52 protein-coding genes (1 of these 52 running past the window's edge) are annotated in these 57,155 nt (G+C 61.6%); 40 read left to right on the forward strand and 12 right to left on the reverse strand.

All coding sequences use genetic code 11. From position 1 onward, the window contains the following. Positions 1-122: 122 nt before the first annotated feature. Positions 123-1,064: an NAD(P)H-dependent glycerol-3-phosphate dehydrogenase gene (locus NW858_RS08400; RefSeq protein ID WP_414334160.1), complete on the reverse strand. Its 942-nt coding sequence runs from the start codon at positions 1,062-1,064 to the stop codon at positions 123-125. 117 nt (positions 1,065-1,181) lie between these two features. On the opposite strand from NW858_RS08400, the gene NW858_RS08405 reads away from it, so the two are divergent. Both NW858_RS08405 and gcvH read left to right on the forward strand, forming a co-directional pair. Next, positions 1,182-2,114: an alpha/beta fold hydrolase gene (locus tag NW858_RS08405; RefSeq protein ID WP_414341544.1), complete on the forward strand. Its 933-nt coding sequence runs from the start codon at positions 1,182-1,184 to the stop codon at positions 2,112-2,114. Between the two features lie 93 nt (positions 2,115-2,207). Continuing rightward, the gene (gene gcvH, locus NW858_RS08410; protein WP_414336960.1) at positions 2,208-2,597 is read left to right on the forward strand and encodes a glycine cleavage system protein GcvH; all 390 of its coding nucleotides are present in this window, start codon (positions 2,208-2,210) and stop codon (positions 2,595-2,597) included. 26 nt (positions 2,598-2,623) lie between these two features. On the opposite strand, the gene NW858_RS08415 is transcribed toward gcvH, so the two are convergent. After that, complete coding sequence (locus tag NW858_RS08415; RefSeq protein ID WP_414520274.1) at positions 2,624-3,511, reverse strand: diguanylate cyclase domain-containing protein; 888 nt, start codon at positions 3,509-3,511, stop codon at positions 2,624-2,626. Positions 3,512-3,733: 222 nt separating this feature from the next. Here NW858_RS08415 and NW858_RS08420 point away from each other — a divergent pair, with 222 nt between their 5' ends. The 8 genes from NW858_RS08420 to NW858_RS08455 all read left to right on the forward strand — a co-directional run bounded on the left by NW858_RS08420 (position 3,734) and on the right by NW858_RS08455 (position 12,848). Beyond that, positions 3,734-4,138: a DUF3119 family protein gene (locus tag NW858_RS08420; protein WP_414335610.1), complete on the forward strand. Its 405-nt coding sequence runs from the start codon at positions 3,734-3,736 to the stop codon at positions 4,136-4,138. Next, positions 4,135-4,971, forward strand: coding sequence for a peptidoglycan editing factor PgeF (gene pgeF, locus NW858_RS08425; RefSeq protein WP_414520275.1), 837 nt, complete (start codon positions 4,135-4,137; stop codon positions 4,969-4,971). The genes NW858_RS08420 and pgeF overlap by 4 nt, the downstream gene beginning before the upstream one ends. A 212-nt stretch (positions 4,972-5,183) precedes the next feature. Then, positions 5,184-5,378 carry a hypothetical protein gene (locus tag NW858_RS08430; protein WP_414520276.1) on the forward strand — a complete coding sequence of 65 codons (195 nt, stop codon included), beginning with the start codon at positions 5,184-5,186 and terminating at the stop codon, positions 5,376-5,378. A gap of 41 nt (positions 5,379-5,419) precedes the next feature. Beyond that, positions 5,420-6,631, forward strand: coding sequence for an RNA-guided endonuclease InsQ/TnpB family protein (locus NW858_RS08435; protein WP_414520277.1), 1,212 nt, complete (start codon positions 5,420-5,422; stop codon positions 6,629-6,631). An 86-nt stretch (positions 6,632-6,717) separates the two neighbouring features. Further along, positions 6,718-8,175: a signal recognition particle-docking protein FtsY gene (gene ftsY, locus NW858_RS08440; RefSeq protein ID WP_414332316.1), complete on the forward strand. Its 1,458-nt coding sequence runs from the start codon at positions 6,718-6,720 to the stop codon at positions 8,173-8,175. A gap of 99 nt (positions 8,176-8,274) precedes the next feature. Then, complete coding sequence (locus NW858_RS08445; protein ID WP_414520315.1) at positions 8,275-9,903, forward strand: DUF2254 family protein; 1,629 nt, start codon at positions 8,275-8,277, stop codon at positions 9,901-9,903. 82 nt (positions 9,904-9,985) lie between these two features. Then, positions 9,986-11,725 (forward strand): ArnT family glycosyltransferase, encoded by a 1,740-nt coding sequence (locus NW858_RS08450; RefSeq protein ID WP_414332320.1) that lies wholly within the window; start codon positions 9,986-9,988, stop codon positions 11,723-11,725. 61 nt (positions 11,726-11,786) lie between these two features. Continuing rightward, on the forward strand, positions 11,787-12,848 hold the full coding sequence (locus NW858_RS08455) for an ABC transporter permease (RefSeq protein ID WP_414520278.1): 1,062 nt from the start codon (positions 11,787-11,789) through the stop codon (positions 12,846-12,848). A gap of 95 nt (positions 12,849-12,943) precedes the next feature. Here the strand turns inward: NW858_RS08455 and NW858_RS08460 are convergent, their stop codons facing one another. Together NW858_RS08460 and NW858_RS08465 are read right to left on the reverse strand one after the other, a co-directional pair. Continuing rightward, positions 12,944-13,987, reverse strand: a complete 1,044-nt coding sequence (locus NW858_RS08460; RefSeq protein ID WP_414332324.1) for a hypothetical protein — start codon at positions 13,985-13,987, stop codon at positions 12,944-12,946. 49 nt (positions 13,988-14,036) lie between these two features. Next, positions 14,037-14,654: a chromophore lyase CpcT/CpeT gene (locus tag NW858_RS08465; RefSeq protein ID WP_414332326.1), complete on the reverse strand. Its 618-nt coding sequence runs from the start codon at positions 14,652-14,654 to the stop codon at positions 14,037-14,039. 724 nt (positions 14,655-15,378) lie between these two features. Between NW858_RS08465 and NW858_RS08470 the strand changes: the two genes are divergently transcribed. The 6 genes from NW858_RS08470 (at position 15,379) to murJ (ending at position 21,138) form a co-directional block, all read left to right on the forward strand. Continuing rightward, the gene (locus tag NW858_RS08470; protein ID WP_011434282.1) at positions 15,379-15,897 is read left to right on the forward strand and encodes a phycocyanin subunit beta; all 519 of its coding nucleotides are present in this window, start codon (positions 15,379-15,381) and stop codon (positions 15,895-15,897) included. Positions 15,898-16,099: 202 nt separating this feature from the next. Beyond that, positions 16,100-16,582, forward strand: a complete 483-nt coding sequence (locus NW858_RS08475) for a phycocyanin subunit alpha (protein ID WP_011434281.1) — start codon at positions 16,100-16,102, stop codon at positions 16,580-16,582. Positions 16,583-16,866: 284 nt separating this feature from the next. Beyond that, complete coding sequence (locus NW858_RS08480; protein ID WP_414332329.1) at positions 16,867-17,724, forward strand: phycobilisome rod-core linker polypeptide; 858 nt, start codon at positions 16,867-16,869, stop codon at positions 17,722-17,724. A gap of 33 nt (positions 17,725-17,757) precedes the next feature. Further along, entirely contained in the window at positions 17,758-18,585 is an 828-nt protein-coding gene (locus NW858_RS08485; protein WP_414332331.1) for a HEAT repeat domain-containing protein, read from the forward strand. Between the two features lie 393 nt (positions 18,586-18,978). After that, complete coding sequence (locus tag NW858_RS08490) at positions 18,979-19,377, forward strand: DUF4278 domain-containing protein (RefSeq protein ID WP_414332333.1); 399 nt, start codon at positions 18,979-18,981, stop codon at positions 19,375-19,377. Positions 19,378-19,503: 126 nt separating this feature from the next. Continuing rightward, entirely contained in the window at positions 19,504-21,138 is a 1,635-nt protein-coding gene (gene murJ, locus NW858_RS08495; RefSeq protein ID WP_414520279.1) for a murein biosynthesis integral membrane protein MurJ, read from the forward strand. A gap of 10 nt (positions 21,139-21,148) precedes the next feature. On the opposite strand, the gene sigC is transcribed toward murJ, so the two are convergent. Then, positions 21,149-22,243 carry an RNA polymerase sigma factor SigC gene (gene sigC, locus NW858_RS08500; protein WP_414332336.1) on the reverse strand — a complete coding sequence of 365 codons (1,095 nt, stop codon included), beginning with the start codon at positions 22,241-22,243 and terminating at the stop codon, positions 21,149-21,151. Positions 22,244-22,774: 531 nt separating this feature from the next. On the opposite strand from sigC, the gene NW858_RS08505 reads away from it, so the two are divergent. Then, a complete protein-coding gene (locus NW858_RS08505; protein WP_414520280.1) occupies positions 22,775-23,356 on the forward strand; it encodes a cofactor assembly of complex C subunit B in 582 nt (193 codons plus the stop codon). A gap of 2 nt (positions 23,357-23,358) precedes the next feature. Here the strand turns inward: NW858_RS08505 and mutS are convergent, their stop codons facing one another. Next, on the reverse strand, positions 23,359-26,040 hold the full coding sequence (mutS, locus tag NW858_RS08510) for a DNA mismatch repair protein MutS (protein ID WP_414520281.1): 2,682 nt from the start codon (positions 26,038-26,040) through the stop codon (positions 23,359-23,361). A gap of 377 nt (positions 26,041-26,417) precedes the next feature. Between mutS and NW858_RS08515 the strand changes: the two genes are divergently transcribed. Genes NW858_RS08515 through NW858_RS08535 form a run of 5 tightly spaced genes read left to right on the forward strand, consistent with a single transcriptional unit; the run spans position 26,418 to position 32,974 of the window. After that, positions 26,418-27,461, forward strand: coding sequence for a FecCD family ABC transporter permease (locus NW858_RS08515; protein ID WP_414520282.1), 1,044 nt, complete (start codon positions 26,418-26,420; stop codon positions 27,459-27,461). Continuing rightward, complete coding sequence (locus tag NW858_RS08520) at positions 27,458-28,303, forward strand: ABC transporter ATP-binding protein (protein WP_414520283.1); 846 nt, start codon at positions 27,458-27,460, stop codon at positions 28,301-28,303. Before NW858_RS08515 ends, NW858_RS08520 begins: the two co-directional genes overlap by 4 nt. A 35-nt stretch (positions 28,304-28,338) precedes the next feature. Beyond that, positions 28,339-30,759 (forward strand): TonB-dependent hemoglobin/transferrin/lactoferrin family receptor, encoded by a 2,421-nt coding sequence (locus NW858_RS08525; protein WP_414520284.1) that lies wholly within the window; start codon positions 28,339-28,341, stop codon positions 30,757-30,759. A gap of 40 nt (positions 30,760-30,799) precedes the next feature. Beyond that, a complete protein-coding gene (locus NW858_RS08530; RefSeq protein ID WP_414520285.1) occupies positions 30,800-32,089 on the forward strand; it encodes an energy transducer TonB in 1,290 nt (429 codons plus the stop codon). Between the two features lie 18 nt (positions 32,090-32,107). After that, positions 32,108-32,974, forward strand: coding sequence for an ABC transporter substrate-binding protein (locus tag NW858_RS08535; RefSeq protein ID WP_414520286.1), 867 nt, complete (start codon positions 32,108-32,110; stop codon positions 32,972-32,974). A 66-nt stretch (positions 32,975-33,040) separates the two neighbouring features. Here NW858_RS08535 and NW858_RS08540 read toward each other — a convergent pair whose 3' ends face one another. Then, the gene (locus NW858_RS08540; RefSeq protein WP_414332352.1) at positions 33,041-33,451 is read right to left on the reverse strand and encodes a hypothetical protein; all 411 of its coding nucleotides are present in this window, start codon (positions 33,449-33,451) and stop codon (positions 33,041-33,043) included. A 78-nt stretch (positions 33,452-33,529) separates the two neighbouring features. On the opposite strand from NW858_RS08540, the gene rppA reads away from it, so the two are divergent. The 4 genes from rppA (at position 33,530) to recF (ending at position 37,743) form a co-directional block, all read left to right on the forward strand. Beyond that, the gene (gene rppA, locus NW858_RS08545; protein WP_414332354.1) at positions 33,530-34,219 is read left to right on the forward strand and encodes a two-component system response regulator RppA; all 690 of its coding nucleotides are present in this window, start codon (positions 33,530-33,532) and stop codon (positions 34,217-34,219) included. Positions 34,220-34,240: 21 nt separating this feature from the next. After that, positions 34,241-35,689, forward strand: a complete 1,449-nt coding sequence (locus tag NW858_RS08550; RefSeq protein ID WP_414520287.1) for a sensor histidine kinase — start codon at positions 34,241-34,243, stop codon at positions 35,687-35,689. Positions 35,690-35,755: 66 nt separating this feature from the next. Further along, positions 35,756-36,448, forward strand: a complete 693-nt coding sequence (locus NW858_RS08555) for a DNA-binding protein (RefSeq protein WP_414520288.1) — start codon at positions 35,756-35,758, stop codon at positions 36,446-36,448. A gap of 128 nt (positions 36,449-36,576) precedes the next feature. Then, the gene (recF, locus tag NW858_RS08560) at positions 36,577-37,743 is read left to right on the forward strand and encodes a DNA replication/repair protein RecF (RefSeq protein ID WP_414414319.1); all 1,167 of its coding nucleotides are present in this window, start codon (positions 36,577-36,579) and stop codon (positions 37,741-37,743) included. A gap of 146 nt (positions 37,744-37,889) precedes the next feature. Here recF and NW858_RS08565 read toward each other — a convergent pair whose 3' ends face one another. After that, complete coding sequence (locus NW858_RS08565) at positions 37,890-39,440, reverse strand: YifB family Mg chelatase-like AAA ATPase (protein ID WP_414520316.1); 1,551 nt, start codon at positions 39,438-39,440, stop codon at positions 37,890-37,892. 615 nt (positions 39,441-40,055) lie between these two features. On the opposite strand from NW858_RS08565, the gene NW858_RS08570 reads away from it, so the two are divergent. Next, complete coding sequence (locus NW858_RS08570; RefSeq protein WP_414332362.1) at positions 40,056-40,430, forward strand: sensor histidine kinase; 375 nt, start codon at positions 40,056-40,058, stop codon at positions 40,428-40,430. 33 nt (positions 40,431-40,463) lie between these two features. Further along, on the forward strand, positions 40,464-42,254 hold the full coding sequence (locus tag NW858_RS08575) for a peptidase M3 (protein ID WP_414332364.1): 1,791 nt from the start codon (positions 40,464-40,466) through the stop codon (positions 42,252-42,254). A 171-nt stretch (positions 42,255-42,425) separates the two neighbouring features. On the opposite strand, the gene NW858_RS08580 is transcribed toward NW858_RS08575, so the two are convergent. The 3 genes from NW858_RS08580 to NW858_RS08590 form a co-directional block, all read right to left on the reverse strand. After that, positions 42,426-43,613, reverse strand: a complete 1,188-nt coding sequence (locus NW858_RS08580) for an amino acid ABC transporter permease (protein WP_414332366.1) — start codon at positions 43,611-43,613, stop codon at positions 42,426-42,428. Positions 43,614-43,616: 3 nt separating this feature from the next. Further along, on the reverse strand, positions 43,617-44,789 hold the full coding sequence (locus tag NW858_RS08585; protein WP_414367782.1) for an amino acid ABC transporter permease: 1,173 nt from the start codon (positions 44,787-44,789) through the stop codon (positions 43,617-43,619). Between the two features lie 84 nt (positions 44,790-44,873). After that, entirely contained in the window at positions 44,874-45,902 is a 1,029-nt protein-coding gene (locus NW858_RS08590; protein ID WP_414332370.1) for an amino acid ABC transporter substrate-binding protein, read from the reverse strand. A 274-nt stretch (positions 45,903-46,176) separates the two neighbouring features. Between NW858_RS08590 and NW858_RS08595 the strand changes: the two genes are divergently transcribed. Beyond that, positions 46,177-46,965 (forward strand): amino acid ABC transporter ATP-binding protein, encoded by a 789-nt coding sequence (locus tag NW858_RS08595; RefSeq protein WP_414332372.1) that lies wholly within the window; start codon positions 46,177-46,179, stop codon positions 46,963-46,965. Between the two features lie 10 nt (positions 46,966-46,975). Here NW858_RS08595 and NW858_RS08600 read toward each other — a convergent pair whose 3' ends face one another. Then, positions 46,976-47,881, reverse strand: a complete 906-nt coding sequence (locus NW858_RS08600; protein WP_414332374.1) for a class I SAM-dependent methyltransferase — start codon at positions 47,879-47,881, stop codon at positions 46,976-46,978. A gap of 201 nt (positions 47,882-48,082) precedes the next feature. Between NW858_RS08600 and NW858_RS08605 the strand changes: the two genes are divergently transcribed. The 11 genes from NW858_RS08605 to NW858_RS08655 all read left to right on the forward strand — a co-directional run. Further along, positions 48,083-49,537 carry an ABC transporter substrate-binding protein gene (locus NW858_RS08605; RefSeq protein WP_414520289.1) on the forward strand — a complete coding sequence of 485 codons (1,455 nt, stop codon included), beginning with the start codon at positions 48,083-48,085 and terminating at the stop codon, positions 49,535-49,537. Positions 49,538-49,606: 69 nt separating this feature from the next. Then, positions 49,607-50,422, forward strand: a complete 816-nt coding sequence (gene trpA / locus NW858_RS08610; protein ID WP_414332452.1) for a tryptophan synthase subunit alpha — start codon at positions 49,607-49,609, stop codon at positions 50,420-50,422. A 408-nt stretch (positions 50,423-50,830) separates the two neighbouring features. Next, a complete protein-coding gene (locus NW858_RS08615; protein WP_304411987.1) occupies positions 50,831-51,352 on the forward strand; it encodes a phycocyanin subunit beta in 522 nt (173 codons plus the stop codon). Between the two features lie 141 nt (positions 51,353-51,493). Continuing rightward, positions 51,494-51,982, forward strand: coding sequence for a phycocyanin subunit alpha (locus tag NW858_RS08620; protein ID WP_414332378.1), 489 nt, complete (start codon positions 51,494-51,496; stop codon positions 51,980-51,982). A 298-nt stretch (positions 51,983-52,280) separates the two neighbouring features. Beyond that, positions 52,281-52,550: a phycobilisome linker polypeptide gene (locus NW858_RS08625; RefSeq protein ID WP_414332380.1), complete on the forward strand. Its 270-nt coding sequence runs from the start codon at positions 52,281-52,283 to the stop codon at positions 52,548-52,550. A gap of 52 nt (positions 52,551-52,602) precedes the next feature. After that, complete coding sequence (locus NW858_RS08630; protein WP_414332382.1) at positions 52,603-53,373, forward strand: HEAT repeat domain-containing protein; 771 nt, start codon at positions 52,603-52,605, stop codon at positions 53,371-53,373. A 46-nt stretch (positions 53,374-53,419) separates the two neighbouring features. Further along, positions 53,420-54,061, forward strand: a complete 642-nt coding sequence (locus NW858_RS08635) for a HEAT repeat domain-containing protein (RefSeq protein ID WP_414348508.1) — start codon at positions 53,420-53,422, stop codon at positions 54,059-54,061. Positions 54,062-54,107: 46 nt separating this feature from the next. Beyond that, positions 54,108-54,833, forward strand: a complete 726-nt coding sequence (locus NW858_RS08640; RefSeq protein ID WP_414332386.1) for a phycobilisome rod-core linker polypeptide — start codon at positions 54,108-54,110, stop codon at positions 54,831-54,833. A 142-nt stretch (positions 54,834-54,975) separates the two neighbouring features. After that, the gene (locus NW858_RS08645) at positions 54,976-55,287 is read left to right on the forward strand and encodes a DUF6825 family protein (protein WP_414332387.1); all 312 of its coding nucleotides are present in this window, start codon (positions 54,976-54,978) and stop codon (positions 55,285-55,287) included. Next, positions 55,284-57,020, forward strand: a complete 1,737-nt coding sequence (locus tag NW858_RS08650) for an ABC1 kinase family protein (protein WP_414520290.1) — start codon at positions 55,284-55,286, stop codon at positions 57,018-57,020. Before NW858_RS08645 ends, NW858_RS08650 begins: the two co-directional genes overlap by 4 nt. Next, on the forward strand, positions 57,020-57,155 hold the 5' end (the start) of the coding sequence (locus NW858_RS08655; protein ID WP_414332391.1) for a Stp1/IreP family PP2C-type Ser/Thr phosphatase. It continues 584 nt past the right edge of the window; only the first 136 of its 720 coding nucleotides appear in the window; the start codon lies at positions 57,020-57,022; the stop codon falls past the right edge of the window. Before NW858_RS08650 ends, NW858_RS08655 begins: the two co-directional genes overlap by 1 nt.

The raw sequence follows: 57,155 nt of genomic DNA on the forward strand, positions 1-57,155 counted from the left end.
CCCCTCTCCCTCTGGGAGAGGGGCAGGGGGTGAGGGCACCTCTGGGAGAGGGGCAGGGGGTGGTCGCGTGAGCGGCGCGGAGCGCTTGGGCACCTCTGGGAGAGGGGCAGGGGGTGAGGGGCCTATTCCGAGGTCAGTTGTCGCTCCATCAGCCTGGCCAGGGCGGCAGTGGGAGTGGTCTGCCCCTGCAGCAACCGGTGAACCTCTTGGGTAATGGGCACCGGGATCCCGTGTTGGGCGGCGATCTTGACCACAACAGGGGCGGTGTAAACCCCTTCGGCGGTGCCCTCGATGGCGGCCAAAACCTGGGACAAAGGACTACCCTGGCCCAATCCGTAGCCCACCCGGTAGTTGCGGCTCAGAGGGCTGTGGCAGGTGGCCAGCAGATCTCCCAGCCCCGACAGGCCGTTGAAGGTCTCAGGTCGCGCCCCCAGCTTGGATCCCACCCGGATCATCTCTGCCAGGCCGCGGGTGACCAGAGCCGCACGGGCATTGGCCCCCAGTTGCAAGCCGTCACACACTCCAACAGCGATGGCGATAACATTTTTCAAGGTGCCCCCCAGCTCCACCCCCAAGGGATCGCTGCTGGTGTAGAGGCGAAACCGTTCCGAAGCCAGGGCCTGTTGTACCTGCATAGCTGCCCAGGGTTCCCGGCTGGCCACCACTGCCGCTGCCGGCAAGCCCTGACGGATTTCCGCCGCAAGGTTGGGCCCTGAAAGCACCACCAGGGGCTGCTCTGGGAAAGTGGCCCCCCAAATTTGGGCAGGGGTCAGAAGCTGCAGCGGATCCAGCCCTTTGGTGGCCGAGACCACAATCGCTTGGGGAGGGATCCCCACCTGGCGCACCGCTTCCACCACAGGGCGCACCCCCGCCATGGAGACTGCCGAGATGAGCATTTGGGATCCCGGTAGCACTTCTTCGAGATCCAGACCCTTGCGCCGATCCCAAACCTGCACCCGGTGCCCTTGGGCTTGGGCCAGCAGAGCCAGTGTGCTTCCCCAGGCTCCCGCCCCCAGAATGGCGATGCTCTGGGGAGAGGTCGGGCGTTGGACTTCTGTCTTCATCGCACCTCTCCAGCCGTAGCCTCTCTCCTAGGGTGCCTCTGGCTAACCCCTCTAAAAAAGTCTTCACCGTTGGGAGGAAGAGCAAGGGCAAAGGTTAGTATGAGTGGATACCAAATCATGGGTTCAGAATCGAGAACAAAGGAGATGACAGAAGCAGGGATCCAACGCCTTCCTGCTGAGGTGGCTGCCAAGATGGGGAGTTGGCGGCACGGCTATGCCCTGACCAATGGCATTCAACTGCACTATGTCACCCAGGGGGAAGGGGAGCTGGCGATCTTGTTACACGGTTTCCCGGAGTTTTGGTACTCCTGGCGCCACCAGATCCCGGTGTTGGCGCAGCGATTTCGCGTGGTGGCCCCTGACCTGCGCGGCTACAACGACTCCGACAAACCGGATCACGGCTACGACCTGGATACCCTCACCGAGGATGTCCGCGGCCTGTTGCATCACTTTGGGGCCCAGAAGGCGGTGGTCGTGGCCCACGACTGGGGGGGAGCCATTGCCTGGCACTGGGCGCAATTTTTCCCGCACGAGATCCGCAAGCTGGCCGTTCTCAATTCTCCCCACCCAGCCTGCTTTCGGCGGGAGTTCTTGAGCAACTTGGATCAACTGCGGCGCAGCTGGTATCTGTTCTTTTTTCAGTTGCCTTGGCTGCCAGAGTGGGTGCTGCAGTGGGATTTGGGAGATTGGGTGCGGCGCATTTTCCAAGAAACCTCGGTGCGCAAAAGCGCCTTCACTCGCCACGATCTGCAGCTCTACCAAGAGGCCCTCGCCAAACCCAAGGTGCTCACCTCTGCCCTCAACTACTACCGCCAGCTTTTTAACCTGCCCACCTTGCAGAACCTGTTTTTGCAGCCCATGCGGCAGATCCTCGCCCCCACCCTGCTCATCTGGGGCGAAGAAGACTTTGCCCTCAGCCGCGAGCTGACCGAGGGGATGGATCCCTTTTTCCCCAACGGCCTGCGCAAGGAGTACATCCCCGAATGCGGCCACTGGGCACAGCAAGAGGCGCCGCAAACCGTGAATCGACTGCTGATGGAGTTTCTCTAGCCAGCGGGGGAATGGCCGGGCTGGGGATCCGCCCTTTACCATCTCCAAGGGTTCACCCTAGAATAATCCACTGAATTCTACGGGAGAACCGGCATGGCCCTGGAGTATCCATCCCACCTGCGCTACGTGGACACCCACGAGTACATCCATGTCGAGGATGATATTGCGGTGATCGGGATCACGGCTTATGCCGTCGATCAGCTTGGGGACATTGTTTTCGTCGGCCTGCCCGAAGAAGGCACCGAGATTGAAAAAGGCGAGAGCTTTGGCTCGGTCGAGTCGGTCAAGGCGGTCGAAGATCTCTATGCCCCCCTGTCGGGAGAAGTGGTGGCCGTCAATACGGCAGTGGTGGATAGCCCGGAGAGCATTGCCGACGATCCCTATGGCGATGGCTGGCTGATCAAGGTGCGCATCGCCAACCCCGAAGATCTCGAAGACACCATGAGCGCTGAAGCCTACGCCAGCCTGGTAGAGGGGTCGTAAACTTAACTGCAACGGCTGGCCTTGAGCTACCGGAAAAGCTCTCGGTTGCCACCCTCGGCCTTAGCTCGGTAGAGAGCCTTGTCGGCAGCAGCCAGCAGACTTTGCGGGTCGGCTCGTTCTCCCAGCTCCAGCAGAGAGGCGATGCCTACGCTGCAGCTCAGGTGGGTGGTCTCCGCCCCTACCTGCACCGACAGCAACTGGACGGCCTGCCGCAAGCGCTCTTTTAACCCCAAGATTTGGGGGTTCGGGATCCCGCGTACCAAGAGGGCAAATTCATCGCCCCCCAGCCGGGCCAGCAGATCCTCGCGACGAACTTGGGCCTGCAATTGTCGTGCCACCCGGATCAAGGTTTGATCCCCAACCCAGTGCCCCCAGCGATCGTTGATTTGCTTGAACCCATCCAAGTCCAGATAGAGCACGTGGAGGGGAATGTGATGGCGAAGCGCAAAAGGGATCTCCAGCTCCAGTTGCTCCAGGAAAAAACGGCGGTTGTGCAAGCCGGTCAGCGGGTCGTAGAGGGCGGCAGTGGCCATTTGCGAAAAGAACGCTGCTTCTGCCGCGTCGTAGTGGGCAAACTTGAGGGTGGTGGCCCCCACTTGAATGCGATCTCCATCTTTCAGAAGAATGCGGCTGATGCGTTTGCCGTTGACGTAGGTACCGTTGAGGCTCTCTAGATCGGTGAGAACATACCCCTCGCCTTCTCTCTCCAGCCGACAGTGCTGCCGGGAGACGGCGTGGTCGGATAGCTGAATATCTGCTTGGTGGCTGCGCCCCAAAACTCCCCCACTTGCCATAGGAAAGGTCATGCCCACATTGGCACCGCTGATCACCGTCAGAAAGGCCGCAGTCAGCTCGGCCTGGGAGCCGCGCTCGTAGACCTCTGGGGGGATCCGCGTGGTTGGTTCCTCTGGCATCGGAAGGAGAGGCTCTGGAGGCATGGCCCGACAAGTTGTAGGTTGTATCAAAGTATAAGTTAAGTTAGCAACACCCCTGCCTATATCCGTATTATGCCGGTTTTCCCGCGGGCCTGTTTGTGCATGAGCGGTGCATAAGAGTTGTCTTGCCAGTTCTGATCCGAAGGGTTGCCGAGGCAGCCTAGAATGGGGCTGGGATCCTTAATCCAGGAGAAGCGGGGCATGACAAGACCCAATTCTGCCCACCTGTTGACCCCAGATTTTCGCCTCAGCCTGTCGGTGCTGGCCTTGGCAGTGCCGTTGTTTTGGCTTTCTTTTTGGGCGGGGCTGGGGGTGGGCCTGTTTGGCCTGTTTTTGATGGTGCAGACCTCTTTGATTGGGCTGGCCTTTACCAGGACGGCGCTGCAGGTCTACAGCGGCCCCAAACGCATCCGCGAGTTCCCCTATAGCGAGTGGCAGGATTGGCAAATTTTCTGGCCGCCGCTGCCGGTTTTGTTCTTTTTCCGGGAAACCCAGAGCATTCATTTTTTGCCGATGCTGTTTAACCCTGCCGAGCTGAAAATGTGCCTGGAAGAGCGGTTGGGCCATCTCCACCCACGACGAAAGTCTCATGGCTCCCGCCAATGATTGGCTCTGCCGTGTGGGTTTGGCGGCAGGCAGGGAGATGGCGCTGGCTGGAGTGTCAGCTTTTGGCAGAGTGGCCTCACGCTTTTGGCTCTCGCCAAGGTCATCCTTATCCCCCGTCCCAGTTGGCCGCTCGGCTGCAATTGCCTCCTGAACGGGCCACGTGGGGCCATCAGGTGCACGGCTGCAACTGGATTTGGGCAGATGAGGGCACGGAAACCCTCAGGCAAAAAAGACCCGGTCAAGGGATCTCTACCCGTTCTCAGGCGGATGCAGTCATTGCCCGCCGCCAAGGGGATTCTGCCTGGGTATGCACCGCTGACTGTGTGCCGATTTTGCTGGCCAGTCGAGGATGGGTGGCGGCCGTTCATGCCGGCTGGAGAGGAACTGCTGGGGGGATTTTGTCCAAGGTGCTGCGGGAGTTTCTCCAGGCGGGGATCCCTGCCGCCGCGATTCGCGTTGCCATCGGGCCTTCTATTTCGGGGTCGGTCTATCAGGTGTCAGAAGAAGTGGCCGAGCAGGTGCTGAAAAGCCTGCCTCTGGGGCTGGACACCCGCGCCGCCCTGTTGCCGGATCCTCTGCCCGGCAAAGTTCGTTTGGATCTGCGCTGGGTCAATTGTGCCCAAGCCCAAGCCCAAGGGATCCCCTCTGAACAGATTGCCGTCAGCCCCCATTGCACCCTCAGCCAACCCCAAGATTTCTTTTCCTACCGCCGCGATGGATCCCTGAAGGATGAGCAGGGCCGTCATTGCGTGCAGTGGTCGGGCATTGGCCTGCGGCTGTCAGCATGCTCCAGTCGGCTCTGCCCAGAAGAACGGGAACAACAGTGGCTATAATTCCGCTCAAGACAGAGCCCTATAGCCTCTTACTAACCGGCGAGGATCCCATGTTTCGTAGTGCCGCCCTTTGCGGATTGTCTGGGATGGTCTTGGCTCTCACGCTCGTTTCGACTCAAGGGGCAAGAGCCCAAACCTCTCTGACCGGCATCAACCGTGACAGCGTACTGCAGCTGAACCTTGGGTCGGGACGCAGCCGCCCTCGGGCCCCTGTGGGCGGTTCAGGTTCTGAGGAAGGCCGGGATCCCGCTGCTCCCTCGCCGCAGATGTGGGCTGAATGGCATATTCGCGCCAATGTCTGTACCGGCAACCTATCTACAGAAGAGTTGGCGGAGCTGTTTCCATTGGTCAACCAAGCTCTGGTGGATGCGGTTTGTCAGCTAGAAACCGCAGGAGCCCCGCCGTAGGGTCAGGGTCGGGAGGAATGCGGACGACGTATAGTTGTAGCATGACCCAAGTTTTAACTATCTCCTGCAAGCTCAAGGTATCTGCTTCGCAAGCCGTGAAGCCAGAGGCAACCTTGTCTGCTTTTGCACAAGCACTCAACTGGGTCAACCAAAACACACCAGAGAAGGTGGTCAACCCAGTCAAGCTTCAATCGCTCTGCTACCGCGCAATTCGTACCCGCTTTGGGCTCTCCAGCAACCTGGCACAACAGGTGTGCAGAAGGTTGGCCGCTGCCCGCAAGGTTGCCCAGCAAAAGAATCGTCCGGTCAAAGCCTTCAAGGGCGGCTTTGTTACCTACGATGCCCGCATCTTCTCTTTCCGTGAGAAGGACTGGACGGTGTCGCTGACCACCGTCGAGGGACGCGAACGCTTTGAGCTGAATGTAGGTCACTACCAGCGCGGCATGCTTGCGGGTTCTCATCCCAAAGCGGCCACGCTCATCAAGCGCAAAGATGGTTCCTACTTCATCCAGATTGGCGTGGAGCAGGACCCACCGGAGCCACGAGACACCACCGAGGCGATTGGTGTGGATTTGGGTAGGAGAGATATTGCCCATACCTCTGAGGGAGACCACTGGAATGGACAGCAGCTGAACCAGGTCAGAGACCACTACTCCCGGTTGAGGGCGGCTCTGCAACGCAAGGCCAGTAAGGGCACACGCAGCACTCTGCGTCGATGCCGGGAGCTGTTGCAACGGCTGTCTGGTCGGGAGAGACGCTTTCAAGCTTGGGTGAACCATCGCATCTCCAAGTCCATTGTTGCTAGGGCACTGGCCACCCACAGTTTTATTGCCTTGGAAGACCTGACTGGAATTAGAGAGCGTACCAACCAACAGCGGCGCAGCAAGACGGAGCGGCGGCGGTCAAACAGTGAGGCCTACGGCCCGCTAGCGCGAGGGGCGTTCTACCAGTTGCGGCAGTTTGTGCAGTACAAGGCTGCCAGAGCAGGGATCCAGGTTGTGGTGGTGCCGCCTGCCTACAGCTCGCAGACCTGCCACCGGTGTTTGTGGATTGGGCAACGGGAAGGGAAGCGTTTTCGTTGTGTCAACCCGGCCTGTGGCTGGGAAGGGGATGCAGATTTGAACGGTGCCAACGTGATTGCGCTTTTGGGGGTCGCTGTAAACCGGCCTAGAGGTCCGTGGTTGGCTTGCCAACTGCAGGGCTACCCTTCGCGTCAGCGGCGCGGAGCGCTTAAGCCCGCTCCGTACCGCTGAGCGGTCGGAGTCGGGTAGTTTACGGCTGCGCTCTAGGGTCTGCTCTGTCAAACTGGAAAAAAACAGTCTGGCTGGAGATTGGGATTATGGCCTTCGATTGGTTTCGCCGCCGCTATACCGACTCCCCTGGTGAAGCAAAGCCTTCGCCACCAGACCCCACGTCGGCCACGGAGCCAGCGGAGATCTCCCCCGAAGACTATTTGGCCTTCGCCAAAGCCGCCTATGCCAACCTGAAGGCCCGTGCCGCTGGCCAGGAGGCCCCAGCCAAGGACTCCGTCCCGCTTGAGCAAACAGATGGGCAAATAGAAGGGATCCCTGCAGAAGCTCTCCAGCCACAGCCACCGGCCTCGCCTCCGGAGCCTATTCCAACAAAAGAACCGGTATCTCCAGAATCACCCTCTGTGCAGCCGGCGGCAGCTCCCTCGTTTTTCGATCTGGCTCCCCGTGCTGCCGAGCGTCTGCAAGCCCTGCAAGCCAGCGCTGTGGAAGAGCCGGAGCCGATGACCCCAGCCGTCGCTCCCTCTCCCGAGACCGGGCCGGAAGAGCTGGTCTTCGATGAAGGCTTCCGCTGGTCAGCCGAGATCTTGGCGGCCCAAGGGCGCAAACCGGAAGAGATCTCCGTAGAAGAGATCTCTTGGCTGCAAAAGCTGCGGCGAGGCTTGGGCAAAACCCGCCTCAACCTAATCAACCAATTGAAGGCCCTGGTAGGCCGTGGCCCCCTCGACCAGAAAGCTGTAGAAGAAATTGAGGCCCTGTTGCTGCAGGCCGATGTGGGGATCGATGCCACCGAGCGGATCATCCAAGCCCTACAAAAGCGCATGCGCGAGGAGGTGGTGCCGCCGGAGGAGGCGGTCAAATACCTCAAGCAGCAGATGCGCCAGATGTTGACGGTAGGGGATCCCACCTTTGCGCCGCAACGGGGCACGCTCAACATTTGGCTGATTGTCGGGGTGAATGGAGCGGGCAAAACCACCACCATCGGCAAAATTGCCCATGTGGCCCGCGAGTCTGGGTACCGCTGCTTGATCGCCGCTGCCGACACCTTCCGGGCTGCCGCGGTGGAGCAGCTCAAGGTTTGGGCAGAACGAGCGGGGGTAGAGGTGATCGCCAATCCTTCTCCCAATGCTGACCCGGCGGCGGTGGTCTTTGACGCCATCACAGCCGCCCAGGCCAGGGGCACCGAGCTGCTCTTGGTGGATACGGCGGGCCGTCTGCAAAACAAGAAAAACCTGATGGAGGAGCTGGCCAAGATCCGCCGCATCATCGACAAAAAAGCTCCTGAAGCCAAGGTGGAAAGCCTGCTGGTGCTGGATGCCACCCAAGGGCAAAACGGCTTGCGCCAAGCGGCGGTGTTTTCCGAAGTGGCCAAGCTGAGCGGCGTGATCCTGACCAAGCTGGATAGCACCGCCAAGGGGGGCATTGCCCTGGCCATTACACAACAGATGCACTTGCCCATCCGCTTCATCGGCGCCGGCGAGGGGCTGGAAGATCTGCGGCCTTTTTCCAGCTATGAGTTTGTGGAAGCTCTCCTGAGCGAGTATTGAGGCGCCCCCTTTCTGGGAAAAGCCACCGTGAAAGAGATACACACAGCTCCCAACTGTGTTGGGCGTCGCCCTCGCCTTCTGCCCTGGAGCGCTGCGGGGGTGGGAGCAGGTTTGCTTTGGGCCTGGGGTGGGCACCGCTGGATCCAGAGCGGGTTGAACCTGGCCTGGACGGGATCCACCCAGGATGCAGAGGCTTTGCAAGAATTTGTAGCCACCTTGACCCAGGTGTTGTCGGGGGTGTTGGGCGTTACCCTCTCGGTGGTGGCCATTGTGGTGCAGTTGAGCGCGGATCGCTTCACCCCGAAGGTCACCGAGCTGTTTTTGCGCGAGCAGGTCAACTTCTATCTCTTCTTTTTCCTGATCCTGGCCAATGTGGTCAGTTTGTGGAGCTCGATAGCCCTGAGCTTTTACGATCCCGCCAGCGGACATCCAGGGCTGCTCATCGGGCTGAACCTGCTGCTGGGCACAGCTTCGTTTTTGGTGCTGATCCCCTACTTTCGCTTTGTGTTTAACTTCTTGCAACCGACCTCGATCATCCGTCGCATTGAGCAGCAGGTGCGGCAGGCCGTCCTGGGATCCCTTGTCTCCAGAAGATTGGGATCTGATTTCGGGTTCGAGGAGAGTCGTTTCTCTCACTGGCGTCGGCGTGGTGTGGCAACAGAGCAGCACTCTCCAACAGGCCAATGTTCGCCAGCTCATCAGCGCTGCCTTGCTGCCCTCGATGAGATCAAAAGCATCGCCACCAGCGCTCTCCGCCAACAGGAGGGAAGCATTTTCTTGGAAGCGTTGGATAGTCTAAAGTCTCTATGGATCTTCTATGCCGAGCACAAAGCACAACTGCACCCCACCTGGTTTCTCTTGACCGCGGCTCTGCAGCGGGATCCGGACTTTGCTTCGGTGGATAAGGGCCTATTGAGCCAGATCGAGGCAGAGAGATCCTGGCTGGAGCTGAAGATCTTGCGGCAGTATCAGGCCTTGTTTGTCGAGGGGCTAAACGGCATGCAGCAGGCGAGCACCCTGGTGGCCATTCACAGCCGGGAGCTGGGGATCCGCGCCCTGGAAACCCAACGACTCACGGTAGCGGGGTGGGTGATCAAGTTTTTCAACACCTACCTGCGGGCTGTCATCAACGCGCGCGACATCCGCGGTGGCTACAGCCTGCTCAAGCAATACCGCCTGCTGGCCGAGGCAGCCCTACACCACCGTCAGTCGGCCCTGGTCTTGCAGATTGTTGACTACTTTCGCTACTACAGCTTGACTGCCTACAAGGCTGGCCTCTTTTTCCTTTCGGAAACCTTTGGCTTCGATCTGGGAAGGCTGGCCCAGTTGAGCTGTGCTCTGCAGTCGGAAACAACCGAAGCCATTGTGCAGGCTTTGTTACGCCTAGACCAAGACCCCGAAAGCGAGCAACAGGAGAATACCTTGCGCGGGATCCGCAAAACCCAGGTGCGGCTGGCGGCTTACTTTCTCAGCCGTGGGCGGGAGGATTTGGCCAAGTTGATCTACAGGGATATGCAGCACGAGCCCTCGGCGCGCCTGCAGAGCATCCGCCAAGAGCTGCTCTCTACGGCTGCGGAGTTTTGGGAGTTCACCGACCGGGGGGAGAACTTCTACTACCTCGAACCGGCCCTGCAACCCTATGCCGAGCAGTTTTTCGGCTGGTTTCAGGGCTTGACCTCTCTGGCAGATAAGCTGGAGAGCGCCTCTAGATCCCTGGAGCTTCCGTAAAAAAAGCCAGATCTCTTTACCGCAGGGTTTAGTTTAGTTTGGTCAGAGCCGCCCCTTGGTGTCGTTCCAGAAGGCTTGTCTCATGCGTCCTTTCGGCCAACCTAACCGTCTGGGCAGTTCTCCCAGCCGAGGATCCCTGCCGGCAACCAGCTCTTTTGTCCAGTTTCGCCGCGACCCGCACCTGTTGCCCTTTTGGGGCCTGAGCCTGTTGATCATGGGCCTGGCGGTGCCCCTGTTTGTGCTTTCGGGGGCGGATCCCAGTTTGGCTGGCTGCGACGAGAGCTTTTATGCCCAGATGGCCCGCGAGCTGCTGTGGGGGAGCAACTGGCTGGGGCCGACTTTTTTGGGGGAGCCTTTTTTCGAGAAACCGCCTCTGCTCACCTGGAGCGTGGCCCTCAGCTTTGCCCTCTACGGCATCAACGAATGGGCGGCTCGGCTGCCCGGGATCCTGGCCGCTTTGCTCTCCATTCCTCTGGTGGGCTGGATTGGGCGGGCTTTTTTGCCGACACGGGCGGCCCTGCTGGGCATGGCGGTTTTGCCCCTCTGCTACCTCTGGGTACAGCAGGGGCGGCTGGTGGGGCAAGATGTGCCCCTGACCTGCCTGGAGCTCTTGGGGATCCTGGGGCTGGTGAACGGCAGCCGCGGCCACCCAGTTTGGTTTTGGCTGGTGGGGGTGGCCTTTGGGCTGGGCCTTTTGATGAAGAGCGCCATGATCCTGCTGCCGGCAGCGGCTTTGATCCCTTACTGGGTGCAGCAGCGGCGCCACTGGCTGGGATCCGCCCCCTTTTGGCTGGGGATGTTGCTGGGCCTGGGGATCTTTGGCCTCTGGCTGGTGCCGGCCATGGGGATATACGGTTCCGAGGTGCTGGCCACCTTGGTGGGAAAGGTGTGGGATCTGGGGCAAGAACCCTTCCATGCCGATGCCACCGGCTGGTACTACTTTTGGCACATCCCGGCCCACGGCTTTCCTTGGACGGTTTTGGGGGTGGTGGGAGGAATTCTCTTGGTGCGGCAAAAGCCGGCATCCACTTTGCTGATCTGGTCTTTTCCCCTGCTGCTTTTGGTTCTATTGCAGCTTTATCCCACCAAAACCCCCTACTACACGGTGCAGCTCTATCCCTGGCTGGCTCTGCTGGCGGGGGTGGTCCTCGATCAAGCTCTGCCGTTTCCGCTCCGCACCGCCTCGACTGGGACAGCGGGACGAGGTTCTCGGCGAGACAGACCCCACCTGGCCCAGGTGCTCTCCTGGGGGTTAGCGGCGGTGGGGCTGCTGCTTTTGGGTTTGGGGGTAGCCGTCCGCCTGGGCGTAGACGGTCTGCAGCTCCTACAACCCCATGCCTGGCCTCTGGTGGTGATGGGGCTTTTGTACCTCTTGCTGCCAGGGATCTGGAGCTGGCGGCGGGTGCTGCACCATGCCGGGGAGCTCTGGCTGGGCACACTCCTAGCTGCCGGGATTCTCGCCATGGTGAGCATCCTCCTGCGGCCTGACTTCGGCAATTTCAGCCCTGCTTTTGCCCAGATGGACTGGAAACAGATGCTGGGATCTGCAGACACTGGTTTTCCCGTGGTGGATATTGGCCGCAGCGGCTTGCCGGATGTCTGTCAGGCGCAGGCCATCGCCTTTTATACGCCCAATCCGGGAAGATGGGTGGATGATCAGGCTCTGCAACAAGGGGAGCATGGAGACTACCTTTGGGTATCCCCTGTGCAGGCAGAACAGGTTGACATCGAAGACTTGGGACTGCAGCCTTTGGCCGAGGTGGAGGGCTGGCAACTGGTGCACCGCTCCCTCTCAGATGCGGCCAGCGGGGAGCCTTCCTGAGGCGTTTACGATCAAAACTCTAAACATTGCTCCTTGAGAACTTGGGAGGAGGTGACGGCGCATGGTGGAAGCCGAGGCATCGGGCCAGTCGTGGTTGTCTCCGCAGCGCACCTGGGCAATCCAGGGATTGGCTTGGCTGGCAGCGCTGCTGTTTGTGGCAGGGGTGATCCTGTTGGCGGGGGCTTCACCTCTCCAGGTGGCAGCCAGCATGTGGCAGGGGGCCTTTGGCAGCGAAGCTCAGTTTGGCCGGGTTTTGGCGACGCTGGCTCCTCTTGTCCTCTGCTGCTGTGGACTGGTGTTCACCTTTGTTGCCGGTCTCTACAACTTGGGCATCGAAGGGCAGATGGTGGTCGGGGCCATTGCGGCCACCTTTCTGGTGCGCCTGGAACCGCCACTGGCCATTACCTGGGCACTTTTGGCCGGGATCCTGGGCGGGGCGGGCTGGGGCCTGTTGGCCGGGATCCTGAATGTGTGGGGACGGGTCAACGAGATCTTCGCCGGTCTGGGGCTGAACTTTGTTGCCCAAGGCTGGGTCTTGTACCTGATCTTCGGCCCTTGGAAAAGGCCAGGGGTGGCTTCCATGAGCGGAACAGAATTGTTGGATCCCCGTTTCTGGTTGCCCACCTGGGGGCGGTCAGAGGCCAGTCCGGTGGCGTTGCTGCTGGCCCTGTTGGCTTTGGTCCTGACGCTGCTGGTGGTGCACAACACCCGTTTTGGCCTGCAGTTGCGGGCGGTGGGGAAAAACCCCGTAGCTGCCTTCCGGCTGGGGATCCCGGCTACCCAAAGGTTGCTCATGGCCTTTGCCTGCTGTGGAGGACTGGCAGGGCTGGCGGGCGCCTTGCAGGTGTTGGCTCTGTTCCATCGTCTCATCCCCAACATTTCCAGCAACTTGGGCTTTCTGGCCTTGCTGGTGGTGATGCTGGCCGGCTTTAACCCGCTGCTGATTTTGCCGATTGCCTTTTTCTTCAGCAGCCTCAACATCGGCAGCTTGCAACTGCCTCTCTCTTTGCAACTGGAGTCTTCGCTGGCCGGCATCATTCAGGGATCCCTGGTGTTGTTTGTCTTGTTGACCCAGGGGATCAGCCGCCGCTATTTCCTGACCAAAGGGAAGCAGAACCCTTAATTGCCCTTTCAGTACCGCTCGAAATGTGGCCGGTACCGGGGAAAGCTAGCTGGATCTGGCCAGCCGTGTAACAGCCTGCAACAAGCTCCTTTTTTTCAACGCACGCGAAAGCCGACCCGACCCCGTTCAACATCAAAGGCAACATCAGTGTTGAAAAACAGCGGCATGCCCAACAGTTGCACCCCCTGGTTGCCGCTCACAAAAATTCGATCTCGACTGGGCGTAATCGGAAAGCCAACTCGAATACGGTAGTCGAAAGCCCCCTCCAACACTGCTCGCCATTCCGCCCCAGGGGGGAGAGTCGAGGTGGAGAAGGGAGCTGCTCCCAACAGCCTGACGTTGAGGAAAATGTCGGAAGAGCCGCTGTCGAACTGGGTGGGGCTGAGGGCATTTTGGATGGAAGTATTGCTGATGCTGTAGGCCACTTGCAAAGCCTCATCCCGCCAGATGGGGGTGCCATCGGGAAAGCTCCCCACTTGGGGAAACTGCCGGAAATTAAAGCCGGCGGTGTTGTTGTCCGTCAGGCCAACCGTGAAAAGGCCCTGGGTGGAGTTGAAGCCGCCCGTTTGGATCATGTACCCGGAGCGAAAATTGCCCGGCAGACGGGTGAGCGGACTGAACAGCTCCGGATCGGGGCTGCGCTCATCGAGGGACGTGCCCAGGATCCCGGCAAAAGGCCGCCCCACCCCAAACAGGTTGTCTGAGCAATTGGCTACCAGCGCGTCCACACAGGCGATGCGGTCGATCAACTGAATCGTTACCGGCTCTCGACTGGGGATCCCGCCGATGCTGAAGGGGGCACGGGCCAATACGCCGACAAACTGGGTGCCATCGGCAAAGGTGACGGTAGAAGGGATCTCCGTCCGTTCTAGGCCGAAGCGACCTGCCGCCGCCGATACAATGCGCAGACCTGCCGAGCCGGTGTCCAAGAGCAACTCCGCGCCGGCCCCGGCCACCCCCACGTTCAAGCCGAGCAACTTAAAGCGGCTGTTGCCCAGCGTGCGCACCGGCATGGGAATCGACTCAGTTCCCGCTTGCGGCGGGAGAGGGATCAACACCGGGGCGACAGATTCCCCCTGGCCAGCACATCCAACACCGAGCAGCAGCAAAGCCAGCATCACCATCAGAGCCGGCAACATCCCCCCCGACCGTGGCTCATCCTTTGGGCTCGACCTCACTTGCATTGGATCATCCGCACAGCAACAGCTCCGCTTGCCAATCGACCACCTTTTGGAAGCGAAAAGCGCCCGCCAATGCCCCCCAAACCTGCCGGTGGGTGATGGGATCCATGCCTCGGTCATGGCTGCAAAACTCGCTCTCGCTCAGGTGCAAGGTGGTCTGCAAATAAGTAGTCTGGCCGTTGCGCACCACGCAACACCGGCACCCCGGCTCCGTCACGCCCACAAAGCCAGATCCCTCCCGTCGCACCTGCACATCGCACCCAGGCAAATAAGCCAGATCGGCGGCGCTCAGTTGGCGCAGTTGGTCTGCCCTCTCCCGGGCACAGCCTCGCCACCGCTGCGGCTCCAGCGGACGGTAGTTGCGAATCCGGATCCCGGCGCCCACCTGAGTCAATTCCACCACCGCCTGCCGATAGGGATCCTCCAAATGGCCGCTGTAAGCTTGCTCCACATAAAAGCCAATCCCACCCAACACTTGAGCCGGCAAGGGGCGATAGGCCACCCGGATGGAAGCAAAAAAGGGCGGATTCTCCCAAGCTTGCTCTTGGTTGCTGAAGTCTCCTGCCAGCCAACGCGCCATCTGTAGCAGTTCCGGGGAAGCGGTGCGATCAAACCCGACAGGCATAGGCAATCATCCAAAAGTTCTGTAAAGGCGTATACCGAAAATTGCCGGCATCGAGAAAAGCCTTCTCAGATTTTGCCCCAACCCCAGGCCCATCCAAGGATCTCAGGAAATGTTAAATTATGTCTCTTTTCTGAGAGTGTTCGCCCCGACACCGAAAATGGCTCCCTGCCAAGCGGCAAGGCCGCGATCGAGGCTGACACCTTTCTTTATATTGTAAAGCTAAGCAAAGTACCATGTTCTTTTGTAAAAAACTCCCGCTAAAAAGATGGAGAGCGTTGGCCGGGATCGCAGGTGGGAAGCAGCTTGGAAAGCAATCCAACTCTTTTTGCGCGAGGTGAAGGCAATTTACATTTTTTGATGCAACCGCTTCCTGCCTTCGCGGTAGAAAAAGACTGGAAACAAGGGGAGCCGACTTTTCCCCCTCTGCCCAGTTGCGGTTGGCGGCAGCGGCTGAGGGTTCTGATCCAAGTCCAATTCTTTGGATTGCAACCTGGAGTAGCTTTACCCTCGGCAGCAGCTTACCTTTGCTGGAGGATAGGGGCTTTGCTGGCTCATCTTGGTTCTCTTGGCTTTGACCCCGTCGGTGGGTCTGTAGGCCAAGCAGCGCCCTTCGGCACTGAGGATCCAAGCAGTGTCGCCTTTCCGACTGGCGTGTGTCCTCCGGTCGGCGGTAGGGAATGTGGGTTCATAACCTCTTTTATTTTCGCTAGGGAGATTGAAAACCATGAACGATGTATTTGGCAAAGTGGTTGCCCAAGCTGACTCCAAAGGTGCTTTCCTGGGGGAGAACGAGTTTGCGGCTCTCCAGCAGGTGATTGCTGAGGGCAACAAGCGTTTGGATGCTGTGAACCGCCTCACCAGCAATGCTTCTAAGATCGTGACCGATGCCATCCGTCAATTGTTTGCCGAGGAGCCCAATTTGAACGCTCCCGGTGGCCCTGCCTACCCCAGCCGTAACGTGGCTGCCTGCATGCGGGATATGGACATCATCCTCCGCTACATCACCTACGCCGTGGCAGCCGGAGATGCCAGCGTGCTGAACGAGCGCTGCTTGAACGGCCTGCGGGAGACCTATCAAGCCTTGGGCACCCCCGGTAGCTCGGTGGCCAACGGCATCCAAAAGATGAAAAAAGCCGCGGTGGCGGTGGTGAACGACCCCAACGGGATCACCCGGGGCGATTGCAGCGCTCTGATTGCCGAAATCGAATCCTACTTCGATCGCGCCGCTGCGGCTGTCGTTTGATCCCTTTTGGGCCAGAGCTTCTGCTGTAGACGGATCCAGTTGTGAAGACCACTCTGGAATCCAAAGCAGCTTAGGTTGACAGGGGATCCCTGGAAAAGTGGCTTTTTTGCAGCGATTTTGCAGTTGAGACATTTTGCAGTTACGACTTTGAATCTTTTGCTTTGTTTTTGCATTGAGCTTAAGTAAAGGAGCGTTTTGAATCATGCAAACCCCAATTGTTGACGCCATTGCTACTGCCGATAGCCAAGGGCGCTACCTGAGCAACAGCGAATTGCAAGCCATCAATGGCCGTTTTCAGCGAGCTGCCGCCAGCATGGAAGCTGCCCGCGTCCTGAGCAGCCGTGCCGACGAGCTGGTGCGCGGTGCCACCGAAGCGGTTTACGCTAAGTTCCCCTACACCACCCAGCCGGGCGGGCAGTGCCACACCCAGGCCGGCAAAGACAAGTGCGCCCGCGATGTGCGCCACTACCTGCGCTACATCACCTACTGCTTGGTAGCCGGTGGCACCGGCCCTCTGGACGAGTATCAGTTGGCCGGGATCCGCGAGATCAACGCCGCTTTTGAACTCTCCCCCAGTTGGTTTATCGAAGCCCTGCGCTACATCAAAGCCAACCACGGCCTGACCGGGCAAGCGGCCACCGAAGCCAACACCTACATCGACTACGCCATCAACGCGCTCAGCTAGGCCCTTGGCTTGGGATCCCCCTTGACGCTGGCCAGAAGATAGCTGGCCGGTCGTGCAGGCGCCGGGGGACGAGGTTGTTGAGGGCAACGGTGGTCAGCCTGTTACGGAGTGGAGAGTTCCTTTTAACCGGGTGGGTTTAAGGGGCAGTCTCTCCAGCGAACGAGAGGGCACCGCTGTTGCTCTCATTCAGCTTAGGGCTTTGGCTTTTGTTGATCTCCAAACACAAGCTTTTTGTCAAGTCAATTTGCAATCTGTATTCATCCAGCTCAATCGGGGGAACTAGCATGAGTGCAATCACAGCGGCAAGCCAGATGGGCATCCGGGGTATTACGGAGACCACCCCATTGGAGTTGCGTCCCAATGCCAGCCAGGAGCAGCTCAATGCGGTGCTGCGCGCCATCTATCGTCAGGTGCTGGGCAACGATCATTTGTTTGGGGCGGACAGGAAGGAGCTGGCCAGTGCGGAATCCTTGCTGCGCCAGGGCAGCCTGACGGTGCGCGAGTTTGTGCGACTGATCGCCAAGTCCGAAGCCTATAAGAAGCGGTTTTTCTACCCCAACTCGCAAACCCGTGCCATCGAACTGAATTTCAAGCATCTGCTGGGGCGCGCTCCCACCAGTCCTAAAGATATCGCCCGCCACCTGGACATCTATCAATCGGGCGGCCACAGCGCCGAGATCGACTCCTACATCGACAGCCCGGAATACCTGGAAGCTTTTGGCGACAACATCGTCCCCTATCCGCGCGGGTTTGAATACCGCAAGGCCCATACCACCCGCGACTTCACCAACCTTTTTGCCCTCTACGGAGGCTACGCCAACAACGACCGCTCCCAGGGGCCCAGACCCCGCTTGATGATGCCTCTGGCCACCGGCTTTACCCCGGCCATTCGCCGCATCGGGGTGCGGGGCCTGCTGCCGCCCAGCCCCATTTCCAAGCACCTGGGGCCGCCAACGGGCCAGTCGGATCGCATGTTCTGTGTGGAAGTGACCCGACTGTTGAATCCGCCTTCAGCTCTGGCCACCTCCAGCCGGGTGCGCAAATCCAACCAGCAGATCTTCGTCTCCGCCGATCAACTGTCGGCGACGATGCAGCGGCTGCTCAAATCGGGCGCCAAGATCGTCAGCGTCCGCAGCGCTTGATCCCTTCTGCGTGTTTTCTTCGTTGTTGACTTCATGACCACTGCTGTTCCTTCGGATCCCAATCCGTCGGTGGATCTCACGCCGGCTGGTCAGGTCGCCAAGCTGCGCCACGGGGATCCGGGGGAACGCTACTATGCTGCTTGGTGGCTGGGGCGCATGCGCATCCCCGAAGGGATCCCGGCCCTGATCGAAGCTCTGGCGGATGAAACGGATCGCACAGCTCAAGGGGGATATCCGCTGCGGCGCAATGCTGCTCGCGCCCTGGGCAAACTGGGATCCCTTGCCGGGATCCCAGCACTAAAAGGGGCTTTGTTTTGCTCCGATGGCCAAGTGGTGGCAGCCGCCGCCCAAGCGCTGGTGGAGATCGCTCTGGCCAACAACCTCGATGGGGATCCTGAGGAAGTGGAAAAGCTGGGATCCGCTTTGCTGGAAGGGCTGCGCTTTGTGGAGCAAGGGCTGGAGACGGAAGCGCAAGCCGCCCTAGAGGCGATTATCGAGGCTCTTGGTCACCTGCAAGTGGCCGCTGCCCTGGAGCCAATCCGCCTTTACCTAGAGCACACGTCCATTCGTTTGCAATGCGCGGCAGCGCGGGCCTGCTATCGTCTGACTGGGGATCCGGCTTTTGCCCAGCGTCTGCTCTCGGTATTGGAGCACACCAACATCCACCTGCGGCGGGCTGCTCTCCTGGATTTGGGGGCCAGCGGCTATTTGCCGGCGGCACAGGCCATTGCAGCGGCGGCGGTGGAGTCCAACATCAAGCTGCTCGCCCTCAAGCAGTTGGTGGAGATGAACCTAAAACACCAAGAATCCCCCAGCGCCAAGCTGCAGCAGGTGCTGCGGCTGATCGACGAGCTGCTTTGAGCTGCAGGCTCTTGCAGGCTTTCTGTAGAGGTGTTCCCCAAGCGCTCCTCGCTGCTATGGCGAGTGCTCACAAAGCAACTAGAGCAGACGTTCGGTTGCTGCTGGTGCCGCCTGCCTATTCTTCGCAGACCTGCCGGTAGGTCAGGAAACCCCACCCGCCCATGCGGTGGGGTAGTCCATGTGCTCAGTAACCGCAAGTTGACACCAAAGGGATGATTTTGTCAAACTGAATACAGAATAAAGTTAAGGCTTACCCTTTCAGCTTGTTTTTGTCTTTTCGGTCACTTGGGTTGCGTGAAGGAGAGATCCCCTTTGGGCAGCCTTGAGGTGGCGGCTTTTTTAAGCTCTTTAGAGAAAGTAAAGATCGATCAACTGAACCAAGGGAGTTTTCCTATGCAACTGACCTATCGGGGTATTGCCCATGAGTTTGTTTCACCCTCTGCGGCGATTCAGAATCGGCAGGGCGTGCCGGCTCGGCATCGAGGTTTGGAGTGGAGCTGGCCAGCTCAATCCGTAGCCGTGGCGCTGCCTCAGTCTTTTGCCTTCATGTATCGAGGTGTGGCCCTCCAGTCTGAAACAAGGGTGACGGCGGCGAGCCCTGAGGTGAAAGGGATCCCGGCAGCAGTTGTCTCCCCTCAAGCCTCTTCTCGGAAACACTTTATGAGCTTGGTTGAGGAAACCCATCGGCGGAACCTGCTGCACCGGCTGCAGGAGCGCATCCGTTCTGCCCAAACCCGTGGGGATGAGCATTTGTTGCAGCAACTGGAGCAGGAACGGCAACTGTTGGCTTGAGGGCTGCCCTCTCTTATAAAAGGAGCCTGACGGAACCTGCAAATGCCGCATAATGGGGGACGGTTCCCAGGGATGTGGTGAGGGATCCCGGCAGCCGTTGGTTGTTGAGGCAGGGGTTAGGGCAGCGTGATAGAGGAGTCCGCCACGCAGGAGTCTTCCGCCCTGCCGTCCCGTTCTTTGCTCTCGGTGGCAGGGCTGGTGGCAGGGGCCACGCTGCTCAGCAAGGGCATGGGGTTTGTCCGGCAGGCTCTGATCGCGGCAGTCTACGGGTCAGGGCCGGAGTACAGCGCCTTTAGCATAGCCTACGTCCTGCCCGGCTTTTTGTTGATCTTGCTGGGTGGGATCAACGGCCCTTTCCACAGCGCCATCGTCAGCATTCTCAAAAAACAGCGGGATCGTGGCAGAGAGGATCCGACCGTCTGGCTGGAAGCGATTTCCACCCTAGTGGGCTGTTTGCTCTTGGCGGTGACCTTGGGCCTCTGGTGGGGAGCCGACTGGGTGGTGCGCCTGAATGCGCCAGGGGCCAGCCCCGAAGTCCACGCTTTGGCCGCTGCGCAACTGCGGATCATGGCCCCCCTGGCCTTGCTCTCGGGCTGGATTGGGATCGGCTTTGGGGCGCTGAATGCGGCCGAGCACTACCTCTTGCCCGCCCTCAGCCCCCTGATCTCCAGCTTGGCGGTGATCGGGATCCTGGTCACGTTGGGGTGGACAGGGATCCCGACGTTGCTAGCCTGGGGTGTGCTCATCGGCGCCATTGCCCAGTGGCTGGCGCAGGTGCCTCTGCAGATGCGGCTGGGGCTGGGGCGGCTGCGGCTGTGCTTTGAGTGGGGATCCCCGCAGGTGCGGGCGGTGGGCCTGCTGATGTTGCCGGCGGTGATCTCCTCCGGCATGATCCACATCAATGTCTACGTAGATCTCTTTTTTGCTTCTTTCGTGCCCGGGGATCGCACCATCGGCAACTTGGGCTATGCCCAGCTTTTGGTGCAAACCCCCCTGGGGATTCTCTCCAACATGGTGCTGGTGCCCCTGATGCCCCTCTACGCCCAGTTGGCGGGGGATGGATCCCGTTGGCCGGAGCTGCGCCAGCGCATCCGCCAAGGGCTGATGGTTACGGCCATCCTCACCCTGCCCCTTGCGATGGTGTTGGTGGCCCTGGCCGAACCTATCGTTCAAGTGGCCTACCAGCGCGGTCGCTTTGCGCCGGAGGTGACGCAGGAGGTGGCGGCCCTGCTGATGGCTTATGGGCTGGGGATGACCTGTTACCTGCTGCGGGATGTGTTGGTGCGCATCTTCTACGCCCTGGAGGACGGGGCTACACCTCTGCACATCAGCGGCCTGGCCATCGGCCTGAATGCCCTGCTGGACTTCCTGTTTTTGCCAACCTTTGGAGCACCGGGCATTGCCCTGGCTACGGCAGGCGTTAACCTGATGGCTCTGATTGGACTGGGGATCCGCCTCCACCGGCGTCTGCCGGGGATCCCTTGGCGGGAGATGGGGCAGGCCCTGCTGCCCTTGCTGGGGATCACCACCTTGGCCGGGGCCCTCAGCCATTGGCTGTGGACGCAACTGCGCTCCCAGCAGATCCTGGGATCCCCTTTGATCACCGCCGCCCTCTGGGCCGGTCTGGCCGCCGGCATCGGTCTCAGCTTGTTTGCGGCGGGGGCCCTGTATTTGCGGATCCCGGAAGTGAACTGGCTGGCAGCCCGGATCCAGACGCACTTGAGCAAGATTGCCAGCCGGCGATCTCCATCCAGACCCTAGGCAGGCCCGACTAGCTGATGGCTTCGAGGTAGTCTCGCACCCGGTTGCGCCGCTTCGGCTGCCGCAGTTTTTGCAGGGCTTTGGCCTCGATTTGCCGTACCCGCTCCCGCGACAGATCCAAGGCGCGACCAATTTCCGCCAGCGAGTAGGTGCGCCCATCTCCCAAGCCAAAGCGCATGCGGATCACATCCCGCTCGCGGCTGGTGAGATCCGCCAGCAACTGCTGCAGATCGCGATGCAGGGCCTCCCGCATCATCGTCTCTTCGGGGGAGATGTCGTCGGTTTCCAGCAGATCCCCCAGTTCGGTGTCTTTGTCTTTGCCCACCTTAGTTTCCAGAGAGACCGAGCGCGGCACCCGTACCAACAGCTCTCGTACTTGAGGCGGGGTCATCTCCAATTCGGAGGCGATATCTTCAATGGTGGGAGTGCGACCTTTTTCTTGGGAGAGCTTGCGCTGCGCCTTCTTGATCTTGTTCAGTTTCTCGGTGATGTGGACGGGCAGGCGGATGGTGCGGCTCTGGGTGGCGATAGCGCGGGTGATGCCCTGCCGGATCCACCAGTAGGCGTAGGTGCTGAAGCGATAACCCTTCTTGGGGTCGAACTTCTCCACCGCCCGCTCCAGGCCCAGCGTGCCCTCTTGGATCAAGTCCAGCAGTTCCAGGCCTCGATTTTGGTACTTCTTGGCCACCGACACCACCAGGCGCAGGTTGGCCTTGATCATGTGCTCTTTGGCACGATTGCCAGTCCGCTGGATCTGCTGCAGCTTTTCGGGGGTGAGGTTGGCCCACTCGGGGTATTGGTTGGCTTTGGCCACCCATTCGGCGGGAGTGGGATCCCGTCCCAGCTCCTTCTGCAGGCGCAGGCGTATGTCCAAGAGCTTCATGTAGTCTTGGACTTTTTGGGCCAGGGCCACCTCTTCATCGCGCCCCAAGAGGGGAACACGCCCGATCTCCTGCAGATAGAGGCGTACCAAGTCGGTGGAGCGACGAGTCGGCTCCTCTTCCAAAAACTCGCTTTCGGCCAGATCGACCTCTACCTCCTCCGGAGGATCGAGGAGATCGCCATCCAACAAAACATCGTTGAGTTCAGGTTCGTAGTTAGACATGTAGGGTGTTGCTGAAACAGCGATAGAGGCAGGCCGTCAAGTGGGCTGAGCAAGCAGTGGTGATGGCTGTAGAGCCGGTTGGGCTTAAGTATTCCCCAGTACCGAGGGCTTCGCGCTATCATCATCCAAACGGATGAAACACTGCCCTCAGCCCGACTTCATGCCCATACTTCACAGAGAAAAGCTGAAGTGGTGGAGGGGCCACCCAATGGGCGGAGCGTGAGCCCCTTATCATAACTTAATTATAGTTGCATTTCTCGGCTTAAACGCATGAGATCCAGCGTAGAGCTCCCCCAGCTCAATTGCCACCGCTACTGCCGAAAAGCGCACTGCCCTCGGGACAGTCTCTGCCGGCGAAGCCGGTAACCCATCCATCCTCAAGGTCTAGAGGGTCTAAACTTGAGAAGCAATGTTTTAAGTCATCTGTTAAGTGATCGGATGAGCCGTTCCCGTTCACATATTCTATTCGGCTTGCTGGCGGAGAAGCTCCCCGAAAAGTTAGATTTACCGAACCTACTGACTCCTGGCAGGATGGGCGCTGCTCAGATGCTTGGGATCGCCTTTGCGACGCCAGACGCCACGCTGACGGGGGACAGAGTTTCGACCTTGGCGCTGACGTTGCTGCTGGCCATCGGCTTATTCTTTTTTCTGCGAGCCTCTGGCAAAGACCGCGTCGAAGCTCGTCTCTATTTTAGCAGTCGCAGCCTGGAGGAAATGGGATCCCTTCTCCGAAAGCACCTGGAAGAGCGGGCCTATTGCTTGCAGTCTGCCGATGCGGAGGGGATCGCCACCTTTGCGGGGCAGGCGCGGGCCAGCACCGGGTTGGCCGTTTTTTTGACGGGGCTGGCGGGGGCGGGGCTGGCCTGTCTGGCTTTGGTGCTGCAGGTGCTGGAGCCGGACTGGGGAGCCTGGCCCTGGACACTGCTGTTGGTCTCTCCTTGGGCGGGCTGGTACTACTGGCGGCGCAGCCACCGCCCGGAGCAGATCCGCCTGAGGTTGCAAGCGGCGGACTCGCCCCCCGGATCCCTGCTGTGGGTGGAGGGGCACCGGGATGAGCTGGAGGTGCTGGCCATTACCTTGGGGCTGCAAGAACGGGATCCAGGTCGAGGGTAGCCCTAGAGCTCTTTGGGGAAGAAGGAAGCCGGAAGCAAGGACAGTTGATCCCCTTGGGCGGGAGCGACGATCCCATCGGTCTCAGAGTCTTGTTCAGCCTGTTTTTTCTTGGCGGAGAGGCGGCTTTTCCCTTGGTTGCGCAGGCCCAGGCCGATGCGGCTGTGTTGCTCCACCAGAGCCAGCACCTGTTGGGCCCGCTCGATGACCGGCTGGGGCAGGCCGGCCATGCGCCCCACCTCGATGCCGTAGGAGCGGTCGGCTCCCCCCGGCTGCACCTGGTGCAAAAAGATGATGCGATCCCGGAGCTCTTTGACCACCACCTGGAAGTTAGCCACGTTGGGCAGCAGCGTCTCCAGTTGGTTGAGCTCGTGGTAGTGGGTGGCAAAGATGGTGCGGGCGCGCACTTGGGTGGCCAGGTATTCGGCCACGGCCCAGGCGATGGAAAGACCGTCGAAGGTGGCGGTGCCGCGGCCAATCTCGTCCAAGAGCACCAGGGAGCGCTCGCCGGCGTGGTTGAGGATGTTGGCCGTCTCGTTCATCTCCACCATGAAGGTGGACTGTCCCGTGGCCAGGTCATCCACGGCGCCGATGCGGGTAAACACGCGGTCGCACAGGCCCAGCTCCGCCCGCTGCGCCGGGACAAAGCTGCCCATCTGGGCCAGGATCTGGATCAGCCCAATCTGGCGCAAGTAGGTGGACTTGCCGGACATGTTGGGGCCGGTGAGGACGATGAGATCGGGGCCGTGGGGGGATCCCAGCCGCACCGAGTTGGGGACAAACAGGCCCTGGGGCAAAGATTTCTCCACCACCGGGTGGCGACCCTCTTCGATGATTAAACGGCGATCTGCAGTGATCACCGGGCGGGTGTAGCCCTGCTGCACGGCCACCTCGGCTAGGCCAAACAGAGCATCGACGGCGGCCAGGGTCTGGGCCACCTGGCGGATGGCGGCAGCTTGGGATCCCGCCTCTTGGCGCAACTGCACAAACAGCTCGTACTCCCGCTGGTTGATGTCGGTTTGGGCGGTGAGGATGCGGGCTTCTTTTTCTTTGAGCTCGGGGGTGATGAAGCGCTCTTCGTTGGTGAGCGTCTGCTTGCGGATGTACTCCTTGGGCACCTGCTGCGCCTTGGCGCGGCTGATGCTGAGGTAGTAGCCAAAGGCCTTGTTGAAGCCCACTTTGAGGGTGGGGATGCCGGTGCGCTCGCGCTCGGTTTTCTCCAACTGGGCAATCCACTGGCGGTCTTGCTCCACCTGCTGCCGCAGCCTGTCCAGCTCAGCATCCACCCCAGGCCGGATCAGCCCCCCTTCGGTGAGAATGGGCGGGGGCGAGGGCAAGAGGGTGTGCTCGATGCGCCGGCCCAGGTCAACCAGAGCGGGATCCACCTGCTGTAGGCTCTGCAGGAGGGGAGTTTGGGCTTCGGCCACCAGCTCGGCCAGTTGGGGCAGTTTGCCCAGGGAGGATCCCAGGGCCACCAGCTCGCGCGGGTTGGCAGTGCCGGAGGCGACGCGGTTGGCCAAGCGCTCCAGGTCGTAGAGAGAGTCCAGCAGGGATCCCAGGCGGGTGCGCAGGGAGGGGTTTTCCAAGAGCTCCTGGATGGTGTCCTGGCGAAGGCGGATTTGCTCTCGATCCCGCAAAGGCTGCAGCAGCCAGCGGCGCAGGGTGCGCCCGCCCATGGCGGTGCGGCTGTGATCCAAGACCCAGAGCAGGGATCCGACAAAGGCCCCCTCGCGGATGGTCTGGGTCAGCTCCAGGTTGCGGCGGGTCTGGGCGTCCAATATTAGGTAGTCGGTGAGCTGGTAGGTGCGGGGCGGGCGCAGGAGCGGATGGCCCCCTTGGGGAGAGGGCTGCACCAGGTTCTTTTGCGTCTCTTCCAGATAGTGGAGCAATCCCCCTGCCGCCCGAATGGCCAGGGGCAGCCCCTCGCAGCCCAAGCCCTCCAGGGAGCGCAGGCCATAGGTCTGCAGTAGGTTGTCCCGCGCCACCGCTAGCTCAAAGGGCTCCGCCGGGCGCAGGGTATAGGCGTACTGGCCGGGTAGGCCCAGGGGGGCTTGGGGATCCCCAGGCCGCATCAGGCCCAGGCCCAGCCCCTCTTCGGTGGGCAGCAGGATCTCCGCCGGCTGCAGCCGGGCCAGCTCCTGTTCTAGCTGCTCTTGCCCCTCACTCTGGCAGACCCAGAACTCGCCGGTGGAAATGTCGGCATAGGCCAGGCCCCAGGCGGTTTGCTTGGAGCCTCGCAGGCGGACAATGGCCGCCAGGTAGTTGTTTTGCCGCGCCTGCAGCAGCTCCTCCTCGATGACCGTGCCGGGGGTGATCACCCGCGTCACTTCCCGCCGCACCAAGCCTTTGGCTTGATCCGCCGGCTCCATCTGGTCGCAGACGGCCAGGGCATACCCTTTGGCCACCAACTGGGCGGCATAGCGGTCAAAGGCGTGGTAAGGGATCCCGCACATGGGCACCCGCCCGATGGCCCCCGCCTCTCGCCCGGTGAGCACCAGCTCCAGCTCCCGCGACACCAGTTGCGCGTCCTGGAAAAACATCTCGTAGAAATCCCCCAGGCGGTAGAGCAGGATGGCGTGGGGGTATTGCCGCTTCAGCTCTACGTAGTGCTGCATCATGGGGGTGAGCAGGGCGGGATCCACCTGCAGGGCATCCCAGGTGGGCTCAGGGGCAGCGGAAGAAGTCATAGCGCCAATACTTCAAGACGGCTCTGTCCAACCCAAGCTAGCCGGCTTCGGCCATTTTATTGGGGATCTTCCCCCTCTCCTTGGGCAGCTCAGTGAAGGCAGACTTTGGTTTCGGGGAACAAGCCGGCCTAGGCGGCTGGGAGTGCCGATCCATCTCCCCTTGGCTCAAAGGGGGTCGAAGACTTATTAAAACTAACTTGCAATAGCCAAGAAAGCCTGTTATTCTGACAGCTACGTTTTTATTGAATCTAAGTCTCAACAAGCTAAGAAGCTCGGCAGGTTAGGGCTGCGCCGAGGTGGGTCTGGGTGCGCTGGCGAGCCGGCTGGGGCTGTCTTGTCTTGGGGATCTCCCCCTCTTAAAAGTCCAGAGGTTTGCGATGTTGGCCAAGCAAGAGCGTCTGTCATCAGGAGTTGACCCGGAGACCCGCTGGGGGCAGGCCAGGCGGATCCGCTCGCCGGTCGGCTTGATGGTTTTGCTACTGGGTGTCATCCTCTTGCTGCTTTGGATCTCAATTGCCTTGGGATCCGTTCCCATAACTTTTTCGGAGCTGTGGCAGGCCCTGTGGGGGCAAGGGGATCCGATCCGGCAGACCATTGTCTGGCAGTTGCGGCTGCCGCGGGCGCTTTTGGCCCAGTTGCTAGGGGCAGCCTTGGGGATGGCGGGGGCCCTGTTGCAGGGGATGTTGGGCAATGGGCTGGCGGATCCCTACCTGCTGGGCATCTCGGCGGGGGCGGGCCTGGCGGCCGTAGCGCTGCTCACCTGGGGGGAGTGGACGGCTTGGGTGCCCTTGGCAGCTTGGGTGGGCGGCGTGCTGACCACGGTGTTGGTGTATGGGCTGGCGCGCACCCGCTCCGGGCTGGCGGTGGAACGGCTGATCCTGGCGGGAGTGGCTGTCAGCGCCCTCTTTGGGGCGATCAGCTCTGCTTTGTTGCTCCTGGCCGATGAGCGGGTCCAGGTGGCCCTGACGTGGTTGATCGGCAGCCTGAGCGGGCGGGGCTGGCCGGAGGTGCGGGTGTCCGGGGTGTATATCCTGGTCGGGCTGGGGCTGGGCTGGGCGCAGGCGCGGGCTTTGAACCTGCTGGGCCTAGGAGAAGAGATGGCGGTGAGCTTGGGGATCCCGTTGGTGCGGACGCGGGTGACCATCGGCTTGGTGGCGGCTTTGTTGGCGGCGGCAGTCGTCAGCGTGGGGGGGTTGATCGGCTTTGTGGGGTTGGTGGTGCCCCACATGGTGCGCCAGGGGGTGGGATCGGATCACCGCTGGCTGTTGCCCCTTTCTGCCTTGGCGGGGGCGGCTCTGTTAAGCGGCGCCGATCTCCTCGCCCGGCTGGGGGCTGTAGAGCTGCCGGTGGGGATCGTCACGGCGTTGATGGGGGCGCCGTTTTTCGGCTGGCTGGTGCGGCAGCGGGAGGCGGGGCAATGAGGGCGGGCCGGCCGATTTTGCAGGCCGAGGCGCTGAGCGGGGGCTATGGCTCGCATCAGGTGATCCGGCAGGTGAGCTTCAGCCTGCAGGCGGGGGACTGGCTGAGCATTGTCGGCCCCAATGGCTCAGGCAAATCGACCCTGCTGCGGCTACTCAGCCGAGTGTTGGTTCCGCAGGCGGGGCGCGTACTTTTGGACGGTCAGGATCTGCACACCCAGCTCAGCCCGCAACAGGTGGCACGGCAGTTGGCCCTTTTGCCCCAGCAGCCGCGGATCCCGACAGGGCTGACGGTGCGGCAATTGGTGAGCTTGGGGCGTTCTCCTCACCAGCCCTGGTGGGCGTGGCAGTTGCCGCGGGCAGATCGGCAGCGGGTGGAATGGGCGCTGGAGCAGACGGGACTGGGATCCCTGGCCCTGCGGCGGGTGGAAACGCTCTCCGGCGGCGAGCGGCAACGGGCCTTTCTGGCGCTAGCCCTGGTGCAGGAGCCGCAGGTGCTGCTGTTGGACGAGCCCACCACGTTTTTGGATCTGCGCCACCAACTGGAGCTGCTGGAGCTGTTGCGACGGCTGCAGCAGGAGCAGGGGCTGACGGTGGTTAGCGTGCTGCACGATCTAAACCTGGCCATTCGCTACAGCCGGCGGGTGGCTCTGCTGGGATCCGGACAGTTGCAGGCCCTGGGATCCCCGCAGGCGGCCTTGACTGCTGAGAGGGTGCGGCAGGTGTTTGGCCTAGAGGTGGAGTGGATCCCAACGCCGGTGGGGCTCCAGCTTTGCCCCTTGCGCAGCGCAGACCCGGCAAGGCCCCTCTGGCTGGGAGGAAAGGGTGTTGAGGCCAAGGTTTGACTTGTTTCTGGTGGTTTTTGGGAGAGTGAGAAGTTATGCGAGTAACCGGCTGTGGCTGGAAGGCAGTGAGTTTGGGGCTGTGTCTGGGGCTGAGTTGGGGATCCCTGGCCCAGGCGCAACCCGCGGCTCGGATTCCTGAGACTCCTTTGCTGGCCCAGGCCACCCCTCGGGGGGCCACCACCATCCAAGAGCAGATTCGCGAGCTAGAAGCCCAGATCGAAGCTGCCCGTCGGCGGGGGGATCAGGCGGAAGTGGAGCGGCTGCAAGCGGATCTGCAGGTGTTGCAGCAGGGCACCCCTGTCTTCAGCCTGCAGCAGGTTACAGTCACCGGCACCCGCACGGAGCGCACCCTGGCCGACTCGCCGGCCAGCATCACCGTCATCGACCGGGAGCGCCTGCGGCGGGAGCTCATCCAGAACATCCAGGATCTGGTGCGCTACGAGCCGGGGGTGAGCGTGCGGCGAAATGTCCGCTATGGACTGCAAGACTTCAACATCCGCGGCCTTGACGCCAACCGGGTGCTGATCCAAGTGGACGGGATCCGGCAGCCGGAGCAGTTTTCCTTTGGCCCCTTCAACATTGGGCGGGACACCTTTGAGCTGGAGACCCTGAAGACGGTGGAGATCATCCGCGGCCCTGCTTCCACCCTCTACGGCAGCGATGCCCTGGGGGGCGTGGTAACCTACACTACTCTAGATCCAGTGGATCTGCTGGGGGAACGGGACAGCCATGTGGGCCTCTCCAGCCAGTACGACAGCAAAAACCAAGGCTTTGTCAACACCCTCAGCTTGGCGGGCCGCCAGGGGAACCTGGAAGCCCTGCTCATCTACACCCGCCGCGACGCCAGGGAGCCAGATATCAAGGCGGATCCCAGTTTCAAAGATCGGCAAACGGTGGAGGGGGACAACGTTTTGGCCAAGCTGGTTTACCGCTTCAGCCCCTTGGAAAGCCTCACCTTGACCGGCGAGTACTTCAACAGCCGCACCACCACCACGTTCTCGCGGCGCAACCTGGATCCCGCCGTCAGCTTATTTAGGGAAACCATCGACACCGAGCGCAGCCGCCTCAGTTTGGAGTATCGCTACGCCAACCCAGAGAATCCCGCTTTTGAGCTGGCCACTGTCCAGATCTACTACCAGCCCGCCCGCACCCGCGAGCCCAGTGTAGAGGAGCGCACCCTCACGGTGCAAGGCCGACCCGTACCGGTGCGGCGGGATACCTTCAACGAGCTGGTCAGCAACATTTTGGGAGCCAGCCTGCAGGCCCAAAGCCGCTTCCAAACCGGGGATCTCTCCCACCGCCTGGTGTATGGGATGGAGATCTCCACCACCCGCAGCGAGCGACCTCGCAACCGTTTTCAGACCAATCTGCAAACTGGAGCAGTAACCCAAAACATTCCCCCAGATACCTTTCCCACCAAAGATTTTCCCGACTCGGACACCGTGCGCTTTGGGCTGTATGTGCAGGATGAGATCGACTTTGGCGGCGGCAACTTGACTCTGATCCCCGGCATCCGCTACGACACCTACAACCTCACCCCCAGCCCCGATGAAGCTTTCTTGAAAAGCGGGTCAGAAGCGGCCAGCCTCTTTGCCGATGCCGTCTCCCCCAAGCTGGGCCTCGTGTGGAGGATTAACCCCAACCTCACCTTTACGGCCCAGTACAACACCGGCTTTCGCGCTCCCCAATACAACGAGATCAACAGCGGCTTTACCAACCTGGTCAGCCCGGTTTTCCGCTATCGCACCCTCTCCAACCCCAACTTGCGCCCGGAAACCAGCCAGGGCTTTGAAGTGGGTTTGCGAGGGATCTACCCGCAGGCCAGCTTCAGCTTGGCGGCCTACTACAACACCTACAACGACTTTATCGAGGCATTCCGGGAGGTGGGATCCGAGCCCTCACCCCCCGGCCCCCCCGGCAGCCCGCCGCCCCCGCCGGTCATCCTGTTCCAGAGCCAAAACGTCAGCCGCGCCCGTATCTACGGCGTAGAGGCGACAGGGCAATATTTCTTTAGCCCCGACCTAACCGGTTGGAGCCTAAACGGCAGCTTTGCCTGGGCGGTGGGGGACAATCTTACAGAAAACAAGCCCCTGCTTTCAATCGAGCCGCTGACGGCGGTGCTGGGGCTGCACTACGACGATCCCAGCCAGGTATGGGGGGCGAGGTTGGTGGCCACGCTGGTGGCGGATCCGCGGGATCCGCAGCGGGAGGTGGTGCGACCCAACCCCAACGCTCCCCCGCAGATTCCCTTTGTGCCCAGCGGCTATACGGTGGTGGATCTGCTGGGCTACTACAACCTAGACGACAACTGGCAGCTCAATTTCGGGGTGTTCAACCTCTTCGACGAGCAGTATTTTCTCTACTCCGAAACCCGCACCCTCTTTGTTGGCCCTGAAGTGGAGCGGCGGGCCCAGCCGGGGCGCCATGTGGCCCTCAGCTTCTCCAGCCGCTTCTAGGACTCCCCGCCAGACGTGCCCATCGAGATAGCCCCGAGCCATGCTCGCCAAACCCCCCACTCCCACCGACCGGGGATCCGCTTCTTTGCAGAGGGGATCCTACCCTCGGCTTTTGTGGCGCCTGCAGATGGGGTATTGGCAGCAGGCAGGCATGGCCTACGGGGTGGGTCTGGCCTGGCTGGAGCTGGGCCTGTGGGGGGTGGCGCGGGGCCAGAGCTCTGAGGGGCTGCGCTGGATTGGCTGGGGCGAGAAGCTGCTCAGGGCGGCCCTGCTGGCGGGCTATTGCTCCCTTGCTCTCTCGGTTGCCTGCACCTCGCTGGAGGATCTCCCTGAATTGCCTGGGCAAAGTCGGGAGCTCCGCCCGCTGCGCTGGGAGACTTTGCTCTCGCTGCTTTTGCATCTGTTGGGGCTGCTGGGGTGGGGATCCCGACCTCTGAGAGAACCCGAAGTGCGGATCCCGGTCACGCTGTGGCTGGAGGATCCCCCGCCGGCCCCGCTTGAGGCGGCTGCAGAATCAGCTCTGCCTGACCCAGCGGAGGAGCCGACCCAGCTGGCCTCGGAATCCCCCCCTGCGGCTGCCCCACTCCCGCCTGATCCTGCACCCCAGCAGATTCAAGCTTCTTCACTGACAACCTTGCCAACGCCGCCCCCCACGCCTGTTCCCACGGCGAAGCTGGGGCCGACCCCTACACCCACGCCGATGGCCGCCCCAACCCCTCCGCCGCCCTCCCCAACACCGACGGTCACCCCCTCACCGCAGCAGCCCCCTCCAACTCCGGTGGCTACCCCCACGGCCGCACCTGTGGCCAACAGGCCGCCCTCTGGGGCTGCTACGAGCGCTCCCATTCCCCGCTTCACCTCCCTCATCCAAGGGATCCGTTCGGGTGGCGGGGGCACTGCCGGGAGCAAGGGATCCGAATCCAGCGCTCCTGGGAGGGGTGTCGTTGCTGGCCTCGGTGGATCCCGGGCGCAGGGGTCTGCGCCGACAGCAGGAGAAGGGGCTGGGGAGGCTTCCACTCCTACCTCCTCGCCTGCAGCAGTGGCTGCCAATCCGGACATCCTGGCCCGCCCCATTCCGGGTCGCAACCCGCCGCCACAGTACCCTCCCCAAGCCCGCCGCCTCGGCCAGCAAGGCCAAGTGCTGTTGCGGGCCAGGGTGGATGCCCAAGGGCAGGTGCAGCAGGTGGAAATTGTCTCTTCTAGCGGCTTCCCAGCCCTGGACAGGGCCGCACAAGAGGCGGTGCAAGGGTGGCAGTTTAGCCCCGCCTTGAGAAACAACACCCCGATTGAGTCGTGGGTGACGGTGCCGATTCAATTTACCCTCAATTGACTGTTTTGGAGATTGTCCATGCCGTCTTCTCTTTCTCGCCGTCAACTTTTTGTCCTTGGCCTGGCCAGCCTGGGGGTCTGGGGGATGGGTCGCCAGGCCCAAAGCCAGATCCCGCCAGCTCCGGTTCGGCGAGTGGCCAGCCTCACCTCCTTGACCGCCGATATTCTCTATCGCCTGGCCCCGGACAAACTGGTGGGGATCCCGGCCGGACGTTTGCTGGAGGCGGATCCCCGCTTTCAGGGCATAACTCGGCTGGGGCTGGGCAACCAACCTAACCTGGAGCCAATCGTGGCCCTGCAACCGGACTGGGTGGTGGGGGCGAGTGGCTTGCACACGGCTTTGGCAGAACGATTGCAGGCATTGGGGATCCCCACCTATCTCACGCAGGTGGACAGTTGGGCTGCCCTGGAAACAACCATCGCCACTCTGGCTGCGGCTGTGGGAGTGGATCCGGATCCCTTGCTGCGGGAGTACGGATCGCTTTTGCCCCAGGAGCTGCCCCCGGTTCGCCCCAAAACCCTGCTTTTGGTCGGCACCCAGCCGATTCTTGCTCCCAACCGGCAAAGCTGGGCCGGGGATCTGCTGGAGCGCTTTGGCGCCGACAACCTAACGGCTGCCCTGCAAAGCCAAGGGCAATTTCGCGGCTATGTCACCCTTGCGGCAGAGCGCATCCTGGAAGCCAACCCCGAGGTTTTGTTGGTGGTCAACCCGGAGGCGGCGGATCCCTTGGCGTTTTTCCGGGCCCGCCCCTTTTGGAACCAGTTGAAAGCCGTTCAAACCCAGAGGGTCTATGGATTTGACTACTACGGCTTGGTCAACCCCGGCACCCTAGAGAAAATTAGAGCGGCCTGCGAGCAGTTGGCCCGCGTTTTTTTGGAGGGCTGACCCAAGGGAACGCGGGGGATGGCCTTTTTGCTTGAAAAATTAAAAAATTATTGTTGAAATACCTTTCTAGTCCAAGCTGTAGCGGGTGAGGCGCTGCACCTGATCGGAGCTGAGGCCCAGCTCTTGGGCAATCTGGGCAGCCACCCGATTCGGATCCAGCTCCGGAAATTCAAATTCCAGCTTGCGCAAATGGGGATTGGTGGTCGTCACCTCCACCTTAGTGTAGCCACGGGAGCGGCGGATCTCCGCTTGGATGGAGAGAATATCCAGGGTTAGGATGGCTTGCTGCTGGCTGCGAATGGCCAAAGGCTGCGCCTGCGGGCGGGGACGGCTCAGCACTTGGCCGGTCACCCATTCTCCACCCACCCCAAACAGGATCCCGGCCAGGGGCAAGACCAGCCAGAAGTCGGCCCCCAAGCTGGGCCAGAGCGCTCCGCGCCGCTTACGCGACTGAAGAAGCTTGAAGAGGTTCGCCATGCCTTGAGGGATCCGGGAAACAGCTTTTCTCCGCCATCCTAGCCTGGCAGAGTGGGATCGGTGGGTAGCAAGCGGGACATGCGCATTTTGTTGGTGGAAGACGACCCGGAGCAGTTGGAGCCTTTGCAGGCTGCTTTGGCCAAGTGCGGCCATGTGGTGGACTGCGCCAGCGAAGGGGAGACGGCCGCTTGGCTGATGGAGGAGAAAGCCTACGATCTCCTCATCTTGGATTGGATGCTGCCAGGATCCAGTGGGATCCAACTCTGTCGACAGTACCGCCGCTTGGGGGGATGCGCACCGGTGCTGATGTTAACCGCCAAGGATGCCACATCGGACATCGTGCAGGGGTTGGATGCGGGGGCAGACGACTACCTGGTCAAGCCGGTGGATCTGCTAGAGCTGCTGGCGCGGGTGCGGGCGTTGGGGCGCCGTTCCCCCCAATGGCAAGGCGACAGCCTCAGCCTCGGATCCTTGCAGTTGCATCTGGCCAGCCTCATCCTGGAGCGGCAGGGGCGGCAAGTGCAGCTTTCGGGCAAAGAGTTTCAGTTGATGGAATACCTGATGCGCCATCCCAACCAGGTGCTCAGTCGCGGCCAGATCGAACAGGCGGTGTGGGAGTGGGGCTGTGAGCCGGAAAGCAATGCCGTGGCGGCGCTGGTGCGGCGGTTGCGGTTACGGTTAAAGGAGGTGGAGGCCCAGGATTGGCTGGAGTCGGTGTATGGCCAGGGGTACCGGCTGCGCATCCCCTCCCCGGCAGCAGACCCATAGAAGCAGTTCCTTAGGGGTGGCATGGAGGCCAAAAGAGCCGGGCCAAAGCATTCTCTCCCGCGGCTGGGCTGGGACTGGGCTTCTCTGAGGCCAACTCTTCAGCAGCACCTGAGCCGGAAGGCCGAGACAGAAGAGGCAGGGCTGTTTCAGCACAGCCGCCGTCGCTTGGCCCGCAGCTTTGCCGGGGTGATGGGCGGGATCCTGGTGGTGTTTGCCGCCCTCTTTTACCGCTTGGAAGTGGAGAACCGGTTGCAGGCTTTTGACGAGGAGCTGCAGGGTCAAGCCCGGATTATGGCAGCCGCCATCAAGTACGAGCTGCGCCAGGGGCAGTGGCGGCTGGTCTTGAACGAAGTGCCTTTCTTGGGGAGCAAAACCCAGCCCCTCGAGCATCACCTGGCCTACGTGCGCTGGTTCGATGCCGCCGAGCCCGGTGGGGCAGAGCCGCTGGGATCCCTGCGCCAATACACGGGATCCCCCCCTCCGCTGGAGCTGTTGGCTGGCTCTCCCCACCACCTGTCCTTGGGGTTTGAGACGGTGGCGGAGGAAGGGGGCAGGCTGCTGCGCCAGCTCACCCTGCCGGTGCAACAGGAGGAGCAGATCCTGGGCTACTTGCAACTGGCGGTGCCCATGGAGCCGCTGCAACTGAGCTTGGGCCGGCTGCGCTGGGGGCTGGGGATCGGGATCCCGCTGACGCTGGGGTTGATCGGCGGGGCCGGCTGGATCTTAGGGGGGCTGGCCATGCAGCCGATTCGCCGCTCCTACGAGCAGTTGCAGCGCTTTACCGCCGATGCTGCCCACGAGTTGCGCGCCCCCCTGGCCGCCCTGATGAGCAATGCCCAGATGGCTCTGCTTGCCCCGGAAGAAGCACAACCCCGTTTGGAAAAAGTGGTGAGCAGCGCCCGCCGCCTCAGTGGGTTAATCGATACGTTGCTGCAGTTGGCCCGCCAGCAGGGATCCCTGCCTTGGGAGGATCTGCCCCTGGTGGATTTGCGGGAGCTGGTGCAGGAGCTGGGGGAACAATACCGGCCCCAAGCGGAGTCCCTGGGGCTTCGCTGGCAATGCGACCTGCCGGGGCCTGCTGGGAAATGGCGGGTGCGCGGGGAAGCGGCTCTGCTGCGGCAGGCGGTTGAAAACCTGCTGCGCAATGCCCTGCAGTACACCCCCGCCGGCGGCACGGTGCAACTGAGCCTGGAAAGCCGGCGCCATTGCGTTTGCATCCACGTGAGGGACACGGGCCTCGGCATCCCGCCTGAGCACTTGCCCCACCTGTTCGAGCGGTTTTACCGGGTGGACACGGCCCGCGCCCGCCATACAGGGGGATTTGGGCTGGGCCTGGCCTTGGCCCACCAGATCGTCACCGCCCATCGGGGATCCCTGCGGGTGGCCAGCCAAGTGGGAGAGGGGTCGGTGTTTACAGTGGAGCTACCCTTGTCATCTTCACGTCATTTTCTTTCGCCATCCTCAGGATAGGCCGCAAGGGAAAGCCCACTGAGCCAACCCCAAACCGGCTTGTCCTGTCGATTGGAGTTTGTAACCATGACGATTCGTGCTTCCTTCACCGGTGCCCTCGGCTGTTCCCTGCCGATTTTGCTGCTCCTCACTCCCCTGGTGCTGGGATCCCCGGCGCAAGCCCAGCGGGGCCGCCGCCCGGCTCTTGGAACCGCAGCCCCCGTGCCAATGCAGCCGAGTTGGCAGAGCCCGCGGGAGCTGGAGCGGGCCAGCCACGACCTGGCCAAAGCCCAGCGGCACCTGGCGGAAGCCAGCTTCTTCGCCCAGCGGGGATCCTCTCCGGAAGCCGCCCGTCTCCTGGAGCTGAGCCGCCAGAGCTTGGCCGAGGCCCAGAACGCTCTGCAAAGGGGGAATGTCTTCGCCGTCCGCGAGCAGGCCAAAGCGGCGGAAAACTTGGCCAAAGCCGCCAAGGCGCTCTACGAAGCGGAGTTGGGCTTTGGGAGCCGTCCTGGCCGTTCCTTCTTCGAGGCCCCCTTGCGCGCCCAAGAGTCCCTCAGCCGGCTGCAGGCGGAGATGGCCTTCGTCAACATCACCGCCGGCCCTGTGGCCGAGCTGCAGCAGCAAGCCCAACAGTTGTTGAGCGGGGTCAATACCGATCCGGGCAGCTACACCTTCGCCGACTACAGCCGCAGCAAGGCTGCCCACCACTCGGCCCGCGCTGCGTTGCATCTGTTGGCGGCAGAGCGCCTGAGCGGTTTGGGATCCCTGGGCAGCCTCTAAGCGCCCCCTGGTTGAGGCAGCCCGCTCTCTTCTCCTAACCCTGCAGCAGTTGCGTTAGAGTAAAGGCCCCCGCCGCGGGGGCCGTTCTTGTTCCCAGAAATCCAGAGTCAATAGCCCACCCTCGTCGAGTGTACCTGCGTTTTCTGCACCTGTGGCACTTCCGCAACTACCGGGATCAGGGGATCCCCTTCGAGGCACCCAAGACCATCCTGGTGGGGGAGAACGCCCAGGGCAAGACCAACCTTTTGGAGGCAGTGGAGCTCTTGGCCACCTTGCGCTCGCGGCGGGCCAGCCGGGATCGGGAGCTGGTGCAGCAGGGGGAAGAGAGGGCGCGGATTGCCGCCACCGTGGAACGGCTGGGGGTGGCCCACGAGCTGGCAATGGAGCTGCGCAGCCAGGGGGGGCGATCCCTGAGGGTTAACGGCCAGGTGCTACGGCGACAATCTGACTTTTTGGGGCAGGTGAGTGCCGTGGTGTTCTCCAGCCTGGATCTGGAGCTGGTGCGAGGGGGGCCAGAGGCGCGACGCCATTGGCTAGACGGGGTGTTAATCCAACTGGAGCCTGTTTATGCCGACTTGGTGGAGCAGTATCGCCAGATCCTCAAGCAGCGCAATGCCCTCTTGAAGCAGGATCCCAAGGATTCCATCCCGCCGACGCAAGGAGCCGCCAGCAACAAAGCTTCTCAGATGGCCTTCTGGGACGCACAACTGGCCACCAGCGGCAGTCGTATCGTGCGCCGTCGCGCCCGGCTGTTGCAGCGGCTAGAACCCCTGGCCGCCCGCTGGCACCAAACCATCAGCGGCGGACGGGAGACCCTCAGCCTCACCTATCGCCCCCAGGTGCCCCTGCCGGATCCCCAGGCCGATCCCGCGGCGGTTCAGGCCCAATTCTTGGCAGAGATCCGCGCCAGGGCCGCTGCCGAACAGGCCCTGGGCACTTCCCTGGTCGGCCCCCACCGCGATGAGGTGGAGCTGAGCCTCGACGGACGGCTGGCTCGTGCCTACGGATCCCAGGGGCAACAGCGCACCTTGGTCTTGGCCCTCAAACTGGCGGAGCTGGAGCTGATTGAGCAGGTGAAGGGGGATCCGCCCTTGCTGCTGTTGGACGACGTGCTGGCGGAGCTGGATCTGCACCGCCAAAACCAGCTCTTAGGGGCCATTCAAGAGCGGGTGCAAACTTTGGTTACCACCACCCACCTAGGATCCTTTGACACCGCTTGGCTTAAGGGAGCGCAAATCCTTCACGTGCACCAGGGGCAGATCTCTCCCTCCCCCGCCTCACTCCCCTTGGCTTAAAGCAAGCCAATCCCCTAGCATACTCCCCTCTCCCTCTGGGAGAGGGGCCGGGGGTGAGGGCATCACTCCCTCTGGGAGAGGGGCCGGGGGTGAGGGAAGGGAGAGGGGCCGAGGGTGGTCGCGTGAGCGGCGCGGAGCGCTTGGGCTCAGGGCCGCCCGCGATCCAGGCTGCGATACTGAATCGCCTCGGCAAGGTGGGTGGGGGCAATGGCCTCGGCGCCCTCCAGGTCGGCGATGGTGCGGGCCACCTTGAGAATGCGGTCGCTCCCCCGCGCAGAGAGGCCCAACTTTTGGATGGCGCTCTCCAAGAGTTTGCGACAGGGATCCGAGAGGGTACACCACTGCCGCAGATGGCGAGATTGCATCTGGGCGTTGCAGTGGATCCCGGGTTCGTCCTGGAAGCGCTGCCGTTGGCGTTGCCGCGCCCGTTCCACCCGCTGCCGCACCGCTTGGGAGGATTCGCCACCCTGCGCGCGGACAATTTCTTCCGGCTTGAGGCGGTTGACCCGCACCTGCAAGTCGATGCGATCCAACAGCGGCCCGGAGAGCTTGGACCAGTAGCGCTCCCGCTGCTGCGGCGTACAGGTGCAGGGCTGGACGGGATCCCCGTAGAAGCCGCAGGGGCAGGGGTTGGTGGAGGCCACCAGGGTGGTTTGGGCGGGAAACTCTAAAGAAACGCGGGCGCGGGAGATGGTGACTTTGCCATCTTCCAAAGGCTGGCGCAGCACCTCCAGCACCTCCCGGCGAAACTCGGTCAGCTCGTCCAAGTACAGAATGCCGCGGTGGGCCAGCGAGATCTCGCCGGGTTTGGGGTAGGGGCCACCACCCACCAGCGCCACGGAAGAAGCCGAATGGTGGGGAGCCCGAAAGGGCCGCTGGGCGATCAGGGCGGTCTGTCCGCCCAGGTGGAGATTTTGCCGCAACAGGCCGGCTGCCGAGTAGATGCGGGTAATTTCTAACATTTCTTCCCACTGCAGCCGGGGTAAAATGCCGGGCAGACGCCGCGCCAGCATGGTTTTGCCCGCTCCCGGACTGCCCACCAGCAACAGGTTGTGCCCGCCGGCCGCCGCGATCTCCAAGGCCCGTCGGGCGTGTTCTTGTCCCTTCACGTCGGCCAAATCCAGCAGGGGTTCCGCCTCAGTTGGCAGCATCTGCTCCGGCTGGATCCGCACCGGCTCGACCCCTTCCGGGTTTTGCAGCCAGCTCACCACCGCCGCCAAAGAGGGCAGCCCATACACCTGGATCCCTTGCACCAACGCTCCTTCCGGGCCGTTTTCCCGGGGCACCACCAGGCGGCGGATCCCCATCTCGGCGGCGCTGGCGGCAATGGGCAAAACTCCTGCCACGGGACGCAGGGTGCCATCCAGGGCCAATTCCCCCAGCATCAGGGTGTTGGCCAGCGCTTCTCCCTCAACCACTCCTGCGGCTGCCAGAATGCCGATGGCGATGGGCAGATCGAAGCTGGGGCCTTCTTTGCGCAGATCGGCGGGGGCCAAGTTAACAATGATCCGCCGCTGCGGCAGGGCAAAGCCGGAGTTCTTGATGGCCGCCCGCACCCGCTCTTTGGCCTCTTGAACGGCCGTGTCGGGCAGCCCCACCAGGGTGATCTGGGGCAGCCCACCGCCAACGTCCACCTCCACCGTAACCCGCACGGCCTTGAGTCCCAGCAGAGCAGCGGAGGTCACTTGGGCAAACAAGAAGATCGCCTCCACGAGCATCTCAACTCATCCTGGCAGAAGTTTTGGCGGCACGCCCCCCGCCCGCCCAATCCAGCGCTTTCCCCCAGCTGCATTCCCGAAAGGAGAACGTCACAATCAACGTTGAGAACGCCCATCGAGCCGCTCCCCCATCTCGTCCTCGTCATCGGGCTGCGTGAGATTGCGTGTGGATTCCTCTCCTGCAATGGGATCCCTTCCTGATCCAGAACTGTTTTATATGCTGAGCTCCGATGGGCGATTGGGGGCGTTGGGGGGTGACTGGGAAGCCTGCCTGGGCTACACGCCTGCCGAGTTAGGGAAGCTACCGACCCCTCTGGTGGAAAGGCGCTTGGGCTGGTCAAGCAGTTCGCGTCAGCGGGACGGAGTCCTCTCTGTTGATCGGAAGCGCCCGCCCTGTGCTCCACAGCCCCCCTCGCCGAACAGCGACGGCGATAAGGTTGGATCCTCAACTCTCCTCTCTGCCCAGCAGCGCTATTTGGTCACCCCAGTTGAGAACCAACAGCGCCTTCTCTGGAAACCCCCAGCCGCCAGCAGATCTATTACCAGCAGATCTATTGGTAGAGCTATACAGCCTGTGGAGCCAGCCGCGTTTACGTGTTTGAGTCGGGTAAGCTGATGCAGGTGATGAACAATTTGCTCTCCAATGCCGCTAAATTTTCCCTGTTGGGAGAAACCGTCCGCATCTGGGCCGAGCTGGTTCCAGAAGGAATCCGGGCCTGTGTGCAGGATCGCGGGCCGGGGATCCCGGAGGCGTTTCGGACCTGCATTTTCCAAAAGTTCGCCCAAGCTGATGCTTCCGATACGCGGCAGAAGGGGGAGACGGGCTTGGGTCTGGGCATCAGCAAAGCGATTGTGGAGCGATCTGGCGGCAGCATGGACTTTGTGTCTACACCGGATCAGCCGGGTACTACCTTACCATTCGCGCCTTGGTGGGAGCAAAAAGCAGGCGCGCCCTTCTGGGCCAACTGAGGGAGAACCCTTATCTCTAGGAGGCTGATCCCGGTGGTCTTTCCTGCTTCTGAACCTTCCTTGGGTCTTTCTTCGGGCTCCCCTGAGTTCGACAATCTTGACGATCTTGGGGAACAGGTGCAGCGGTTTGCCCGGCGCTACCGGGGGCAGGTGGCGCAACTCAGCCCGCCAGAGCTGGCGGCGGCACTTCAGGAGTTGGCCAAGCTGACGCAAAGGATGCAAGGGATCCTGTCTGAGGCCAAAACCACGGCTGGCGCGGCAGAGGCAGCTTGGCAGAGGCTGGAGCAGGTCATCTTTTTCCAAAACCAGCTGTTGTTTTTCCCTCTGGAGCTGCAATCTCTACCTGCCGTTCCTGCCACTGGCCCGGCGGAAGGTGCTCCCCACAACCCAGAGGGTCAACGCCCAGGCGAGCCCGAGCTGCAGCCCTTTCGCCAATTCTTGTGTCGCCTCCGCCATCAGCAGGGCCACCAACAGCCCGAGCCTCTGGAGCGCCTGCTCCACCAACAGTACCTGACAGGACGGTTGGCTTGGCGGCAGTTGTGGCAGGTGACCCTGAACCCGCCTACGGCGCTCCCAGATCACACCCTCGTTCGGCTCCAGAGCTTAGAGACCCACAGCAGCGCCGAAATCCGTTGGGATGCCTATCAGCGACTGGGTCAGTACCTAGAGGCCCATGCGGAGCTGGGGGGATTTATCCTCAGCACCCTGATCCGCGACCACCTGTGGGAGGCCCAATGGCGGGGCTATGACTGTGTTGCCGAGCTGTACCTGGCTCGCCACGGCCTGACTCAAACCTTTTTGGAGAACCTACTGGAAGGGATCCGCGATCGGTTTGACCTGTTCCAGCGCTACTACCGGCTCAAAAGCCGAACAATGGGGCGTTCCATCCGCATCTGCGATTTGCATGCCCCCTGGGAGGATCCCGTCCCCCTCTTGACTGCTGCCGAGGCCACCTCTCTGGTCTGGGCTGCTTTGCAGGACTTTTGCCCCGAGTGTGCGGCCCAGGCCAAACCCTGGCTACTCGAAGTCGGCTCTGAAGCAGACCAGCCCGAGTCCTCGCCCAGACCGGGAGAAACGGGATTCCTGTTGCAGACCCTTGCGGCCATCAGCCGGCGGCTCCGGCCTGAGGATCCCCAAGTTTGGCTGGATCTGGAGGAGATGCAGGGGAGGGGCTACGCACCGTCGGCGCAAATGTGGGGCGTGCAGGTTCACACCGCCCTTTTGCAGCAGATATTCCTGGATCACCTGGTCGCCTCGGCAATGGGATCCCCTCGCTCTGCTCCTTACGATCCAGAGGGGCAGCGTGCCGGCAGCCTGAAGTTGGCCCAGGCCGTGTTGATAGGCCATCTGGAGGCGCAGTTGCAGGCGGTGTTTTACCAGAGCTTGATCGGTCGGCTGGAGCTGCTCCTGTATCGGTCGGGGATCCCGGAAAACGGTGCAACCTTTCCCCTCTGGGTGAGCGAGGAGTGGCTGAAACTGTGTCAAGAGCTGTGCGGAGATGCGGTGGAATTGTTGCCAGAACACCAGTTCCGCTGGGTGGGGATGCCGGAGCTGTTTCTCCGCCCCTTCAGCGCCTATCAAGCCAGCCTTGCCAGCTTGGTAGCCATGGCCTGCCACCGTCGCTATCGTAGTTCTCCGCGCAACTTTCTGCCCCACTACCTCCACTGGCTGGCCAGCCCGCCCGGATCCCTGACTCTGGAAGAGACCACCCAAAGGCTACAGGCGGATCTGAGCGATCCGGAGGGGGTGTTACAGGCGCTGGAGGAACTGGAGCATTGGATCGAAACGCTCGAAAAGCTGCTGGAAGAGGATCCAGATCACTAGGTTCTGAATAAACTACCCCACCGCGTAGGCGGATGGGGTTTAAGGACTCCGTCCCGCTGTCGCGGACAGAGAGCAAGCAAGCCCCGGCCCCCCCGTATACAGGGGGAAAGAGGGGGTACAGTGCGGGGCTCCTGCGGCTTCTAGCTGACAGATTCTCCAAGCCATCCACGCTCACCGCTTGCCCAAGCCCAGCGCCTTTTCCACCTGTTTGGCCGCGTAGGCCATGGCAAAACAGCAGATGAAGTAGATCACGCCGATCACAAACAGCACCTCCCGCTGAGTGCCCAGCCAATTGGGGTTGGTGAACACGACCCGACCTGCCTGCAGCAGGTCGATCAGGCCGATGATGAACACCAGGGAAGTGTCTTTAAAAAGGGTGAGGAACTCGTTCACCAGAGCTGGAACGGCTGCCCGCAACGCCTGGGGCAAAATCACCAAAGCCGTCACTTGAAACGGGTTCAAGCCCAGCGCCCGTGCTGCTTCTAGCTGTCCCAGGGGGATCGACTGCAGGCCGCCCCGCACATCCTCGGCCACATACACGGCTGTGAACAAGATAAAGGCCACCTCCGCCCGGATGATCAAGTTGACGCTGATGCCCCCCAAAAAGAAGGGCACCAACAGCCAGGCGGCAAACAGAATGGTGGTCAGAGGTAACCCCCGCACCAGCTCGATCACCAGTGTGCAGAAGATTCGGATTACCGGCAGCGCCCGATTGGCCCGACCCAGCGCCAGCAGCACTCCAATGGGGAAACCAATGATCATGGCGGCTGCTGCCAAGATCAGGGTCAGCAGCAGTCCCGACAGTTGCTCAGAGCGCACCGCCGGCCAGTTGGGGCCCAGCTCGCCCAGCAGCAGCTCCAGGCAGAGGGGCAAGATCAAGGCCCAAACCCAGATGGAGGGCAGCCGCCATGCTTCTCGACCGCGGCTGAGGGCAACAGCGGCAAAGGTCACTCCAGAGCAAGCGGCCAGCCACCCCTGCGATTGGGTTCCCAAAGGCAGGAAAGCAGCCAAGCCCATGGCGGCTCCCAAGAGGATGAGGTAGTGCAGCAGCACACCGCCCCAAGCTCCTCCGGCTACCCCTAAGGTGGCCAGCACAACCCCCAACACAGCCCACACCCGCCACAGTTGGTCGCTGGGGTAGGTGCCGGTGGTCAAGATCTTGAGGTTGGCCGGGATCACCTCCCAGCGGGCTTGGGTAAAAGCCCAGTTCCAGAACAGGGAAAGGGCCCAAGCCAACACCCAGGCGGAGGCCAAGGTGAGCAGGGTGCTTAGCCAGGAGTCGAACAGGTTGCGGCGTATCCACCCCAGAGGACTGGGTTTGTCCGCGGGGGGTTCGCCAGGCGAGAGAGTGCTGGACATGGGCTAGCGCTCCACCAACTTGACGCGGGCATTGAGCCAGTTCATGCCGTAGGAAACCAGCAGATTGATTCCCAAATAGGCAGCCATGAGGATGGCGAACATCTCCACCGAGCGTCCCGACTGGTTGATGATGGTGCTGCTGATGTTGAACAGGTCAGAAAAACCGACGGCGATGGCCAAGCTGGAGTTCTTGATCAGGGTAAGATACTGAGTGTTCAAGGAAGGGATCATGATCCGCAGCGCCTGCGGCACGATCACCAGGCGAAAGGTTTCCAGCTCTGACAGGCCGATGGCTCGGGCCGCCTCCCACTGCCCCCGCGGCACCGCCAAAAAGGATCCTCGCACCACTTCGGCGATGTAGCAGCCGGTGTAGGTGACCAGGCCCAGCATCATGGCGGTAAACTCTGCCGAAAGCTGGATCCCACCCCGGAAGTTAAAGCGCTCCAGCACCGGCACATCCAGCCGCAGCGGTGGTTCGGGGAAGAGCACCCAGCAGGCCACCGCCAGCAGCGCCACCCCCCCGGCCACCCACAGGTTTCGCTGCCGGGATCCCAGCTCGGGCCGGCGAGCCAGCAGCAACCTGTGGATCCCCCACCCGGCCCCGATCAAGATGGCCAGCGTGGGAACCAGCCAGCCACTGGGATCCAAGCCGGGCAGCTTGACTCCCCGTTGGTTGATGAACACCAGCCCGCCGAGAGAGAGGCTGTTGCGCACCCCTGGCAGGGTGAGGATCACCCCCTGGTACCAGAAGATCACGATCAACAGCACCGGCACGTTGCGAAAGATCTCGGTGACCACTGCGGCCAACTGGCGGGCCAGCCAGTTACTGGAGAGGCGGGCCATCCCCAAAACAAAGCCCATCGCCGTCGCCAAGACAATGCTGACGGCGGACAGCCAGAGGGTGTTCAGGGCTCCCACCAGCAGGGCCTTCAGGTAGCTCTCGGAAGGGTCGTAGGGGATCAGCCCCTCGGTGATGCCGAAGTTGGCGGAGTTGCCCAAAAAGCGAAACCCCAAGCTGATGCCCAGGCGGCGCAAGCTGGCGAGGAGATTCTGGGTGAGGATCCCAAACACCAGCAACACAGCCACGACAAAGGCCGCCTGCAGCAGGATCTTCAGGATGCGCTCATCCCGCCACCAAGGGGGGCGCAGGTGGGGCTGGTCAGATAGAGCGGTCATGAGGCGCGAGCGAAAGTCCAAGATAGAGGGCCAGGGATCCCTGACCAAGTGGGATCCCTGGGGCGACGGCTCCCGGATTTCCGATTAGCGGAAAGGCGGCGCGTACTGGATCCCACCCTGGGTGTAGGGCCGGTTCAAGCCCCGAGCCACCCCCAAGGGCGTCAAGTGCCGGTCGAAAATCTCGCCGTAGTTGCCCACCGCCTTGATGACCTTGACCACCCAATCCGGCTGCAGGCCCAGCAGCTCTCCCAGGTTGCCCTCCTGGCCCAAGAAGCGGCGAATGTCGGGATCCTCCGATTTGAGGAACTCTTCCACATTGGCGCTGGTGATCCCTTTTTCTTCCGCGTAGAAGAGGGCGTAGACCGTCCAGTTCACAATATCAGAGAAGCTCTCGTCGCCGTGAGGAACCAGAGGCCCCAACGGCTCTTTGGAGATCACCTCCGGCAAGATCACATGGTCGTCGGGAGCAGCCAAACTGGCGCGGCGGGAGATCAGAGCGCTTTGGTCGCTGGTGATGGCGTCGCAGCGGCCTTCTTCGTAAGCGTTAAAAGAGGAATCATCGCCGTCGAAGGTCACCGGTGTGAAGGCGATGCCGCGGGCCCGGAACGTATCCGCCAGGTTCAGCTCGGTGGTGGTGCCGGCAATCACACAGATGGTGGCCCCGTTCAGATCCTCCAGCTTCTGTACACCCAGACTTTTCCGCACCAAAAACCCTTGGCCGTCGTAGTAGGTGGTGGGGCCAAAAGTTACCGCCCACTCCCGATCCCGCGTCAGCGTCCAGGTGGTGTTGCGGCTGATGATATCCACTTCCCCTGCCTGAATGGCCGATTGGCGATTGGCCGCCGTCAGGTAAACGAATTGGATCTTGTCGGGATCCCCGAACAGAGCAGCCGCTACGGCGCGGCAGATGTCGATGTCGAAGCCGACATACTTGCCTTGGTCATCCAGGTTGCCAAATCCGGGCAGTTGGTTGTTTACGCCACAGATTAGCTCGCCCCGCGCCTTGATGCGGTTGGTGAGCGGCCCCAGTTGTGCCCAAGCGGGGAGCGACTGCAGGCCCACCGACAGAACCAATGCCCCGGCCAAGGGGGCCAATCCGTTCAAATGCTTCATCCAGCTCATAGAATGACCTCAATGTCAATCCTTCGTAATCTTCAGTAGTCCGTATCCACGTGGATCTACCTGGTGGATCTACTTGTTCGCCAGGCCAATGGCGTCGCACTCCTGCCACACCCCATAGAATGGTTCGCCAGAGGCGTCAATGATTTTCTCAAAGCCTTACATGTCAGGGCGTAGAGAAATGTTATGTAGGCTACGGTTATAGCTCAGCCGGTTCTGCCATGGTACCCATGCTTGCTTTGATGAAATAAAAGGGATTTATCCGCCCATGAAAGGATCCCCGCGCATGATGTCTTCACCCTCCCTGCCAACCTCAGCCGGCACCGACATCATCCAATGTGAAGATGTTCACAAATGGTACGGCGAGTTCCACGTCCTCAAGGGCATTACCACCCGCATCCGTCGCGGCGAGGTGGTGGTGGTCTGTGGACCTTCAGGTTCGGGCAAATCGACGTTTATTCGCACCCTGAACCGCTTAGAAGAACACCAGAGAGGACGCATTGTGGTAGATGGCATTGAGTTGACCAGTGACCTGCGCAACATCGACGCCATTCGCCGCGAAGTGGGCATGGTTTTCCAGCAGTTCAACCTGTTTCCCCATCTCACGGTCTTGCAGAATGTAACCCTCGGCCCGATTCATGTGAAGAAAATGAAAAAGGCCGAGGCAGTTGAACGGGCCATGGAGCTGCTCAGGCGGGTGGGAATCGCTGAGCAAGCGGAAAAGTATCCTGGTCAACTTTCGGGGGGGCAGCAGCAGCGGGTGGCCATTGCCCGCGCCTTGGCCATGAATCCGGCGGTGATGCTTTTTGATGAGCCGACCTCGGCGTTGGATCCGGAGATGATCAAAGAGGTGCTGGACGTGATGCGGGAGCTGGCCCGCTCGGGCATGACCATGGTGTGTGTAACCCACGAAATGGGCTTTGCCCGCGAGGTGGCGGATCGAATTATTTTCTTCGACCGCGGCAAGATCGTGGAAGAAAACACCCCCCAGGAGTTTTTCAGCAACCCCAAGGAAGAGCGTTCCCGCCTTTTTTTGTCGCAGATCCTTTCCCACTAAGGGGCTACGCTTAGAGAGGCGCAAGCCGTGCCAGAAAGGCTCCCTCCGGCTCTTGGTAGAGAATTTGTCCCTGCCAGCCGTGGGCGTGGGCATAGCGCAGCAGGGTCTCCGGATCCACAAACAGCCAGGGAAAGGGATCCCCGCGCTGCCCGTTGTACTCGGCCACAAAGTTCACCACCTTGGCTTTTGCCTCGCCCGCCGCTTTCAAGTCCTTCCCCTTCTCCCAATCCTCGGCTTCAGAATCGGCTGAACTTTCTACCTGCGGCAGATCCGCCGAGCCGCCATCTTCCCTGAGGTCGCTTAGATCGGTGGAATCCACAAGCAACTGGCCGGTGGGCTGAACCCAGTGGCGGGCCAAGGTTAAAAAACGCTCCAATCCCGCCAGGGATCCCACCAGGCCGACGCCGTTCATCAGCAGCAGCAGCGTATCGAAGGGCTCCTCCGGCCCCTCCCAGGAGAACAGGTCGGCGGCAATGCGGCAGCGCACCCCCCGTTCGGCCATGATCTGCAGAGCCACGGGGGAGCGATCCAGGGCGGCCACGGCCAACCCCTCCTCCTGCAGCAGCAGGCTGTGGCGGCCTGTGCCAGCGCCGATGTCCAACACCCGACCGCGACACAGATCCAAAGCCAGGGCCTCCACTTCCGGCAGCTCCTGGGTGAAGAACACCTCCGGCGAGACCACCTGGGGCTCTTCCGCCAGTGGGATCCCCTCGGCGCTGTAGGCGTGCAAGCGCAGGGATCCCCTGGCCTGGCCCCGGTGCCAGTCCCACAGGGCTTGCTCGAGCGGATCCTGAGGCAAAGGGTTTTCGACAACCTCTATCATGGGAAGGGAAAGCCAGCGTCTTGCCCCGATGTCGCATTGCTTGACGCCGCCGCTATCGTCCTTTTGCGATCGCTGCAGGGGTTTGGGCCCCATCTCTGCAGGCTAACCGGGAGACTGAGCCCCAGCGTACACCCAGAAGAGCCTCGGCAACCCCCTCTGTTCCTGTCTCCATTGTGGAGCACCTGGAGCGCCAATACCGCAACAGCCCTTCCTACCGGCCCGATCCTTCAGGTATGCTTCAAGAAAGCTCTTGAAGATCCTTGAAGAGGGGGGTTCCAGGAGCTTCCTGAAGGTGTGAGCAGTACCCCTGCTGCCCGGATTCTGCTGTTGTTCTCTTCTTTAGGGCCCATGGTTGCCAAGTCTCCGCCACCCATCGTCTACATTGCTCTGGGGCTCCTGCTCCTCTGGGGCGGTCATCGCGCTTGGCGGGCGGGCTACCTTCGCTGGCCGCCAGGGATCTCGCTGCCAGGGTTGGGCAGTAGGGCCCAGGATCTGCTCTTAACCAGCGGCGAGCGCACCCTCTTTGCCGATAGCAGCCCCGCCGCCGTGGCTGCCGCAGAGCTCATCCGCCAGGGCAATTTCAGGGCGGCGATCCCGCTCTTGGAGATGGGGCTGCAGAACAACCGCAACGACCCGGAAGCGCGCATTTTTTTGAACAACGCCCGCGCCCAGCAGCAGGGCAACCCCTTGAGCTTGGCCGTGGTGGTGCCCATCTCCAGCAACCCCAACCGCGCCAAAGAGACGCTGCGGGGCGTGGCCCAGGCCCAAGAGGAGCTTTTCCAACAGGGGGGCCTTGGGGGGCGGCTGCTGCGGGTGGTGATTGCCGACGACGGTGATAACCCGGAGCGAGCGGCGGCAGTGGCCAAAGCGCTGGTGGGCCAGCCTGAGATTTTGGGGGTGATCGGCCACAACGCCAGCGATGCTACCCTGGCGGCGGCTGAGATCTATCAGTCTGCCGGCCTGGCCATGATCTCCTCCACCTCTACCAGCACCCGCATCAGCCTGCTGGGGAACGCCATCTTTCGCACCGTCCCCTCCGACCAGATTGCTGGCACGCAACTGGCCCGCTATGTCCTCAACAAGCTGCGCCTGCAGAGGGTGGCCATCTTCTACAACCCCAACAGCGCCTACAGCACCAGCCTGCGCGACGCCTTTGCCTCCACCCTGACCAGCGAAGGGGGGATTGTGCTGGCCACCTTCGACCTAACAGCCGCCGATTTCAACCCCCAGGCCAGCCTCCAGAGTGCACTGGAGCAGGGATCCCAGGCGGCTTTCTTGGCACCCACGGCTTCCGTAGCCGAACAAGCGCTGGCCGTTGCCCGCCAGAACGCCCTCCTCGGCCAACCCCTTGCCCTGGTGGGGGGGGATGTGCTCTTCAGCCTCACCACCCTCAAGGAAGGGGGAGCAGCGGTGGAGGGCATGGTGGTGGCGGTGCCCTGGCATCCCGATCTTCTCCGCAGCCGCGGCTTTGCCCAGAAGGCAGCCCAGATGTGGGGAGGGCAGGTGAGTTGGCGCACCGCCCTGGCCTACGACGCCACCCGTGTTTTTCTTCAGGCTATTCGGCAGGGATCCCCCAGCCGCAGCGGCATTCTCACTGCCCTCGGCGACTCCAACTTCCGCTTGCCAGACGGCGCTTCCGGGGAGGTGCGCTTTTTGCCCTCCGGCGACCGCGATGCCCCCAACGTGCTGGTGCGCATTGAACGGGGCAACCGCTCCGGCACGGGCTACGACTTTGTGCCTCTCCCCTAGGGATCCCGGCAAGCGCTACAGTGGGGGATGCTCTCAACTCTCTCCATCTCCTCAGCTCGGACGGATCCCATGCCCAGCCGGATCACCGCGTGTTTCCAGGCGCTGCGCAGCCGCGGCGAAGCCGCCCTCATCCCCTACCTCACCGCCGGGGATCCCGACCTGGAAACCACCTTTGAAGCCCTGCAAGTTTTGGATCAACACGGCGCCGATCTCATCGAGTTGGGGGTGCCCTACTCGGATCCCCTGGCCGATGGGCCGGTGATCCAAGCAGCAGCTGCCCGCGCCCTCAGGCGGGGTGTTACCTTGGGTGCCATATTGCAGGGCTTGAGGTGCCTCTCCCTGCAGGCTCCCCTCATCCTCTTCACCTACTACAACCCTATCCACCAGCTCGGCCTCCCCACCTTTGTACAGCAACTGCGCCGGGCCGGCTGTGCTGGCTTAGTCGTCCCCGACCTGCCCCTGGAAGAGGCCGGATCCCTGCGGGAAGCAACGCAGGCAGAGGGGATCGACCTCATTTTACTGGTGGCCCCCACCAGCCCCGCGGAGCGGATGCGCCGTATTGCCCAACAGTCCAGCGGCTTTATCTACCTGGTCAGCACCACCGGCGTCACCGGCGAACGGGCCACCCTGGAGCAGCGGATCCCGGCCTTGCTGCAGCAGTTGCGCCAATACACCTCCCTGCCGATCGGGGTGGGCTTCGGCATCTCCACCCCCGACCAGGCCAGCCAGATCGCCCGTTGGGGAGCCGATGCCGCCATCGTGGGCAGTGCCTTCGTGCAACGGCTGGCCAAAGCCCCCACCCCCGCCCAAGGGCTACAGCAAATCGCCCACTTCTGCCGGGATCTCAAGGCTGCCCTGCAGGGGATAAGCACCCCACAACATTGACAGCCGATGGCTTTGCCGCTAGCTCAAAACAAGGGAAACGAATGTTTACCTTACGACTGAAACAAATGTTTACATTTTATCCGCATCCTCGCCGACCCATTGCCCGCCCGCGGCCCCATCAGAGACAGGAGATCGGCGGCTGAGCAGGCAGCTCGGCGTTGGTTTATTTGTAAATCTTTACAAAACACTCATCCCTCCCGCGCTATAAAATTGACCTGGATGCTCGGCTGTCTGAAGGTCGCAGAAGTTCTTGACCTATCTCAAAATCTGGGGCTTCGGTGGGGGTAATCTGCTCCACAGGATCCCCGGTTTTTGGGGAAACGGGATCCCACAAGAGAGCTTGGGATTCGGCTTTTGAGAGGTTCAGCCAGTCGCTCATCGCTTTTTGGAAAGACCAGAAGGAGATCCATCATGCAAGACGCCTTTACCCGGGTGATCGCTCAGGCAGATGCACGCGGCGCCTTTTTAAGTGATCAAGACTTCGACCGTCTGGCGGCTTTGGTGGCAGAGGGCAACAAGCGCCTGGATGCGGTCAACCGCATGACCAGCAACGCCGCCCAAATCGTAACCAACGCAGCTCGGTCTTTGTTTGCCCAGGAGCCGGATCTGATCGCTCCTGGGGGCAATGCCTACACCAACCGTCGCATGGCCGCCTGCCTGCGGGACATGGAGATCATCTTGCGCTACATCACCTACGCCACCCTGGCGGGGGATAGCTCGGTGCTGGAAGATCGCTGCCTCAACGGCCTGCGGGAAACCTACATTGCGCTGGGGGTGCCCACCACTTCTGTGGCCAATGGTATCGCTGCCATGAAGAAAGAAGCCCTGGCCAAGATCATGGATCCGAAAGGCATCACCCCTGGCGATTGCTCGGCGCTGCAAAGCGAGGTGGCCAGCTACTTCGACAAAGCCGCTGCCGCCATCGTCTGAGGACGGCTGGGTTGTCCCTCTTCAGACCTGTTGAATCCATCTTTCTGATTGGGTAGGTGGAGATCCTCAAGTTGGGACGTAATCCGCCATTCCTGCAGAACGTTCGTTAACAACCAAATCGATGAATTTAGGAGTTGCAAGGTGAAAACCGTCATCACTGAGGCGATTGCTTCCGCTGACAATCAAGGGCGTTTTCTCAATGCCAGCGAGCTGCAGGCGGTCAACGGCCGTTACCAGCGTGCTGCTGCTTCCCTGGAGGCGGCCCGTGTCCTGACCCAAAACCAACAAACCCTGGTGCGGGAAGCGGTGCAGGAAGTGTTCAAGCGCTTCCCCTACCTGACCCAGCCGGGCGAAATGGGCCACGGCGATGTGTTTCAGGCCAAGTGTGCCCGCGATATCGGCTACTACCTCCGCTTCATCACCTATTCTCTGGTTGCGGGCGGCACCGGCCCCCTCGATGAATACTTGGTAGCCGGGCTGCGGGAGGTGAACCGCTCCTTCAACCTCTCTCCGAGCTGGTACATTGTGGCTCTGCAGTACATGAAGAACCGCGCTCTGGGCATGCTGAGCGGCCAAGCGGCCAACGAAGCGGCCATCTACTTCGACTACGCCATCAACGCCCTCAGCTAAGGGATCCCAGGGCTAGAGATCCCCACTTGTGGGGAGTGGACGATCTCTTTCTTCGTCTTCCAGTTGTATGTCTCTCCAGAGCAGGCGGGTCTGGCCCCGCGGTTTTCGGGTTGAGTCAGCATTTTGGCTCCTCTTCAGCCGAATGGGTTGGTCGCCTGCTCTTTGTCTTAATCGTTCTGGGCATTGCCCCATGGCAGGGCGGAGCAGCCCGCAGAAGCAGCCGATATGGCTTGTCGGGTGAAGGGCGGCTCCTGCCTGTGTTCTGGACGAAACCCAATATAGATATCTGGGGAAAGCGATGTTTGGTCAAAGCACCACCGGCCCTGAAACCCTGACGGAAGCTGGCAGCCGGGTTTACAGAGTTGAGTACACCGGCCTGCTCAACCCGCCGGATGCCCTGGCCACCTCTGCCAAGGTGCGTCGCAGCACCCTGAGCACCACCGTTCCCTACAGCCGCCTGTCTGCCGAGATGCAGCGCATTCTGCGAATGGGCGGCAAAATCGTGCAGGTCATCGCTCTGGCGGGAACCGATGCCGCCTCTGCCCAAGGCAACGGTGCTGCTGAGTAAGGGCTGCGGACAGAGTTGCCCAAGGGTCATGAACAGCTCTGCAAAGGTTCGCATGGCATCCAACACGGCGGTGCTGCCGCAACAGCTCACTTGGGAGCAGGCGATAGCCCGGCTGCAGGGGGATGACCTGCAAGAGCGGTACTATGCCGCTTGGTACTTGGGCACGATTCGGGATCCGCGCGGGGTAGAGCCGTTGCTTTTGGCGTTGCAGGATGAACGGGATCGCACGGTCTTGGGGGGCTATCCGCTGCGGCGCAATGCTGCCAAGGCGCTGGGGCAAATCGGCGACGTGCGAGCCGTACCCGGCTTGATCGAGGCGCTCACCTGTACCGACTTGCATGTGCGGGAAGAGGCCGCCTATGCCTTGGCCCAGTTGGGGGACAGGCGAGCGGTGGATCCCTTGCTGGCCTTGCTGCAGTCGCGGGAGCAGGAACAGCCCTGGGAAGCCCTTATCGAGGCGCTGGGCCAGCTCGGCGCCACCGAGGCCGAGGCGGCGATCCGGCCTTTTTTGAGCCACCCTTCGGAGCGGGTGCGTTCGGCAGCCGCCTGGGTGCTCTATCGCTTTACCCAAGCTGAGGAGCTGACCCAGGTTCTGGTGGCGCTGCTGGCTCACCCCAATTTCAGCCTGCGCCAGGCTGCTTTGTTCGACCTGGCAGAATCCGGCTGGGTGGCAGGAGCGCCGCTGTTGGCGACCGCCGATGTAGCCCTCAACCTGCGCATCAACGCTCTGAAGCGGCTGTTCGACGTGGCGCTGCAGTTGGGGCAGGTGTCGCCGGATCGGGCGGCAGCGGCGATCCTCCCGCAACTGGACAAGCTGTTCTAGTCGCTCTCCCCGGCTCCGGCTTTCGACTTCACTTCTAGCTCTGCCTATGTCCTCTTTCTCGGCTGCACAAGTGCTCCCCGCTGCTGTGGCTCAACTGGCCGCCGAGCTGGAGCAGGCCACCTCAGCAGAAGACCTGCTGCGGGTGGTGAGAGCGCTGGGATCCCTAGGCCAGGTGGAAGGGATCCCCCTGCTCATTCGCGCCTTTGGCTTCAACCGCCCTGCCGTGGGAGAAGCCGCCTTGGAAGAGGTGTTGCGCTTTGGGGAGGCGGCAGTACAGCCTTTGCTGGCTAACATCGATGGCTTCGACTACGGGGCGCGCGCCTATTCGGTGCGGGCGTTGGCCCGCATCGGCCACGGGGATGCCTATCCCTTTTTGGCGGAGGCGATTGTAGCGGACTTTGCCCCCAGCGTGCGGCGGGCGGCGACCCGTGGGCTGGGGCGGGTCGCTGCACGGCGGCCCCTCTCCGACCAAGAGCAGGCCCTGGAGCTGCTGCGTCAGTGCTTGGGCGACGCCGATTGGGGCGTCCGCTATGCCGCCGTCGGATCCCTGACGGATTTGGCTCGGCTGGGAGAGGCATCTTTGCGATCTGCCGTCGAGGCAGCCCTGCAAATGGCCTTGCAGGATACGGATCCCTTGATTCCCCTGCGCGCCCAGTTAAGTCAGCAGGAGCTGGCAGCCGATCCATAGCCCTGTCCCCCTTTGTCGTCTCTTGTTTCTTCAAGGAGCACCACCTATGTCTCTTCCGTTGCTTGCCGATCGTCCCACCACCCAAAATGAGCGGGTGCCTCGTTACTTTGTGCCCAGCGACGAAACCCCGCCGGTCTATCGTCCTGATGACCCGACGGGCGTGGACAACATCATTCGCGCTGCCTATCGCCAAATCTTCAGCGAGCATCTGATGCTGGAGAGCTATCGACAAAAAGCTTTGGAGTCGCAGTTGCGCAACGGAGCGATTTCGGTCAAAGAGTTTGTGCGCGGCCTGGGCAAGTCGGAGGTGTACCGGGATCTGGTCATGGTTCCCAATGACAACTACCGCTTCATCGAGGTCACTTTCCAGCGCTTCCTGGGCCGGCCCACCTACAGCCAACAGGAGCGCATTAAGTACTCCATCATCGTTGCTACCCGTGGGCTGGATGGCCTCATCGACGCTGTAGTGGATAGCGAGGAGTACAACGCCGCTTTCGGGGACGATGTGGTGCCCTATCAGCGCCGTCGCCTCTCCGAAAAACCCGCTAACTTGGTGACCCCCCGCTATGGAGCCCGTTGGCGGGATGTCTCCGGCGTGAAGCGCTCGACCCGGGAAGTGGTGCGCACCTACCGTCTCACCCGCCCGCCCAAACCCGGGGATCCGGAAAACTTCCTCAACATGGCCCGCATGCTCAATCCCCAGCCGGCGGCGCGGCAAAACATCAGCGTCTTCGATCTGAAGATCCCCGACATGACCACCAGCCGCCGCTAGCACTGGACAAACTTTCCAGGACGATCCCTCGCGGGATCCGTCGGGCCGATCGATCCGATGCTGTTCGGGTAGGTCGGCTCGCGGCTGTGCTTGGGCAAGATTCGTTATAATTCTGAGTGATGCTTCTTAACACTTGGGTTGCATGAAGAATCCGGTTGTGCGGGCTTTTTTTGTTGGCAAAGCCGTAGCAGATGTTCTGCGGGAGCGTTGGGAGAGCGCCCTTGCCGACATTGCCGGAGAAGTGGGCAAGGTGTGGGCTGAGCTACAGGAGGGCTGGCAAACCTTTGCCCAGGATGTCATGACCCGAGCTGAGGCAGAAGCCTCGGTGGCTGCCCAGGAGATGGTGCCCCCTCCTTTCAAGACAGAAGATTTGCAGGCAACTCTGGACGACCTGCGGGCAGAAGTGGCGCAGTTGCGCTCCGAGTTGCAGAAATATCGGAGTCGAAACGCTTGAATGCCAGCAGACAGGGATCCCCGACTTCCCCGGGATCCCAATCGGTCAAGCCCCATACTGCCTACCGCTGGGCCCGGGAGAATTACACTCGCCAAGGCCGCACGCTGGACATTTGGCGATTTGTGCTCACCTGGCTGTTCTACCTTTGGCTGGATCAGCAAGCTTGGAGCTATGGGGGGCAACCCACACCGGAGCGCAAGGCCAGACGTCGGCGCGCCAGAGCCATTTGGATCCGTGAAACGCTGCTCCACCTCGGCCCTACTTTTATCAAAGTGGGGCAGTTTTTCTCCACCCGCGCCGATCTCTTCCCCTCTGAATATGTCGAGGAGCTCTCCAAGCTGCAGGATCGGGTGCCTGCTTTTGGCTACGAACAGGTGGCGGCCATCGTGCAGCAGGAGCTGGGCAGGCCAATAGCCCAGATCTACAGCTATTTCGATCCCACCCCCTTGGCGGCGGCCAGCTTGGGGCAGGTGCATCGCGCCAAGCTCAAGACCGGCGAAGAGGTGGTGGTCAAGGTACAGCGCCCAGGGCTGACCCGGCTGTTCACTATCGATCTGGAGATCTGCCGCGGTATTGCCGAGTTTTTTCAGTACCGCACCCCTTGGGGCGGGCCGGGCCGGGACTGGATCGGCATCTACGAAGAGTGCCGCCGCACCCTCTGGGAAGAGGTGGACTACCTCAACGAGGGCCGCAATGCCGATACTTTTCGTCGCAATTTTCGGGACATGCCGCAAATTGCCGTCCCCAAGGTGTACTGGCGCTACACTTCCCCCCGTCTGCTGACATTGGAATACCTGCCGGGGATCAAAATCAGCGATTACGAAGCCCTGAGCGCGGCGGGGCTGAACCGCAAGGTCTTGGCCCGCTTGGGGGCAGAGGCCTATCTGCGGCAATTGCTCAAAGACGGCTTTTTTCATGCCGATCCCCATCCCGGCAACATTGCCGTCAAGCCGGATGGCACGTTGATCTTTTACGACTTCGGCATGATGGGCCGCCTGCGCTCCGATGTGAAAGAGAAGCTGATGGGCACGCTGGCAGGTGTGGTCTCCAAAAATGCCGATCGGGTGGTGGCCTCGCTGGTAGAGCTGGGGGTGCTGGTGCCCACCGCCGATCTGGCGCCGGTGCGTCGCTCGGTGCAGTACATGCTGGACCACTTTATGGATAAACCCTTTTCCAGCAACTCAGGAGCAATCTCGGTGGCGGCCATCAGCGAAGACCTCTACGAGTTGGCCTACGATCAGCCGTTTCGCTTTCCGGCTACCTTTACCTTTGTGATGCGGGCTCTAACCACGTTGGAGGGGTTGGGAAAGGGGTTGGATCCGGAGTTCGACTTTATGGAAGTGGCCAAGCCTTTTGCGGAGGAGCTGATGAGTTTAAACGGAACCGAGACCGAGACTCTCTTGGCCCAGGTTGGCCGCCAGGCGGCTGAGTTTACCAGCAGCAGCCTCAGTTTGCCCCGCCGCCTCGAATTGACCTTGAGCAAGTTGGAACAAGGAGAACTGCGCCTGCGGGTGCGATCGAGCGAGGCAGAGCGCCTGCTGCGCAAGCTGAACAGCACCGGCTTGGGGGTTATTTATGCAGTGTTGTTTGCAGCCTTCTTTCTGAGCGCAACCCAGCTCCTTTTGGCCGGACATGCTACCTTAGCCGTTATCACTTTGGTTTTGGCTGCCCTCGCTGCTCTTGCTTTAATCAGGGTACTCTTGAGGTTGAATCGGTCAGAGCGATTGATGTGATGCGACGATACGCCTGCGCTACGGATCCGGGCAAGGTTCGCAGCAGCAACCAGGATGCCTACTACTGCGATCCGGAAGGACGTTACTTCATCGTTGCCGATGGCATGGGAGGGCACGCTGCCGGGGCAACGGCTA

Origin of the sequence: Synechococcus sp. H55.10 (assembly GCF_047502715.1) — a bacterium.
GTDB lineage: Bacteria > Cyanobacteriota > Cyanobacteriia > Thermostichales > Thermostichaceae > Thermostichus.

Coding starts and splice junctions, on each gene's coding strand:
- trpA (WP_414332452.1), top strand. CDS start 49,607: ATGCCCAGCCGGATCACCGCGTGTTTCCAGGCGCTGCGCAGCCGCGGC.
- NW858_RS08630 (WP_414332382.1), top strand. CDS start 52,603: ATGGCATCCAACACGGCGGTGCTGCCGCAACAGCTCACTTGGGAGCAG.
- NW858_RS08455 (WP_414520278.1), top strand. CDS start 11,787: ATGGTGGAAGCCGAGGCATCGGGCCAGTCGTGGTTGTCTCCGCAGCGC.
- NW858_RS08535 (WP_414520286.1), top strand. CDS start 32,108: ATGCCGTCTTCTCTTTCTCGCCGTCAACTTTTTGTCCTTGGCCTGGCC.
- NW858_RS08460 (WP_414332324.1), bottom strand. CDS start 13,987: ATGTTGCCGGCTCTGATGGTGATGCTGGCTTTGCTGCTGCTCGGTGTT.
- ftsY (WP_414332316.1), top strand. CDS start 6,718: ATGGCCTTCGATTGGTTTCGCCGCCGCTATACCGACTCCCCTGGTGAA.
- NW858_RS08480 (WP_414332329.1), top strand. CDS start 16,867: ATGAGTGCAATCACAGCGGCAAGCCAGATGGGCATCCGGGGTATTACG.
- NW858_RS08470 (WP_011434282.1), top strand. CDS start 15,379: ATGAACGATGTATTTGGCAAAGTGGTTGCCCAAGCTGACTCCAAAGGT.
- NW858_RS08520 (WP_414520283.1), top strand. CDS start 27,458: ATGAGGGCGGGCCGGCCGATTTTGCAGGCCGAGGCGCTGAGCGGGGGC.
- NW858_RS08645 (WP_414332387.1), top strand. CDS start 54,976: ATGAAGAATCCGGTTGTGCGGGCTTTTTTTGTTGGCAAAGCCGTAGCA.
- pgeF (WP_414520275.1), top strand. CDS start 4,135: ATGATTGGCTCTGCCGTGTGGGTTTGGCGGCAGGCAGGGAGATGGCGC.
- NW858_RS08450 (WP_414332320.1), top strand. CDS start 9,986: ATGCGTCCTTTCGGCCAACCTAACCGTCTGGGCAGTTCTCCCAGCCGA.
- NW858_RS08465 (WP_414332326.1), bottom strand. CDS start 14,654: ATGCCTGTCGGGTTTGATCGCACCGCTTCCCCGGAACTGCTACAGATG.
- NW858_RS08600 (WP_414332374.1), bottom strand. CDS start 47,881: ATGGGGCCCAAACCCCTGCAGCGATCGCAAAAGGACGATAGCGGCGGC.
- NW858_RS08485 (WP_414332331.1), top strand. CDS start 17,758: ATGACCACTGCTGTTCCTTCGGATCCCAATCCGTCGGTGGATCTCACG.
- NW858_RS08415 (WP_414520274.1), bottom strand. CDS start 3,511: ATGCCAGAGGAACCAACCACGCGGATCCCCCCAGAGGTCTACGAGCGC.
- NW858_RS08490 (WP_414332333.1), top strand. CDS start 18,979: ATGCAACTGACCTATCGGGGTATTGCCCATGAGTTTGTTTCACCCTCT.
- NW858_RS08515 (WP_414520282.1), top strand. CDS start 26,418: ATGTTGGCCAAGCAAGAGCGTCTGTCATCAGGAGTTGACCCGGAGACC.
- NW858_RS08530 (WP_414520285.1), top strand. CDS start 30,800: ATGCTCGCCAAACCCCCCACTCCCACCGACCGGGGATCCGCTTCTTTG.
- rppA (WP_414332354.1), top strand. CDS start 33,530: ATGCGCATTTTGTTGGTGGAAGACGACCCGGAGCAGTTGGAGCCTTTG.
- NW858_RS08635 (WP_414348508.1), top strand. CDS start 53,420: ATGTCCTCTTTCTCGGCTGCACAAGTGCTCCCCGCTGCTGTGGCTCAA.
- NW858_RS08505 (WP_414520280.1), top strand. CDS start 22,775: ATGGGCGCTGCTCAGATGCTTGGGATCGCCTTTGCGACGCCAGACGCC.
- mutS (WP_414520281.1), bottom strand. CDS start 26,040: ATGACTTCTTCCGCTGCCCCTGAGCCCACCTGGGATGCCCTGCAGGTG.
- NW858_RS08435 (WP_414520277.1), top strand. CDS start 5,420: ATGACCCAAGTTTTAACTATCTCCTGCAAGCTCAAGGTATCTGCTTCG.
- NW858_RS08585 (WP_414367782.1), bottom strand. CDS start 44,789: ATGACCGCTCTATCTGACCAGCCCCACCTGCGCCCCCCTTGGTGGCGG.
- NW858_RS08400 (WP_414334160.1), bottom strand. CDS start 1,064: ATGAAGACAGAAGTCCAACGCCCGACCTCTCCCCAGAGCATCGCCATT.
- NW858_RS08550 (WP_414520287.1), top strand. CDS start 34,241: ATGGAGGCCAAAAGAGCCGGGCCAAAGCATTCTCTCCCGCGGCTGGGC.
- gcvH (WP_414336960.1), top strand. CDS start 2,208: ATGGCCCTGGAGTATCCATCCCACCTGCGCTACGTGGACACCCACGAG.
- NW858_RS08420 (WP_414335610.1), top strand. CDS start 3,734: ATGACAAGACCCAATTCTGCCCACCTGTTGACCCCAGATTTTCGCCTC.
- NW858_RS08475 (WP_011434281.1), top strand. CDS start 16,100: ATGCAAACCCCAATTGTTGACGCCATTGCTACTGCCGATAGCCAAGGG.
- NW858_RS08595 (WP_414332372.1), top strand. CDS start 46,177: ATGAAAGGATCCCCGCGCATGATGTCTTCACCCTCCCTGCCAACCTCA.
- NW858_RS08590 (WP_414332370.1), bottom strand. CDS start 45,902: ATGAAGCATTTGAACGGATTGGCCCCCTTGGCCGGGGCATTGGTTCTG.
- NW858_RS08405 (WP_414341544.1), top strand. CDS start 1,182: ATGGGTTCAGAATCGAGAACAAAGGAGATGACAGAAGCAGGGATCCAA.
- NW858_RS08525 (WP_414520284.1), top strand. CDS start 28,339: ATGCGAGTAACCGGCTGTGGCTGGAAGGCAGTGAGTTTGGGGCTGTGT.
- NW858_RS08580 (WP_414332366.1), bottom strand. CDS start 43,613: ATGTCCAGCACTCTCTCGCCTGGCGAACCCCCCGCGGACAAACCCAGT.
- NW858_RS08555 (WP_414520288.1), top strand. CDS start 35,756: ATGACGATTCGTGCTTCCTTCACCGGTGCCCTCGGCTGTTCCCTGCCG.
- NW858_RS08540 (WP_414332352.1), bottom strand. CDS start 33,451: ATGGCGAACCTCTTCAAGCTTCTTCAGTCGCGTAAGCGGCGCGGAGCG.
- NW858_RS08625 (WP_414332380.1), top strand. CDS start 52,281: ATGTTTGGTCAAAGCACCACCGGCCCTGAAACCCTGACGGAAGCTGGC.
- NW858_RS08640 (WP_414332386.1), top strand. CDS start 54,108: ATGTCTCTTCCGTTGCTTGCCGATCGTCCCACCACCCAAAATGAGCGG.
- sigC (WP_414332336.1), bottom strand. CDS start 22,243: ATGTCTAACTACGAACCTGAACTCAACGATGTTTTGTTGGATGGCGAT.